This is a genomic window from Clostridium vincentii (assembly GCF_002995745.1).
GTDB lineage: Bacteria > Bacillota > Clostridia > Clostridiales > Clostridiaceae > Clostridium > Clostridium vincentii.
This window is the reverse complement of record NZ_PVXQ01000029.1, coordinates 1-44,986: the sequence shown is the minus strand read 5'-3', so window position 1 is coordinate 44,986 and position 44,986 is coordinate 1. Positions and strand designations below refer to the sequence as shown.

At 30.6% G+C, this 44,986-nt stretch carries 39 protein-coding genes, 1 rRNA gene and 1 riboswitch; of the genes, 6 read left to right on the top strand and 34 right to left on the bottom strand.

Annotated elements, in window-relative coordinates; genetic code table 11:
* Nucleotides 1–270: 270 nt before the first annotated feature.
* Nucleotides 271–1,947: a 2-oxoacid:acceptor oxidoreductase subunit alpha gene (locus CLVI_RS12350; protein ID WP_106060435.1), complete on the top strand. Its 1,677-nt coding sequence runs from the start codon at nt 271–273 to the stop codon at nt 1,945–1,947.
* On the top strand, nt 1,948–2,799 hold the full coding sequence (locus CLVI_RS12345) for a thiamine pyrophosphate-dependent enzyme (protein ID WP_106060434.1): 852 nt from the start codon (nt 1,948–1,950) through the stop codon (nt 2,797–2,799).
* A 65-nt stretch (nt 2,800–2,864) separates the two neighbouring features.
* On the opposite strand, the gene CLVI_RS12340 is transcribed toward CLVI_RS12345, so the two are convergent.
* Together CLVI_RS12340 and CLVI_RS12335 are read right to left on the bottom strand one after the other, a co-directional pair.
* On the bottom strand, nt 2,865–4,421 hold the full coding sequence (locus tag CLVI_RS12340) for an ABC-F family ATP-binding cassette domain-containing protein (protein WP_106060433.1): 1,557 nt from the start codon (nt 4,419–4,421) through the stop codon (nt 2,865–2,867).
* A 52-nt stretch (nt 4,422–4,473) separates the two neighbouring features.
* Nucleotides 4,474–5,031, bottom strand: a complete 558-nt coding sequence (locus CLVI_RS12335) for a DUF3867 domain-containing protein (RefSeq protein WP_106060432.1) — start codon at nt 5,029–5,031, stop codon at nt 4,474–4,476.
* 332 nt (nt 5,032–5,363) lie between these two features.
* On the opposite strand from CLVI_RS12335, the gene CLVI_RS12330 reads away from it, so the two are divergent.
* Nucleotides 5,364–6,005 (top strand): undecaprenyl diphosphate synthase family protein, encoded by a 642-nt coding sequence (locus tag CLVI_RS12330; RefSeq protein ID WP_106060431.1) that lies wholly within the window; start codon nt 5,364–5,366, stop codon nt 6,003–6,005.
* 277 nt (nt 6,006–6,282) lie between these two features.
* On the opposite strand, the gene CLVI_RS12325 is transcribed toward CLVI_RS12330, so the two are convergent.
* The 4 genes from CLVI_RS12325 to metA form a co-directional block, all read right to left on the bottom strand.
* Entirely contained in the window at nt 6,283–7,704 is a 1,422-nt protein-coding gene (locus CLVI_RS12325) for a HAMP domain-containing sensor histidine kinase (RefSeq protein ID WP_106060430.1), read from the bottom strand.
* Nucleotide 7,705: 1 nt separating this feature from the next.
* Nucleotides 7,706–8,407 carry a response regulator transcription factor gene (locus CLVI_RS12320; protein ID WP_106060429.1) on the bottom strand — a complete coding sequence of 234 codons (702 nt, stop codon included), beginning with the start codon at nt 8,405–8,407 and terminating at the stop codon, nt 7,706–7,708.
* Between the two features lie 118 nt (nt 8,408–8,525).
* On the bottom strand, nt 8,526–9,878 hold the full coding sequence (locus CLVI_RS12315) for a sodium-dependent transporter (protein WP_106060428.1): 1,353 nt from the start codon (nt 9,876–9,878) through the stop codon (nt 8,526–8,528).
* 96 nt (nt 9,879–9,974) lie between these two features.
* A complete protein-coding gene (gene metA / locus CLVI_RS12310; protein WP_106060427.1) occupies nt 9,975–10,895 on the bottom strand; it encodes a homoserine O-acetyltransferase MetA in 921 nt (306 codons plus the stop codon).
* 204 nt (nt 10,896–11,099) lie between these two features.
* Here metA and ade point away from each other — a divergent pair, with 204 nt between their 5' ends.
* On the top strand, nt 11,100–12,839 hold the full coding sequence (gene ade, locus CLVI_RS12305; protein WP_106060426.1) for an adenine deaminase: 1,740 nt from the start codon (nt 11,100–11,102) through the stop codon (nt 12,837–12,839).
* Between the two features lie 29 nt (nt 12,840–12,868).
* Here the strand turns inward: ade and yidA are convergent, their stop codons facing one another.
* The gene (yidA, locus tag CLVI_RS12300; RefSeq protein WP_106060425.1) at nt 12,869–13,675 is read right to left on the bottom strand and encodes a sugar-phosphatase; all 807 of its coding nucleotides are present in this window, start codon (nt 13,673–13,675) and stop codon (nt 12,869–12,871) included.
* A gap of 170 nt (nt 13,676–13,845) precedes the next feature.
* Here yidA and ytaF point away from each other — a divergent pair, with 170 nt between their 5' ends.
* Nucleotides 13,846–14,469, top strand: a complete 624-nt coding sequence (gene ytaF, locus CLVI_RS12295) for a sporulation membrane protein YtaF (RefSeq protein ID WP_106060424.1) — start codon at nt 13,846–13,848, stop codon at nt 14,467–14,469.
* A 50-nt stretch (nt 14,470–14,519) separates the two neighbouring features.
* Here the strand turns inward: ytaF and CLVI_RS18000 are convergent, their stop codons facing one another.
* From CLVI_RS18000 to CLVI_RS17505, 18 genes are all read right to left on the bottom strand, one after another.
* On the bottom strand, nt 14,520–14,651 hold the full coding sequence (locus CLVI_RS18000) for a clostri-philic family protein (protein ID WP_278320528.1): 132 nt from the start codon (nt 14,649–14,651) through the stop codon (nt 14,520–14,522).
* A 58-nt stretch (nt 14,652–14,709) separates the two neighbouring features.
* On the bottom strand, nt 14,710–15,375 hold the full coding sequence (locus tag CLVI_RS12290) for a peptidylprolyl isomerase (protein ID WP_106060423.1): 666 nt from the start codon (nt 15,373–15,375) through the stop codon (nt 14,710–14,712).
* Between the two features lie 28 nt (nt 15,376–15,403).
* A complete protein-coding gene (locus tag CLVI_RS12285) occupies nt 15,404–15,811 on the bottom strand; it encodes a DUF3785 family protein (RefSeq protein WP_106060422.1) in 408 nt (135 codons plus the stop codon).
* A gap of 48 nt (nt 15,812–15,859) precedes the next feature.
* Entirely contained in the window at nt 15,860–16,630 is a 771-nt protein-coding gene (locus CLVI_RS12280; RefSeq protein WP_106060421.1) for an ABC transporter ATP-binding protein, read from the bottom strand.
* Nucleotides 16,631–17,293, bottom strand: a complete 663-nt coding sequence (locus CLVI_RS12275; protein WP_106060420.1) for a hypothetical protein — start codon at nt 17,291–17,293, stop codon at nt 16,631–16,633. It lies immediately after the preceding gene.
* Nucleotides 17,294–17,341: 48 nt separating this feature from the next.
* Nucleotides 17,342–17,914 carry an FtsX-like permease family protein gene (locus tag CLVI_RS12270; protein WP_106060419.1) on the bottom strand — a complete coding sequence of 191 codons (573 nt, stop codon included), beginning with the start codon at nt 17,912–17,914 and terminating at the stop codon, nt 17,342–17,344.
* 121 nt (nt 17,915–18,035) lie between these two features.
* Nucleotides 18,036–21,440 (bottom strand): VWA domain-containing protein, encoded by a 3,405-nt coding sequence (locus CLVI_RS12265; protein WP_170065662.1) that lies wholly within the window; start codon nt 21,438–21,440, stop codon nt 18,036–18,038.
* Between the two features lie 76 nt (nt 21,441–21,516).
* The gene (locus tag CLVI_RS12260) at nt 21,517–22,086 is read right to left on the bottom strand and encodes a PilW family protein (protein ID WP_106060417.1); all 570 of its coding nucleotides are present in this window, start codon (nt 22,084–22,086) and stop codon (nt 21,517–21,519) included.
* Nucleotides 22,087–22,098: 12 nt separating this feature from the next.
* Complete coding sequence (locus CLVI_RS12255) at nt 22,099–24,222, bottom strand: hypothetical protein (protein WP_106060416.1); 2,124 nt, start codon at nt 24,220–24,222, stop codon at nt 22,099–22,101.
* A gap of 30 nt (nt 24,223–24,252) precedes the next feature.
* Nucleotides 24,253–25,188, bottom strand: coding sequence for a type IV pilus modification PilV family protein (locus CLVI_RS12250; RefSeq protein ID WP_170065661.1), 936 nt, complete (start codon nt 25,186–25,188; stop codon nt 24,253–24,255).
* 9 nt (nt 25,189–25,197) lie between these two features.
* The gene (locus tag CLVI_RS12245) at nt 25,198–26,415 is read right to left on the bottom strand and encodes a hypothetical protein (RefSeq protein WP_106060414.1); all 1,218 of its coding nucleotides are present in this window, start codon (nt 26,413–26,415) and stop codon (nt 25,198–25,200) included.
* A gap of 1 nt (nt 26,416) precedes the next feature.
* Nucleotides 26,417–26,965, bottom strand: coding sequence for a PilN domain-containing protein (locus CLVI_RS12240; protein ID WP_106060413.1), 549 nt, complete (start codon nt 26,963–26,965; stop codon nt 26,417–26,419).
* Nucleotides 26,966–26,975: 10 nt separating this feature from the next.
* Entirely contained in the window at nt 26,976–28,175 is a 1,200-nt protein-coding gene (gene pilM, locus CLVI_RS12235; protein WP_242980688.1) for a type IV pilus assembly protein PilM, read from the bottom strand.
* 58 nt (nt 28,176–28,233) lie between these two features.
* On the bottom strand, nt 28,234–28,686 hold the full coding sequence (locus CLVI_RS12230; protein WP_106060412.1) for a prepilin-type N-terminal cleavage/methylation domain-containing protein: 453 nt from the start codon (nt 28,684–28,686) through the stop codon (nt 28,234–28,236).
* Between the two features lie 57 nt (nt 28,687–28,743).
* Nucleotides 28,744–29,946, bottom strand: coding sequence for a type II secretion system F family protein (locus CLVI_RS12225; protein WP_106060411.1), 1,203 nt, complete (start codon nt 29,944–29,946; stop codon nt 28,744–28,746).
* Nucleotides 29,947–29,964: 18 nt separating this feature from the next.
* Nucleotides 29,965–31,659 (bottom strand): GspE/PulE family protein, encoded by a 1,695-nt coding sequence (locus CLVI_RS12220; RefSeq protein WP_106060410.1) that lies wholly within the window; start codon nt 31,657–31,659, stop codon nt 29,965–29,967.
* Between the two features lie 70 nt (nt 31,660–31,729).
* Entirely contained in the window at nt 31,730–32,488 is a 759-nt protein-coding gene (locus CLVI_RS12215) for a prepilin peptidase (protein ID WP_423237134.1), read from the bottom strand.
* A gap of 94 nt (nt 32,489–32,582) precedes the next feature.
* Nucleotides 32,583–32,665: riboswitch (cyclic di-GMP riboswitch) on the bottom strand.
* Between the two features lie 114 nt (nt 32,666–32,779).
* Nucleotides 32,780–32,929 (bottom strand): hypothetical protein, encoded by a 150-nt coding sequence (locus CLVI_RS17505; RefSeq protein WP_170065660.1) that lies wholly within the window; start codon nt 32,927–32,929, stop codon nt 32,780–32,782.
* Between the two features lie 175 nt (nt 32,930–33,104).
* Between CLVI_RS17505 and CLVI_RS12210 the strand changes: the two genes are divergently transcribed.
* Nucleotides 33,105–33,560, top strand: coding sequence for a hypothetical protein (locus CLVI_RS12210; RefSeq protein WP_106060409.1), 456 nt, complete (start codon nt 33,105–33,107; stop codon nt 33,558–33,560).
* Nucleotides 33,561–33,617: 57 nt separating this feature from the next.
* On the opposite strand, the gene CLVI_RS12205 is transcribed toward CLVI_RS12210, so the two are convergent.
* From CLVI_RS12205 to rrf, 9 genes are all read right to left on the bottom strand, one after another.
* A complete protein-coding gene (locus CLVI_RS12205) occupies nt 33,618–35,336 on the bottom strand; it encodes a S8 family peptidase (RefSeq protein WP_106060408.1) in 1,719 nt (572 codons plus the stop codon).
* A 30-nt stretch (nt 35,337–35,366) separates the two neighbouring features.
* Nucleotides 35,367–37,079: a S8 family peptidase gene (locus CLVI_RS12200; RefSeq protein ID WP_106060407.1), complete on the bottom strand. Its 1,713-nt coding sequence runs from the start codon at nt 37,077–37,079 to the stop codon at nt 35,367–35,369.
* Nucleotides 37,076–38,935 carry a S8 family peptidase gene (locus CLVI_RS12195; RefSeq protein WP_106060406.1) on the bottom strand — a complete coding sequence of 620 codons (1,860 nt, stop codon included), beginning with the start codon at nt 38,933–38,935 and terminating at the stop codon, nt 37,076–37,078. Before CLVI_RS12195 ends, CLVI_RS12200 begins: the two co-directional genes overlap by 4 nt.
* A gap of 230 nt (nt 38,936–39,165) precedes the next feature.
* The gene (locus CLVI_RS12190; RefSeq protein WP_106060405.1) at nt 39,166–40,338 is read right to left on the bottom strand and encodes a pyridoxal phosphate-dependent aminotransferase; all 1,173 of its coding nucleotides are present in this window, start codon (nt 40,336–40,338) and stop codon (nt 39,166–39,168) included.
* Nucleotides 40,335–40,817, bottom strand: coding sequence for an Lrp/AsnC family transcriptional regulator (locus tag CLVI_RS12185; protein WP_106060404.1), 483 nt, complete (start codon nt 40,815–40,817; stop codon nt 40,335–40,337). The genes CLVI_RS12190 and CLVI_RS12185 overlap by 4 nt, the downstream gene beginning before the upstream one ends.
* A gap of 192 nt (nt 40,818–41,009) precedes the next feature.
* Nucleotides 41,010–42,200 carry a pyridoxal phosphate-dependent aminotransferase gene (locus CLVI_RS12180; protein WP_106060403.1) on the bottom strand — a complete coding sequence of 397 codons (1,191 nt, stop codon included), beginning with the start codon at nt 42,198–42,200 and terminating at the stop codon, nt 41,010–41,012.
* Between the two features lie 158 nt (nt 42,201–42,358).
* Nucleotides 42,359–43,261: an ROK family protein gene (locus CLVI_RS12175; protein WP_106060402.1), complete on the bottom strand. Its 903-nt coding sequence runs from the start codon at nt 43,259–43,261 to the stop codon at nt 42,359–42,361.
* Nucleotides 43,262–43,276: 15 nt separating this feature from the next.
* Nucleotides 43,277–44,674 (bottom strand): glycoside hydrolase family 1 protein, encoded by a 1,398-nt coding sequence (locus tag CLVI_RS12170; RefSeq protein WP_106060401.1) that lies wholly within the window; start codon nt 44,672–44,674, stop codon nt 43,277–43,279.
* Nucleotides 44,675–44,895: 221 nt separating this feature from the next.
* Nucleotides 44,896–44,986, bottom strand: a 5S ribosomal RNA gene (rrf, locus tag CLVI_RS12165); the annotation flags it as partial.

Below are 44,986 nucleotides of genomic sequence, written 5' to 3'. Positions count from 1 at the left end.
GATCCAGATTTATTTAAATCACTATTTCCATGGAGTAATCTTCCTGCTGAATGCTATTTAAATAAAAAGGATTGAAAATAAGCGGTTAATGACTGTCAACGTGACGAGTTATTAACCGCTTACATATTATATATACCTCCCAAATAAGAATTTAATCCTAGTATCACACTACTATTTTCTTCAATATATAAATTATAATACTATGATTTAAGAAAAAATAATAATATTATGAATATTTGCAAATCTAAAATATGAAAGGAAGTTAAAATTATGATTTATAATCTTCTTATTGGCGGTACAGCTGGACAAGGTATGGAAACACTTGCCTCTATATTAGAAAAGCTATTAAAGCGAAAAGGTTTCGAGACTTTTACAATACAGGATTATATGTCCAGAGTTCGCGGTGGCCACAATTTTTTCCAGATTCGTTTTGGAAACGAAGAAATAAATTCTCACTGTAATGCAATTGATGGCATTATAGCTTTAAATACCGAAACAATTCAATTGCATATAGAAGCTTTAAAAGATACAGGCTTTATCATTTCAGATGATGAAATAGATTATAAAGATGCTAGAGTGTATAAACTTCCCTTGAAATCTTTAGCAAAAAGTATTGGCAACCCTAAAGTTTTTGGAAGTATCGCACTAGGGGCTCTTTTAAAATTGTTTAATCAAGATTTAAGCTTTGTTTACGATCTTTTAGCAGAAACTTTTAAAGAAAAAATTTCTAGTCAAAATTTAACTGCTTTTGAAACTGGTCTTAAAGAGGTTTCTGTAAAATATGATATACAGTCAATGGGAAAAAATAGTAATATTTTAATAAATGGTAATGATGCCATAGCCCTTGGAGCACTTGCCTCAGGTTGTAAATTTTACTCAGCTTACCCTATGACACCTTCCACAAGTATTATGAATTACCTTTCTTCAAAAATTGAAGAAGCTGAAATTGTTGTGGAACAAGCTGAAGATGAAATAGCTGCAATTAATATGGCTATTGGTGCATCTTATACTGGAGTCAGATCCATGACTGGCACCTCTGGTGGTGGTTTTGCCCTTATGGTTGAAGCTGTAGGCCTATCAAGCATGTTGGAAGTGCCTCTTGTAATAGCAGAGATACAAAGACCAGGTCCTGTTACCGGCTTGCCAACCCGAACAGAACAAGCAGATCTTAAATTTGTTATTGCTGCCACACCAGGGGAAGTGCCTAAAATGGTTATTTCACTAAGGGACCCAGAGGATGCCTTTTATCAAACAATGAGAGCCTTTAATCTTGCTGATAAATATCAAATTCCAGTAATTTTACTTGGAGATCAATTCCTTGCAGATAGTATTAGAACTGTAAAACCCTTTGATTTTGCAAAGGTTAAAATCGAGAGACATTTAAACGATGAAGACTTTGCAGGGGATAAGGAATATAAAAGATATTCCTTAACTAAGACAGGTATATCTCCAAGAATAATTCCTGGCAGAACACCTGGCAAAACTGTTTTAGTCGATAGTGATGAACATGATGAATCAGGACATATTACCGAATCTTCTGCTGTAAGAATTGCAATGAACGATAAAAGACTTAGGAAAATAAATTATCTAAAAGAGGAATTACTTGAACCTGAGTATTTAGGTGAAGCGACCTTTGATACATTATTAATTGGTTGGGGTTCATTATATAGTCCAATTAAAGAAGCTGTTAATATTCTAAACTCGTCAGGCAAAACTAAGTATGGTGCTTTGGTTTTTGGAGATGTTTGGCCATTTCCAGATAAACTTTTAATAGATAAGGCTTCAAAAGCTACAAAGATTATAAATATTGAACAAAATGCCACAGGTCAACTTGCTCAACTAATAAGAGAGAATACAGGGATAGAGATTAAGAATAATATCTTAAGATATGATGGAAGACCTCTATGTGCTGAGGATATCATAAATAAACTAAGGGAGGTTAAGTAAATGAGTGATTGTAAAATTTGCACCTCAGAGACAGCATGGTGTCCAGGTTGCGGAGATATTAATATACTTGATACATTAAAAGAAAGTCTTATAGAACTAAATAAGCTTCCACACCAAGTACTTATCGTGGGTGGAATTGGTCAAGCTGCTAAAACTGCTCAGTATATAAATACTAACGGATTTTGTGGTCTTCATGGAAGATCGTTACCACCAGCAGTTGCTGCAAAAATTGCTAATAAAGACTTAACTGTAGTTGTTGATACAGGAGATGGGGATTCTTATGGCGAGGGAGGAAACCATTTTATACACAACATTAGACGAAATGTAGATATAACACATTTTGTACATGATAATCAGATTTATGGACTAACAAAAGGCCAAGCGTCACCAACTTCAGATTTTGGCCATGTTACAGAAGTTCAACCCTTTGGTTCTAATAACATTCCAATGAATCCAGTACTTCTTGCAATCACACTTGGGGCTGGCTTTGTTGCAAGAGCTTTCAGTAGTGATAAAGAAGGCCTCAAAGAAATAATGAAACAAGCAATAAATCATAAAGGTTATGCTTTAGTAGATATACTCCAACCTTGTATTAGCTTTAATAAGATAAATACTTATATGTGGTATAAAAAAAGAGTTTATAATTTAGAAGATGGTTATGATCCAACAAATAAATTAAAAGCTATGGAGAAAGCTATGGAATGGGGAGACAAAATTCCCTTGGGGATTTTATATCAAGAAGAAAAAGAAGATTTTCATGATAAAATTGATTTTTTAAAGAATGGTCCTGCACTAGTAAATAGTGAATTTGATTTAGAGAAGATTAAGAGTTTTATGAAAGATTTCCAATAAGAAAAGCAAACTATGAATACTACTGTTCATAGTTTGCTTTTTGAATTTATAGTAAATTTTTATTATTACACAATCTTTAATGTCCATTCCTCACAATTCCAAATATCAGTAACCACATCCCTATAAAATTCAGGTTCATGGGATACTAAGAGTATAGATCCTTTATATTCATTAAGAGCTTTTTTTAGTTCATCCTTAGCATCTTTGTCTAAATGATTAGTAGGCTCATCTAAGATTAATATATTAGTTTCATTATTAAGAATTTTACATAGTCTAACCTTTGCAGCTTCTCCTCCTGAAAGAACTCTTATCTTAGATTCTAACTGCTTATTAGTTAATCCGCATTTAGCTAAAGCTGCTCTAATTTGATATTGTGAGTATCCAGGAAATTCTGCCCAAGCCTCTTCAATACAAGTATTATTATTACCACTTCTATCCTCTTGTTCAAAATATCCTACATGTTGGTAATCTCCCCTTATAGCCTCACCACTTAAGGGTTTAGTTAATCCTAGAAGGCTCTTTAAAAGAGTAGTTTTTCCCAATCCATTTGCTCCAACTAATGCAATTTTTTGTCCTCGCTCCATATAGAGGTCTAATGGCTTAGTTAAAGCAGTTTCATATCCTAATACTAGATCCTTGGTTTCAAAAAGAACTTTTCCTGCAGCCCTTGCAGTTTTGAAAGTAAACTCGGGCTTTGGCTTATCCTTTGAAAGCTCAATTACTTCCATCTTATCTAATTTCTTTTGCCTAGATTTAGCCATATTAGAAGTTGCAGCATTAGCTTTATTTCTAGCAACAAAATCCTCAAGACGATTTATTTCCTTTTGCTGTTTATCATAGGCCATTTCTAATCTTTTTTTATTCTCTTCATAAATTCTTATAAATTCATTATAATCTCCCACATATCTTGTAAGCTTTCTTTCCTCTACATGATATATTAAATTAACTACATCATTTAAAAATGGAATATCATGAGAAATTAATATAAAAGCATTCTCATAACTTTTCAGATACCTTTTAAGCCATTCTATATGCTCTTCATCAAGAAAATTGGTAGGCTCATCTAAAAGTAATATATCTGGATTCTCAAGTAGTAATTTACCTAGAAGAATTTTAGTTCTTTGTCCCCCTGATAAATCATCTACATCCTTATCTAGTCCTAATCCTACTAAACCTAGGCCTTTAGCTACTTCCTCTACTTTTGCATCAATTATGTAAAATCCATTATTATCTAATAAATCTTGAATTACAGATGTTCTCTCAAGCATTTTCTCGAGTTCTCTTTCTGTACAATCTCCCATTTTTTCATATAGGGTATTCATTTCTTTTTCCATATCAAACAGGAATTTAAAAGCTTCCCTTAAAGAATCTCTTATGCTTGTGCCCTTGATAAGTTCTACGTGCTGATCCATATATCCAGCTCTAACATTATTAGACCAGGTTGCACTCCCTTCATCTGGCATTAATTTACCTGTTACTATATTCATAAAAGTGGATTTACCTTCACCATTTGCTCCAATAAGTCCTACATGTTCACCTTTTAATAATCTAAATGAAACATCCTCAAATATAGCTCTGTCTCCAAAACCGTGGCTCATATCCTTAACAACTAATACGCTCATATTTCCCCCCTATAAAAGGCAGAAGAGATAATTATCTCTTCTGCCCTCTTATTTAATAATCATATTTTTCAGTATCTGCGCAAACTCTTATAGCCAAAGGTTTATCTTCTCTAACCTTTTTATAAGAGCATAAGAATTCATTTAATTCGTTATCAGCTAAGTCCACCTTACCCTGACTTTGAATTATTACATTGTCATCCTGCAAAATTATCTCAATATCATTTTTTTCATTTTTTATAGTATAAATTGAAATATTTTTTGTAGAAATTCTATCCTTATATTTCTCTTGGAATCCCATATTCTTTTTTATGCTTTCATAGCTAATTTCATTACCACCAAGATTTACTCCTACAGTCTTTAGCTGCTCATCAATAATTGAAGAATCAAACCCATATCTCTCCATAAGTTTTTTTTGTATATTTAAAAACTTATCCTGTGAAATGTTATTGTCCTCCATATATTTATATATGTTTTTAGTAAAGTCTGCCATAGTGATTTTACCTTCAGCCATTTCATAGTATAAAGAATACATATATTCTTCTATCCTATCTACATCTTTATCCTTAGCCTTATTTCTAAGATCATTAAAATCAATAATTTTATCGTCCATATAATCATCCCTTTTCTATATATTACTCAAACATAATTAGCACTTCTATTCTTTTAAACACAATCTTAGTTCTATATTAGTTCTTTCTTTTACAAGTATATAATTAATTATTGTATATATCAATAATTAGTTATATTAACAAAAAACTAATATTCAAGTTTTTAGGTGAATTATCCATTATTTAATATAGTTTTACTTAGGGAGGATAAAAAAGATTAATATGGTAAAACTATACCTATACTATTTAAGACACAATTAAAGAAATAACAAACCAGTATGCTTGTCTATTTTGTCTGTTATTTTATTTCATGTGCCTAAAAGGAGCGATAATTATGAGGATACCTGATCATATTGGAATTATTCCAGATGGCAATAGAAGATGGGCGCAAGGACAAGGAATGACTAAAGATAAAGGCTATGCCCTTGGTATAAATCCTGGACTTTTACTATTTAAACAGTGTGAAAAATATGGAATAAGAGAACTTACTTATTACGGCTTTACCGTAGATAATATGAAAAGACCCTTAGCTCAAAAGCAAGCTTTTGTAAATGCTTGCATTGAATCAGTCGATATTTTATCTAAAGAGAATGTTGAAATATTGGTAATGGGAAACACAAATTCTCCTTCTTTCCCAAAAGATCTTTTACCATATACTAAAAGAAGAATTTTCGGCAAAGGTGGTACTAAGGTTAACTTCTTAATGAACTATGGTTGGGAATGGGATTTGAATTTACTTAAGACTTCTGACAAAACAAAGAAGGATATTGTTCATAACATTAGATCAAATGATATTTCAAGAATTGATCTAATAATAAGATGGGGTGGCAGAAGAAGATTAAGTGGTTTTCTCCCGGTTCAATCTGTATATTCAGACTTTTATGTCTTAAACGATTATTGGCCAGATTACAAACCGGAACATCTTGATACTGCTCTAGACTGGTATAATACTCAAGATGTTACACTAGGAGGCTGAGAAAGTGGCATGCTCCCTTCGGGAGAGTTGATAATTGACACACTTGGGCGCCCCTGTTGGGAGTTGATAATTGAGAGTGGACACCAATAGGTGCCCCTTACGGGGAGTTGAAAGTTATGGATAAAAAATTTATTATATTCTTCTATTCAATAATTTTGCAGAAAAAGTGAAAGTCCGAATCTCTGATTTGGCTACTTGATCTTTCTCCTGAGAACTTTTACCCTAACTCTCAACTATCAACTTTCAACTCTCAACTCAAGCAAAGCGTCCTCCCTGTTTAAATATCCTTATACATCCTTATGGCAAAAATAGTTTTATCTTCGTCTTTACTAGGATCTAAAGAAATCTCTCCTCCATGATTACTAATAATCTTGTTTGCAATAGCTAGTCCCAGGCCAGAACCACCATCACTACCTCTACTTGTATCTCCTCTAATAAATGCTTCAAAGACCTTACTTCTTATACTTAATGGTATACCTATACCATTATCTGCAACATAAATCATAATATACCTCTTATAATTCTTAAGTTCTATTCTTAAGGTAGTCTTTTCAGGATTATATTTCAAGGAATTTTCAATTAAATTAGTTACAGCCCTTCTAAATAATCTACCATCAATTTTAAGATTTACTACTTCCTCTGGTATTATAACTATTAACTCAAACTTTTTCTCCTCTATTTCATCAAAGTAAGCTACAACTATCTGCCTTAAAAACTCACAGATATCCACCGTTTCAATTTTCAAAATATACTGAGTACTGTCCATTTTAACAAATTCAAATAAGTCATCAACTAACTCTCCAACTCGTTCTGACTTATTATAAATAGTTTTATAGTACTTTTGTTTTTTATCCTCATCATCAACTAATCCCTCATAAAGTGCAGCTGAAAAACCTCTAATAGTTGTAATTGGAGTTTTTATATCATGGGATAAATCTATAAGCATTCTAGTTTTACTCTGTTCAAGCCTACTATTTTCTTCCCTGCTATTTTTAAGCTTATCAATAAGGAAATTAATTGTATTACTAATCCTAACAAATTCCCTCTCTCCCTCTATAACAAGCTTTTCTTCATAGTCTCCTTCAAGAACTTTTCCTAAAGCTTCATCTATCATTTTTAAAGGTTTATTTATCTTTCTAGCAGTCAAAATACTATATCCTAAAATACTTACTAAAGATATAATTAACGCAATAGATACCACTTTTAAATATAAAAAGAGTATAGGTTTCCCTACCTGGAGAGGAATTTTTTGAATATTTAAAGAAACATTAACTTTCTCATTAGGTATTCTTACAAGAACTATATAATCCTTCCCGTTCTCAGCATTTATGCTATTACACCCTACATAGTATTTAGCATTTTCTCCACTTCTACTAATAATATCTATAAATTCTGTTTCCGTATAATTATCCTTAAGTATATCTGGAAGTTCTCCCTTTCTATAGACTACTTTTTTATCTAAATCTAATACCTCAATATATCCACCAATTTTTTTTAAATCTGATGGATCTATATCCTTATAATCATTATATTCTCCTCGAATCAAATCATAAATTGGAGCCTTATTATTATGTACCTGTTTTGCAAGGCTTACGCTCACTACAATATATGCAATTACAAATATACCTGATAGAACTACTAAAAAAGTTATGTAATATTTAAATAATGCAACAGATAGCTGCCCATTCTTCTTCGACATCTTACTTTACCTTCTTTTCAAATTTATACCCTAATCCCCTAACAGTCTTTAAGTACACTGGATTCCTAGAATCTTCCTCAATTTTTTCTCTCAATCTACTAATATGTACCATTATAGTATTATCACCGCTTAAAAATTGTTCATTCCAAACAGCTTCAAATATTTGATTTTTAGTTAATATTCTTCCTGAGTTTTGCATTAAATACTTTAATATTCCATACTCTATTGATGTAAGTTCTATTTCTTCATCTCTAACAACTACCTGTACATTGTAAGAATCTAATTTTATATCTCCTATAGATATAACTTGTTCTTTCTCTTCATCAGAAATCAAACTATTACTCCTTCTAATTTGAGCATTAACCCTTGCTACAACTTCTAAAGGATTAAAAGGTTTTGAAATATAATCATCTGCTCCTAAATCAAGACCTAATATTTTATCTGCATCCTGATTTTTTGCGGATAACATTATTATAGGCATTGTATATAATTTTCTAATTTCTTTCACAACTTTATATCCATCTGCTCTAGGCATCATAATATCTAGTATTGCTAAATCAATATCCGTATTTTCCTTTATCTTTTCAATTCCATCTAGACCATCTTTAGCCTTGATTATTTCATAACCTTCCTTCTCTAGATATAATTCTAAAATTTCTAGAATTTCCTTTTCATCATCACAAACTAAAATTTTTCCCTTCATAACTATTCCCCCCATGGTAATAGACTTAATTTATACAAAACATTAAAAATTATTCCATATATTAAAAAAAGTCCATATAATTGGACTTTTCTTAATTATACAATATTTAGCTTTATTTTTAAATGAAAGTCTTAAGGAATATTACAATAATTAAGATTGGCGTAATATATCTCATAATAAATAATAGAATACTGACTATTCCTTCATTATTTAATGTTCCTCCATTAGTTAACTCATCTCTTACAAATCCCTTTTTAATAGAAAAACCACATAATAAAATTATTAGTAATCCATTCAATGGTAATAGTATATTGCTAATTAATGCATCAAAGGCATCAAAAATGCTGAAATTAAAGATTTTAATCTCTGCAAGTAGTCCCTCTGGATTAGCTGATAATGCCGCTAATGATCCAAAAGCAAGAATAATTGCAACATTTATCACTAATGCCTTTTTTCTGCTAAACTTAAATTCCTCAGTAAAAGTTGCAATTAGCACCTCTAGCAAAGAAATTGAAGCTGTTGTAGCTGCCATTGCTGCAAGAAAAAAGAATATAACTACTAAAAAACTTCCACCAGGCATCTTGGAAAATATAAGTGGTACTGTATTAAATAATAAGCCAGGTCCACTACTTGGTTCTAATCCAAATGAAAATACCGCAGGAAAAATAGCAAGGCCTGCAATTAAAGATACTGCTGTATCTGCAATAGAAACCTTAACTCCTGTAGCAATAAGATTATTATCATCAGTAAAATAACTACTATATGTAATCATACTTCCAGTTCCAACGGATAACTTAAAGAAAGCTAGCCCTAGTGCCGCTAAAAATGTTCCTATACTAATTTTAGAAAAATCAGGTTTCAATAAAAAACTGACCCCTTCCATAGCTCCATCTAACGTTAAACTTCTTATTGCTAACAAGAGTAACAATCCCATTAGAATAGGCATTGTTATTCTTGTTAGCTTCTCTATGCCACCTTTAACTCCCATTGCTATGATTGTTCCTGCAACTATTAAAACTAACAGTTGTCCTATAATCGGTGATACAGGTCCTATACTTGTGTCATTAAAAATTTTGGTCGCCCCTGCAGCATCAATACCCTTAAAGGTTCCAACTATTGCTTTAAATACATAGGAATAAACCCATCCTGCAACTACTGTATAAAAAAATAGCAAAACATATGTTGCTAATATACCAATGGTTGATATACTTCTAAAGACTTTTTTATTTGTAACTTCTTTAATTGCACCATAAACATTTTTCCTAGTACCTCGTCCAATAACAAATTCACTTATTAAAGTTGGTAATCCAACTACTAATACACAACCTAAATAGATAATAATAAATGCTGCTCCTCCATTTACTCCTACCACATAAGGAAACATCCATATGTTTCCCAGTCCTACTGCTGAACTTAAGGTTGCAAAGAACACTGAAAAGCTAGATGAAAATTTTTCTCTTTTTTGTTCCACGAAATTCACTCCAATATCGTAATATTTTTATCTTTAGTATTATTCATAACTAATATATCTATACTAAATTAAATGTTAATGTCTTTAATTTAGTATTTATTTTTTTATATCTTCAATATTAAAAGGAGTATTTTGATAAACACAATAATTTAACCAATTTGCAAAAACTATATGTGCACTTCCCCTCCATCTCATATCTGGTTTTAATTCCGGATTATCATCTGTGAAATAATTTCTAGGAATATTAATCGCTAACCCCTTTTCCTTATCTCTATCATATTCATCCTTTAATGTATCTCTATCATATTCTAAATGACCAGTAATAAAGATTTTTCTATTATCCTTAGTACCTATCATAAATACACCAGCCTCATCAGATTCTGAAAGTATTTCAAGTTCTTTAACTTTCATAACATCCTCTTTTAGAACTGTAGTATGCCTTGAATGTGGAGCATAGAAGCTATCACTTAATCCACGAGTAAGCTCTGCTCTCTCATTATTAATTTTATGCAAAAATACTCCAAATCTCTTTTCTTCTAATTGATACTTAGGAATACCATAATGGTAATATAATCCTGCTTGTGCACCCCAACAAATATGTAAGGTAGAAAAAACATTACTCCTACTCCACTCCATTATTTCTTTTAATTCATTCCAATAGGTAACCTCTTCAAACTCCATTTGTTCCACAGGAGCTCCTGTAATAATAAGTCCATCAAATTTTTTATTACATACTTCATCAAAATAATTGTAAAACTTATTTAAATGTTCTGCAGAAGTATTTTGTGAAGTATAACTTTTAGTTTGTATTAAGGTAATTTCCACCTGAAGGGGAGTATTAGACAAATATCTAAGTATTTGATTCTCCGCCTGTATCTTTTTAGGCATTAGATTTAATACTGCTATTTTCAAAGGCCTTATATCTTGAGTGTTTGCTCTTTCATTATTCATAACGAATATATTTTCATCTCTTAACACTTTATATGCAGGCAATTCTGAAGGTATTGTTATTGGCATATTAGCGCCTCCTTATATTAATCCATCAAGAATAAAATAATTCAAGTAATTATTTCATTTCCAATTTTACTATAATTTTAGTCTTAGATATATTATACAAAAAAAATCACTTAAATATAGCATTATTGAATTAAACGTATCTTTTTATTTATATTCATATACTATATACTAGAATGAAATACTATTTTAAGGAGTGAATAAAATTTGTATAACGTCTTTATAGAACAAATTAGAGGAGCCTCAAAAAGCATTCCTTCTGATTTAGTAATTAAAAATATAACTATCATTGATGTCTTTGGTCAGGATTCTTTTCTTGGAGATGTTGCTATAAAAAATGGTTATATAGTTGGTATTGGAACTTATGAAGGAACAACCGTTGTTGATGGGCGAGGTAAATATATCTGTCCTGGATTAATAGATGCACACGTTCATATAGAATCTTCTTTAACAACCCCTAAGGAATATTCTAAGGCTGCAATACTCCACGGAGTAACCACAGTAATTGCAGATCCTCATGAAATTGCAAATGTTATGGGGATAGACGGTATCAATTTAATGTTAGAACTAAGCCGGGATCTCTCTATAGATTTCTATTTCATGCTTCCATCCTGCGTACCTTCAACTTCATTTGAAAACTCAGGAGCAATTCTAAAAAGTGAGGATTTAAAACCTTTATATAATGAGGAAAGAATTTTAGGTTTAGGTGAAGTAATGGACTTTCCAGCAGTTTTGAATTGTGAAGAAGATATGATAGCTAAAATTAGCACTTGCCTAGATAATGATAAAAGAATCGATGGTCACGGGGCTGGGCTTACTTTAAATCAGTTAAATGCCTATTGCACTGCTAATATAAGAACTGACCATGAATGTCACCTGTCTTCAGAAGTAATTGATAGAATTAGACGCGGTATGTATGTATTAATTAGAGAAGGTACTGTAGCCAAAAACTTAAGTGAGCTAATTAAAGTTGTAAATGTGAAAAACAGCAGAAGGTTTTGTTTCTGTACTGACGATAAGCATATAGATGATCTAATTAAAACTGGAACCATTGATCACTCCATAAGATTTGCCATAAGTTCAGGATTACCTGCTCCTACTGCAATTCAAATGGGAACCCTAAACTCTGCTGAATGTTATAATTTGAAAAATACAGGTGCTATAGCCCCAGGATACAAAGCAGATTTTATAATCCTTGATGATTTAGATACATTTGAAATAAATTCTGTTTATAAAAATGGAAACCTTGTAGTTTCTCAAGGTGTAATCCTTACTGAAACTCTAAATAACTCTAATGATATAGAACATAGAAACAGCATAAACATTTCAACTATTGAAAAAAATGATTTAAAAATAACTACTAAGAATAAAAATTTGTTAAATATAATTGAAATTAACCCAAATAAATTAGAAAGTAATCACCTTAAGGTTAAGATAGATTCTTCCATTAAAGAATTTACCTCTTCTACCGAAAGCGATTATCTTAAAGTTGCTGTTATAGAAAGACATAAGTCTACTGGAAATATCGGCCTTGGAATTATTAAAGGTCTTAAAATACAAGAGGGTACAATTGCCACAACCATTGCCCATGACTCCCATAATTTAATTGTCTGTGGGACATGTGATGAAGATATGATCCTAGCATCAGAATCTCTTAAAGATCTTGGTGGTGGAATTATAATAGTTCATAAAGGTAATGTTTTAGCTTCTATTCAACTTGAAATTGGAGGACTTATGACAGCTCGCCCAACTAAAGATATACTAGAAGATTTAGAGAAATTACACTCAGCAATTAAAATAATAGCTCCAGATATAGATTTCAACCCATTTTTAACGTTGTCCTTTTTATCTTTACCAGTAATTCCAGATATAAAAATTACTGATAGAGGATTATTTAATGTTGTAGATTTCGAATTTATTTCTGTAGCTGAAAAAATAGAAGGATAAAACTCCCTTGAGTTTTATCCTTCTTAAAATTATACTAATATAAACTTTTCTATTACCTTAGCTACTCCATCCTCATTATGATCAGCAGTAATATAATCTGCTATTTTCTTAACATCGTCACTAGCATTTGCCATAGCAACCCCAAGTCCTGCATATTCTATCATATCTAAATCATTTCCAGCATCACCTACAGCAATAACCTCTTCTTGTTTTACATTTAAATGATCAGCTAACGCCTTTAAACCAACACCTTTTCCTGCATCTTTACTAATTATTTCTAAAAAGTAAGGAGTACTCTTAACTATATTATATTTATCATATAATTCCTTAGGAATAGCGTCTTCAGCCTTTTGTAATATTTCAGGCTCATCTATAAGCATTATCTTTATTATATCTTCATCCTCTTTAATTGAAGCAAAGTCACATATATTTATATCAATTTTATTAATGGTTGCTTCAACCTCAGTATACCTACTAGTCTTAGGAGTAATAAGCCCTCTTTTAGGTGAAAAGGCATGTATATTAACTCCTAAATTACAGCTTATATCATAAAAATAATGAAGATCCTTACCCTTTAAACCAAATTCACAAATTATTTTTTCAGTCTTTGTTTCTTGAACTAGACATCCATTATAGCTTAAAACATATTCATCCTCTTTCATTAAATCAAGTTCTTCTAAATATCTCTTTAATCCCTCAATAGGTCGTCCTGATGCTAAGACTATCTTAACGCCCTTTTCTCCTGCTTTTTTAAGGGCAGCTTTTGTCTTGTCCGTAACTACTTTTTCCGTGTTTAATAATGTACCATCCATATCTATCGCAATAATCTTATACATAATAATTCCCAGCCTCCATTTTTTCCTATTTAAATTCTTTCTTTATTATATCATAGAATGCCTTTTGTTTTTATATAGAACTATTAACAATTTGGATGTATATTTTGTAACTAAAGCTTTCACTAACTCATAATATAAGATAAACAAGAACTTTCTGGAGGTTGCATTATATGATACAGTCCCTCTTACTTGTCTCCTCAGTTTGTATAGATGCCTTTGTAGCAAGTATCGCCTATGGAACAAATAGAATTAAAATTCCAGTACTATCAGCTATTATAATTAGTTTTGTTGGATCTTTAATCCTTGGTATTTCATTGTTTTTCGGAGGATTTATCAAAGATTTTTTACCTGGTAATCTTCCTATCATCTTAAGTTTTTCCATACTAATGCTACTTGGAATATATAGATTATTTGAAGGCTTATTTAAAAATTACATTCAGAAAAAGCACAAAATAGACAAGCCTCTAACCTTTAAGCTATTTGATATACAGTTTGTACTACAGGTGTATGCAGATGAAACAAAGGCTGACTTTGATAAATCAAAAACCTTAACATCTAAGGAATCTTTTTATTTAGCTTCTGCTCTTTCCTTTGATAGTCTAGCTGTTGGTTTTGGTAGTAGTTTGGTTGGAGGAGGATATATACAAACTGTTTTTCTTTGCTTGATACTAGGAATTATAGCAGTACTAGTTGGGGTTTTCATTGGGAAAAAGCTAGTAGCAAAAACTAATATTAATCTATCTTGGCTATCCGGAGTTATACTTATGATTCTTGCATTAAATAAATTGTTATAAAAAAAAGCTGATATTATTTACATTATAAATAACATCAGCTAATTCTTATTTTAATGACTTTCATCCATACTTCCATAGGTTTTAGGATTCTTTTCATTTCCTACATTATTTTGACCTTCATGTAGTCTTTGTCTTCTCTGACCCTTTTGCATTCCTTCATTTGGCTTATTAGGTTTACTCATAATATCACTCCTCTACAACGATATTATGTCCCAAATATTCGAAGTTTATGAAAGTTAACTAGACTTTTTCTGGAGCATCATATTCTACTCCCTTAAGATCTACTTCAATAGATTCAATTATAACTTCTACATCGGGCTTATCCTTACCATTCTTGCCAGTCTCTGTTTCTGAAATTTTATGAACTATATCCATTCCTTCAATCACCTTACCAAAAGTTGCATATTCACCATTTAGTTGAGCTGCATTAGATTCATTAGTAACTATAAAAAACTGACTACCAGCAGTATCTGGTTCACTAGTTCTTGCCATGGATAAGACTCCTTCTTCATGTTCTAATGTGTTATACATATATCCATTGCTGCTAAATTCCCCTTTAATATTATATCCAGGTCCACCTTGACCAGTTCCTTCTGGATCTCCACCTTGAATCATAAAATCCTCAATAATTCTATGGAAACTTGTTCCATTATAAAAGCCACTATTTGCAAGGCTTATAAAGTTATTCACAGTGTTAGTTGCATATTGTGGATATAACTCTGCTTTAACTGTTCCAAAATCTTTAATTTTTATAGTAGCTACAGGTACTTCCTTTGGAGCTGCCACTTCTTCTCCCCATTCCTCTATCTTTTCTGTCTTTATATCATCACTATTTCCGCATCCCACTAAAAATAATACACTTACAAGGGTAGTAATTAAAGTCACTTTAAATAATTTATTTTTCATAGATTACCCCTCTCTAAATTAAGCCTTTCTAAATTTCGAATTCATCAATTTCTATCTCAAAGTCTCCACAATCACAACATACCATAATAGTTACTATGTAGCTATTATCAACCTCTTTTTGATTTAGAAGTCTTTTAAAACTAGTCTCCTCATCTTTAATGTCTAAACTATTTGTTACAACTTCGCAATCTTTTGTATAAAGATATAAATGATATTCAAAAAATTTATATATCTTTTTTTCTCCTGATTTTTCGCTATTGCAATTTTCACAAGGAATACTATAGTATGCCTTTTCAAAATCCAACTCTCTATTTTCTAGAATTTTTAATATGTCTTCTTCATCGATGTTTTGAACTGGCTTTTCTTCATCATTACGGAAAGCACCAAACTTATCTTCATCTAATACATATTCTTCTTTGTTAACAGTAAATTTCATATTTCTAATCTTCCTTTCTTACTTACTTAATATTTTTAATACATTATACTATTTTGCCATAACATTAAGCAAGTTTTGAGTTTCTCTTGATGTAACTTCCACTATGTCATAAAAAAATTGTTGTTGATCCTTTTCCCCTTTTTCTAAAATCTCTTCTATTTTACCATCCCTTAAAAACACAAGCTTTTTAGTGTAACTTGCAATCATAGAATCATGGGTAACCATAAGTATTGTTACTCCTTCCTTTTCATTTAATTCCCGTAAAAATTGTAGGAGCTCATGTGAATTTTTAGTATCTAAATTTCCAGTAGGTTCATCAGCTACTATAATTTTCGGATCTGCAACTAATGCTCTTGCAGAAGCTGCCCTTTGCTTTTGACCTCCTGAACACTCACTTGGGAACTTATACAAGTATTCAGTTATATTCAACTTTAGAGCAATTTTTTCTACTCTTTCTTTTATTTCCATTTTGCTCTTTCCAGCTAATGCCAAAGGAATACCTATATTTTCTCTTACAGTAAGAGAATCTATAAGATTAAATTCTTGGAATATAAAACCTACATTCTCATATCTAAACTTTGCAATTTCAGATTCTCCCATTACAGATACATCTTTCTCACCAATCATAACACTACCTTTAGTAACTTTATCAACTGTACCTATCATATTTAACAAAGTAGATTTACCTGAACCTGAGGGCCCCATTATACCAATGAAATCACCTTGACATATTGATATGCTAACATCATCTAAAGCCTTTACCTGATTACTCTCTCCATACTGTTTGATAAGATGTTTTGCAACTATTATCTCTTTCATCTATATTCCCTCCTTTATACTATTAAAAACTATCTTTCTATAGCCAATTAAAGAAATTGCTAAACTAATTAGAAATGCTACTAAATATATAGAAACTATTGCTATGGCACTAGTTAAATTCATTCCCCCTGATACTGTATTTCCTATAATCATAATTGATATTGGTAAAAGTGGTATAAATATAATTACTCCATATAATAATATTGTTTCTAAATCAATAATTTTATTAATTTCTTTATTTACATACCCAACTAGCTTAAGTTGATTAAACATCTTTTTTCTATTTACCCCTTCTATTAATATCTTGTACACAATAGTTATTGCCATAATACATATAACAACTACATAGGATATCATAGCTACGACTTTAACTTGTTGAGTCATTCCCTTGCTTGAAAACATTGATATTAAATATGTCACAGTTACTATTAAGGTTACTATTAGAAAATTACTTTTCCTTAATGAATAATGTAAATTACCAAATGCTATTAATTTAATCTTGTCATCATAAAAATATTTTTCTTTAAGTTTTAAAATTAATTTAGGTAATGCAATATTAACTACTCCTATCATTCCAGGTATTGCAATAAACTGAGATATTATTAATACCTGAGCTTTATCCTCTATGTTTATAGGTGATAAAACTACAATTATTGGAGCCAAATATAAAATCCAATACACTATTGCTGGAATCTTAATACTTCTATTATCTCATGTATACATGTTTTTTTGCTCTTTTAATAAGTCAATAATTTCTCTCCTATAGGTATATCCCATATCAATTATAATCATATCAATAAGTTGTACTACTATTATAGATAAGGTTACAGTTAATCCCTCAGGCGATAATCCGCCTTGGCTTGCATCTCCACCTAAAAATCCATAGGCAAAATTATTTACAATAGGCATCATTATAAAACCTATAGCTAGTCCAATTATTATACCTACTATTCCTAGCAGTAGATTCTGTATTGCTAATATAAGCCCAACTGAATAAACTGACCTTCCGCTGATAACTGCTATAGCAAGTTCCTTTGTTTTTCCATAAATAAAGTATAAGTTCGCAAAGGCTATAAATAATAATGACACTAATAATACAGTAAGCGCTATCCCTGAAAATGTATAATAAGCAACTTTATCGCTTTTATCTACGAAATCTTCGTTAAATAAAAGATTAAAATCATTAAAAACTATAGCAATTGAAAATATCATAGATACTAAATAAAAAATACTTTGCTTTATATCTTTTACTAACATTTTAATTGCAAATCGCACTACTCCCATAGATTCATCTCCTTATGATAAGCTTTACTTAATTATATCATAATTTGTCATTTTGTATAGAAATGTAAAAGCGTAGTAGAATTTTATTTCTACTACGCTTTTCTTTAAGTTACTATTACCTTTAAAATAAATCTGGCAATATTAATGGTATTGCTGCCTTATCAGGCTTTATTGTATATAACTTAGTACTTACAGCTCCTTTTCTATCTTGAGCTTGTATTCGTATTATCATATCTGTGTCCTCCGTTAATGTATCTTTTTTTATTGTTATATTAGTTAGAAAACCTGAATTATGATAAATATTATCAGGTACATATCCTAGTAGGTTAACTCCATTAACGGTTATGTTAGTAATTTTAACATTATCACCATCAATATCTTTAACTATAGTATCAAAGTTAAAATCTTGAGTAATCGGTACTTTAGTTGTACTACCATAATTTTTATCTAGATCAGGCGTAATTATAGTTGGTGCATGATTTGCACCCCTCTCTGCCTTAATAATAGTGTTCATGAATAATTTCATTTCTGAGTCAGGATATTCACTAGCATCTCTACTATTTTCACCAGTTCCTGAGAATGTAATATTTCCTCTAGAATAAGTATAATAATTATTTCTAACATCATATTGATTTATATTACTGCTCGTATTTGTACTCCCATTATTATTAGTTAAATTAAACCAAGGCACTACATTCTCATCTTCCAAATTCAATTGTAAATACTGACCATGAGTTCTTCTAACCTCTATAGTATCCCCTAAATCATAGGGGTAATTTGTAATTAGTGCTTTATTTGTATTATATACTATTTTACTCTCACTGGTATTTACATTACCTATACTCCAAGTAGTCGCTCCTTCCTTGTACTTATCAGTAATCGTTGGTTTATCATTATCGTGAGTAATCACATTCTCTTGTAAATCTTTGTTTTTATTCTGAGCATTGTTATATCTAGATTGACCAATATAGTCTTGAAACATTCGTATTATGCTATATTTAGAACTTGTAGATGTATTTATTATTCCTCCTGTATACCAAATAGTATCATGAGTAAACATTATCCCTTGTCCTGTTTTCCCAAATTTCTCTATTTCTTTTAAGGAGTTCTCCGTAAAGTTTTCTGCTGGAAAAGAATCCTTAAAACCAATAATAATCATAGTATACTGACCATTCAATATGGATGGACCATTATCTGGTGAATTTGCAGTTATTGCATTAATTTCTGTTATACTTTTCCTTGTAATAGTCATTTTATATCCTTTTTTATTAGTGTCTGTTACAAGGTTTTGAAATTTTGTATTGTTTTTTAAATCTAAATATGCATTCTTTCCATTAGATGAAAGCGCCGTTGTATTGCTTGTATCTATTTGCAATACATTAATCGGTATTGGATTTTCATCTAATAATTTCCTAAAGATAACTGAACCATTTGTATATGATCTAATATTATTATCTCTTACAACTTCTAACTTCCAATCTAGATATCCTAAAAATAGTGGATACTCTCCATACATATCATATTTTAGTGATATACTTCCATTGTCTAGATTTATATTTTCAACTGCTTTTACTATTTCTTCTTCTTTAAACAACCCATCTCCGTTTATATCCAAATATAAATTCACTGTAACTTCTTCATTTAATGCATCAGGAGAACTTACTTCAAAGATCATTTTTCTTTTTTCTCTAGAGCCCACATCATTCTGATTTTGTTCAGTATAAGGAGTGTCCCCTTCTGGATTTATTGAATTTATAGTTAATCCTTTATATTTATCTTCTCTATTCATATATGCAGTAACTATATTATCCACGCTTAATGCTGTAACTGGATTTTCATTTATTAAATTAGAAGTGTTCTGATTCGATGTTCCATTCGTAGCGTTGTAATGTTTATATAACTTTGTATCTACATTACAATTTATAATACCACTATCTGTATACACTACTTGTCCAGATTTTATAAAATCTTCAATTTCAATAGCCTTACGATCAGTTATATCATTATCCTTCTTATTATAATCATTAAAATTGTAGTTACCATCATTTAAACTTGTATTATCAACAAATCTACCAATTACTATAACATCATATTTACCATTCAACTTATCAGTTTTACCAATAAATTCAGCCATTGTTATATGTTCTATTGTAACTTTTGCATTGCTAAGCTCTACTGTTGACTCAATACCTGTTGTTATTTTTGTATTTGCATTTACAACATTATTGGTGATTTTAAAGCTATTTGCTGGTTCTATTTCTAAAATATTTATATTAGGTTTAAGAACATTTATAGTAGGTGTCTCTATAGGATTATTGAGTACCGGATTATCTAAGTTAATATAATACGATATATAATTTTTAAGACTATCACCATTAGTTGCAAACTTTAATTCTCCTGCTTTTCCTTGCTTAGGTTTTATTTTGAACGAAACCTCAAAATCTTCACCTTCATATTCATACTTACTCTTTCCTCCTGTGCTACTAGTAGGCATATAACGAATACTAGGCAAATCTATGGCACATATATCCTTATTATCTGTACTATATGTTAACCCATTTGCAGGTTCAAAATTTCCACCCAAATCAAAGTTTAGTTTAACACCCTTCAGACTATATGATTTATAATTAATGTCATCTAATCTTGTAGCTATCTTTTTACAAATCTCCCCGTTATCACTCCCACTTGTACTAGTATTGCTATTAATATCATTATGAGATTCAGCTGCTGAACTTACAAAGTAATTTTCTTCACTTCCACCTAAAGCTTTATGCCATTCTTTTAATTTTGAATAATCATTAACATAACTACTTGTTTTATTTAGTGCTAAAGTGATTACATTATATTGATTTGTATCAATAATAGGAATTTGGTCACTTGGCTCTCCTTCAGAAATTATAATAATATTTTTTATTGAATCCTTTTCATCATTTTTATTAAAAAACTTAACAGCTTCATTAATTGCATCCCCTAAATTTCTAGTATCTTTTGTTGAATTGGCTTCACCTAAAATATTTTTCACACTGTTCCCAACTGCTTCTTTATAATTTATTGCTGCTCCATTATTATCTTTTGCATTAGGATCTACTTCATTTACTTTCACATTTTCATTATAACTTATTGTTGTAAAATTGACTTTAGATATATTATTATCCTTTATTAAAGCGTTAACCATCTCATTAACTAGACCATTTTTTATTTTATCGGATTGTGTCATAGATCTAGACTTATCTAGAAGGAATACTACTTCCTTGTCATCTGTGTTATCAGTTTTAGTATCACGTGTAAACTCTTTGGTTGGGGTAATTTTGTAATTTACCGTGATTTCATCGCTTGCCTTAGCTGGATTTGGAGTGGCTGTATTTAATGTTACGGCTATTTCAGGCTCTCCATCAACTACGGCAAATACTTTTGGAATCCCAATTACTATCTGTAATAATATAAGAAAGCAAAAAACAAATATAATTGTATTTCTTTTTTTATGTTTATTATATTTTTCATTAAACCATTTCCAATTAAATTTCACCCTTCTCATCTCCTTTCTTTCCTATGACAAGAACATTGCCTAATAATATTAATTTCACTTTTGATACCTCTTACTCTTATGTTATACCTTTATTTCTAAACTTCAAAATAGTGCTTATTGGATAAGTTATTTCACTAAGTCCCTCTTTTTTATACAATGTTATTGATACTTCTATTCCTGGAGCATTGGCAACATAAGAAGTATGTTTATCAACATTATTGTAATCTAAAGGCTTAATTTGTATTTGTTTTATATTTTTTGATAGAATCTTTGCGCTACCAGTCCCTTTAACTAAAGTAAGTTCAGTTCCAATTAGTTCAAAAGTATAGATAGAATCATCATGATATATCATACTTATTTTACTTATTGACAATCTATTTGAAGTTGAAATTAAAGTTGAATATTTATTTGTAGTTAACGGATCTTGATTATTAATTTTCTCTATCCCCTTAGCTTGCATTCCAATATCTACTAGGCTATTTTCTATATCCCGCCCCTCATCCTGCAACACTGCATTTATCTCAGTACTTGATAATATTTTCTGACTAGTAAAAGAGAAGGTATATATTACCCCTAATACAATAACTGTTATTGCTAGGGTTATCATTAATTCTATTAAAGTAAATCCTTTAGTCTTATCTTTCATAATACACCCTCTTTACTTTAAAATCCTCCAAGTCCCTTTAGTTATACAATCCTCTACGTTATACATGTTTGTTCCCATATTTACAGATTCATTTTTTGGAGAACCAACAAATACATTTGAAAATATTTTATAATTAGATGCTATAACTTCCCTTGTAAAATCAGCATCATAAGTTAAGTTTTTCACATCACTGCCTGTTATTTTAATATCTCCAGCAGTGATTATATTTCCAGTGAACTCTAAATTCCCACTTATATCTATGCCATTCTCCGCAATTATTAGGGATTTCATATTTGTGTTACCTTTTATAATTACTTTACCTGTTGTAAATATTAAAAGATTTGTATCACTATTGAAATTTTCGTTTTTACTATTGTAACTTATAGTATTCCCGTCTACTGTCACATCGTCAGCACTTTTTATTATTTTTGCTGATGTACTGGATATATCAATGCTAGGTATTGCATCAAAATTTATTTGACTGCCTACAGTCTTTTGCTGTACACCTCTAGTATATATATCCGATCTATTTAGCAAATCATCATTTATAACACCATTAATATCACCCATGCACAGTACATTAGTTGCAAAATCTTCACGCTTTGAATCCATAGCAGCATTTACTTCCATAACTGAAGGTACTATTGCTGTAGTATTGGTAGTGGTATTAACGTAAGTACCTGTTGCAATTACCTGGCCAATTTCAATTTCACTTGTATTTACATCATTGCCGGCAGTTGCATAGTATTCATCAAAATAATCAGCTTTTTGTTCAAGGGTTGCATCAGTACCATCTATTTTAGATATTAGTTGCAATGGATTATAATACTTAAGCTCAACTTCATTGGGATAATTTGGCAACAAATAAGTGTAAGCCAAATAATTCCCCTTAACAGCTATAGATTCACCAGTTTGATACTTTTCTTGTGTATCTAAATAGGCAACTCCCATTATATATGCTTTATCATCAATCTTTAATGAATTCCCATTTTCCTTATTTATTATAATACTACTTGAGTTCCTTGCAGCTATTTTTATATCATTATCTGTATCTATATCTGCATCTGTGATATTTGAAATATTTTTGTCATTTATACCATAAAAATTAGTCATTAGAGCTCGTCCATTTGTGGCATTCAATGTTAAATCATTATCAGTAATTAAATCTCCAACTATCTCTAATTTATTAGTACCAGTCCCACTTTCATGTCCTAAATAAGCATTTACACCATATACATTACCAGTTATTTTTGCTTGTGCATTATTATCTATACTTAAAGACCTATCTGTATACATATTTCCTGTTAGATTCATTACTGAATTTGTTAAGGTAATACCACCTGTGTATTTATTAAAGGCATCTTCAGAATTATTAGTTGTTACTCCCTTTCCTTGAACCCAAACATCTCCTTCAATCTTAGTTAAATTATTTATTGGCTCACCAGTTGTTGAATCTACAACTGCTGGTAAGTTCGCATCTATTGATAAATCTCCATCAGCTGTAATAATTTTTTTGTCGTATACTGGATATATATTGATATTGGAATCTGTATAATCTGGAGCTTTTACAGTAAAAGTAGTCTGAACAGTTTTTTTATTAGTATCTCCAGCACTTGCAAATGTTGATCTAACTCCTATTGTAATTGATTTATTATCTACAGTATTATCATACACATAGGATGTTAGTTCAACAGTTGCTTCAGGTGGGGTAATACTAGCCCAGAGCCAATTACCTCCAGTACCTTTTTGTTTGTACTTAAATCCAGCTATACTTTGAGCTAGTGGGGCATCTGATTCAGTAATATTTAGTATATTTTCCTCAGGAATACTTATAATTCCTAAGAACTTCATAAATTCATCCTTAAATTTTTCACTTTTACCTTCATCTGTAGTATCCAGTTTCTCTACAACGGTATTTGCTTCTATAATTGCAGCCTCTGAATTTTTCATAATTAGGTTATATACTATATCTAAGCCTGAATCAGCCTCATATAAATTTTGTACTTTTTTGCTCTCATTAATTCTATTCTTATAATCAGAAGCCACCATGGCAAGTACACTTGCCCCAACTACAAAAATCATTGATGTTATAGCTAAAACAATTACAAAACTTGACCCCTTTTTTCTTTTTCTCATATCTCTCACCTCTTATCCTAGATACTTATACTATTTAAATTTAATATTCTTTTTAGTACTTCCTTCGAATAAAACTTCAGTAACAATTTCTTTTCCTTTATATAACGTACCCTCAACCTTCACATTAATATTATATAAGTCCGCTATACTTTCTCCCTCATTTATATTCATATATCTATTTACTTTGATATTTCCTGCCGTAGAAGTCACATTAACATTTCCAGTGCAATCCTTATCCTTAATTATATAAATAAATGTAGTACCAGTAATTGCTGCATCTACTTCTACATTTAAATTACTAGAAAAAGTTTTATCAAGTTGTATGGATATTCCTTTGTCTAAATCACCGGTTGCTGTATGCTCAAAAAGCACATCAGTACTTTTACCTTTTTCAAATATATTGACCTTGCTTGTTCCAACAGTGCTTGTTCCATCAATTTTAAGAGTTAAATTATTTAAATCAAATGATTTTGGATCTTCTGCTCCTTGGCTTATCATCTTTTGTATTCTAACACCACTACCGGTCTCTGATAACTTATATGAAAGATCATAAACATTATCGGTATTTTGTGAACTGCTATCATAATTGAAATTAGTGTCTCTTTCCATAATTACATCTACAGTAAACTTTTTTCCTAAATAATTTCTACTAATGGACCCATTATATTTATTAGCTACCGCTGTATCTTTAGTTATGTTATCTTCAGCTTTAGTTATATCTCCATCTAATAACTCAAAATATTTATTAGTTCCGTCATCTTCTAATTTTAATTCATCATAAGCTTCCATCTCTTCTAATACCTTCTGCCCTACAAAACTAGCCTTTTGCTTAATCTCGCCATTTTTATTGGTTTGAAATGCTGCTAATACAACATTAGACAATGGAACTATTAATATGGCTATAAGTGCAACGCTCATGATTACCTCAATTAAAGTTACGCCCTTTGCCTTCTTTTTTTGTTTCACATTTAACACCTACTTATTAGTAACATTAACTGTACCGCCCTCACTGGAAACTGAAACCCGTGGATTTGCGGTATCATCATCATTTACAGTAATGTTAACCTCCTTAGTTGTATTATTAATAATCTTTAACTTAACGCTTGAATTATCATCATCGCCTAATCTTGCTTCACTTGTTATTTCAAATCCTATATTAGTAGAATTAAGAGTGAATTTTTTCCCTGTGCTTGAATTATCACTAGGATAAAAACTAGAAGAAGTATTATATTTATAATACAGCTCTCCATTTTCTTCTTGGAACTCTACTGTAACTTCTTCAACCTTAGAATTGTCCTCATATACATAAGTCTCTCTTGATGTATCATTGGCTTTTCCAAGAGTTAAAGTAGGTAGTTCTGAAGTTGGTGATCTAAGCATCATAGAAAAATCATTCACATTAGATTCTGTATTTTGCTCCTCAATAGTTGAGTTAAATGCTCCATTTGCACTACCTTTACTAAATAAGACTTCTTTACCATAAACATTATCTAAAGTCCAAGTTAAATATTCACTATCTTGATCAGTTATCTTTGGAATTCCAAAGATTTCAAGATTTAATGTCCCTGTAATTTCACTCTCAGATTTAGCTGAGGTTGTCATTGCTGTAATAACAATCTTTTTATTATATTCCTCTAAGGAAAGTATAAATTTCTTTAATTTATCATAACTACCTGTAAAATTAATGGCTATCTTAAAATTTTCACAAGTTGGTCCAGTAGTTACTGCCGATGTACTAGTTGCTTCTACGCTACTAGTTTCAGTAGTTGCACTAGTGGCACCTTGGTCTGTATACTGCTTAAGAGAGCTTTCTGGTTGTATCTCATTATCAGCAGTTAATTCTTCTAATGCGATTACTTCTATCGGATTAAATGCTAAATTTGCCTTTAACTCACTATCATTTATAAATTTATCTATTTCTAAAATAGTATTTTCTTGCATAATTGTTGGATAGAACATTAAGGTTTTCTCCGCTATAGTTGAAGTCAATGTTTCTACTTTTTCTTTCTTTTTCTCTAAAGTACTTATATCTTGTATAGCTTGATCGTATTCAGCTACTATTGCATCTCTTGCTGCTCTTTTTTCTGTAAGCTTATCAACTTGCTTGCTAAAAATAAAATTATAATACCCAAAACAGATTAAAACTGTAGCTAATATTCCCAATAAATATTTTTCTCTTTTACTTATCTTCATATTAATCCACATCCTTTAAAGTACATTTTAAGTCAAAGGTATACTCTGTATCCCCTGCAATACCTCCAATATACACATCTTGAATAAAAGCTAATTCTTTTAAATTATGCTCAATTTCCCCAATAGATGTTCTATTGCTAGCCTTAGCTTGCATTGTAATTACTGAATTCGTGATACTTATGGTATCAAATGAAACTTCTGTAGGTAATGTTGAACTTATTTCATTAAGCAATTTTGTATTAACAACATCCTTACTATCCACAGCTTCAGCAATGATTTTAAGGTCTGATTCATATTTATTTAAAGCATTAGTTTTAATAGTTGCCTCTTTAAATTCAGTTAATTTTTGTTGAATATCCGTAGCTTCAAGTTTGGCAGTGTAGTCATCTATTTCTTTTCCTGTTAAATGTAAATTAATAGAATTCCACGCTAAGGTTCCAATTATGACTATAGCTAAAAAAACAACTAAGGAGTAAATGTATATTTTTTTATCCTTGGCTTCTTTTTTTATCCCTTGAGAAGTACTAAAAAAGTTCATATCTCTTTTCATATCAGACCCCCTATAGCCTTATGATAGATCCTATTGCGTTTAAATACTCGCAAATAGGTTCATCATCTGTATTCTTTGTAGATATATCAACATTATCTAATTTACTTACACTTATTACATTTTTATTTAACTTTTCTGCCATATATAGATCTAATCCTTTAATATTTGAAGTTCCGCCATATATAAATACTTTTTCTATAATACTTCCTGCAGATTTATTACTATAGAATTGTAAAAGCCTCTCTATCTCTTCTATAAGTTCATCCACAGCATCTCTTATAGTTAAATTCAAAGTATCATTTTCTTCTATATTTTCTAAATTCCCTTTGTTTATTTTTTGTGATTCTGTTGCTTTTACTGACATATCTAAGCTTTGGCTTAAGGCATAATCTATATTAAAACCACCAGCTTTTATTATTCTAGTAAAGTCTAACTTACCATTTTTAAATATAGTAACATTAATTGAAGTCGCTCCCATATCAATAAAAGCAACAGTACCGCCTATAAATTGCCCTTCATTTTCAGCCGTTTTCCCATAGTTGGATAACTTATTTATTGAATTATAATTAACATCTAAAGCATAAGGCTTTAAATCTAATTCTAATAAAAGCTCATAATAATTATTAGCTATCTTTTTTGGATAGGAAATAACATTAAGCTTTAATTTAGCTCCTGTATCACTTAATATTTCATCTAAAATCGTATATTGAATAATGTAATCATCTAAATTTATAGGTAGATATTGTTGTATTTCGTATCTTATTACTGTCTCCATTTCCTCTTCTTCTACTTGAGGAATTATTACTTCTCTATTTATTATTAGAGATGAATTTGTTGTACATATTGCATCCTTTGTCCTGATACCATTTCCCTTTAAAGCAAAGGCTATCTCATCCTTTAGAGTAAGAGCATTTAATATTTGGCCATCTGCTATTGCTCCTTCTGGTGTTGGTACTTCTATTAATTTATTTATAGAAAGCTTGTCCTTGTAGAACTTACCATCAACCATTTTTATTGAGTTGGTTCCTATATCAAAGGCAATTATATTTCTTGATTTTTCAGCTTTTGCCTTTATCTTTTTAATTGATGTTTTGTCCTTGACTACATACTCCTTACTAAAGAGACTTTTTATATCTTTTATATCCATACTTCCTATATTTTTTAATTTTGAAAAACTCGATTTCTTTTTATTTTCTGACAATTCCTTCACCTCTTTTGTGGATTTTTTTGGTGGAAAGTTTTTAAAGCTTTCCACCATAAGATAATATTTAATCTATTAGGGCCCCAGCTGGAGTTGGATATGCTTCAATTCCACCATCATTTATTAGTATTCTTATACTATTATCAGCACTAACCTCAATCCAAAATTCTCCATCTTCAACACTCTTTGAAGTAGGAATACTTTGCAATCCTACCGCTATATCATTACCATTTGTATAAACATTTGTATCAGGATCCTCTGCGTTTGGATTTTCTACTACTCGACTTGAAGCAACTCCTGTAGCAGGTACATCTAATTCATCATTTGCTAACAAACTAGATGCTGTATTAGCTATTGTCTTAGCATTTGCAATATCTGACTTTCTATTAGCTTGATCCCTAGAATTAAGTAATTTTGGTATAGCTATAGTAGCTATAATAGCGATAATAGCGATTACGATGATTAACTCAATAAGGGTAAACCCCTTACCTTTTCTTTTCTTTTTTAAATTGTTTAACATAAAAATTCCTCCTAGATATTATAAAATATTTATTTAAATTATTAATTTAAACCGTAATTAAATTTGTCCATACATATTAAACATAGGTGTCATTATGGACATAATTATGAAACCTACAACAACACCCATTACTATTATTAATGCTGGTTCTATAAGTGCAGTAGTTGTTTGAATAGCTTGTTCAACTTCTTCATCATAAAAATCTGCAGTCTTATTTAAAATATCATCTAATGCTCCAGATTCTTCACCTATTTTTATCATAGAAGAAAGCATTGGTGGGAATATTGGATTTTCACCAATAGGACCGCTAAGTCCATCTCCCCTCATAACCCGCTCTCTTATTTTATCCATTGCTTCCTCTGCTATGGTATTTCCCAGGACTCCTGATACTATTGGTAAACTTTGCACTAATGGCACCCCTGAGGATAATAAAGTTGATAGAGTTCTAGTAAACCTAGAAACTATTATCTTTTTATTTAATTCCCTAATAATAGGGATTTTAAGCTTTAAAATACTTATATTTCTAATTCCACCTTCAGTCTGTTTGTAAAAGTTAAATCCTACAATTGAAGCTACCATAATTACTATAACTAATACAATATTTTTACTTAAAAAGCCACTTAAGCCCATTAATATCTTTGTAGAAGGTGGCAGTTCAACTCCTGAGCTTGCAAACATCTCTATAAATGTAGGCATTACAACAACCATAATAACCATTACTGCTATTACTGCTACTACACTTAATACAGCAGGATATATCATGGCACCTTTAACCTTATTAGCTATTTTTGATTCCTTCTCAAAGTGAGTAGACATTCTAAGCATCATTTCATCTAAATTACCACTGACTTCCCCGGATTCAATCATGCTGATTAATAGCTGGGGAAATACTTTTGGATGTTTTTTCATTGAGGAAGAAAACATCTCTCCCTTTTTAACATCCTCATCCATTTCTTCTATAATCTTTTTAAATTTTTTATTAGACATTTGCTCTGAAAGTAATGCTAAAGAATTTGTTATGGGAACCCCTGCATCTAGCATGGTATACATCTGTCTACAAAATATGGATAAATCTCGAACTTTTATCCGCTCCATAAAGGTAAACTCTATATTCTTACTTTCAATAATCTCTTCAATCTTTAAGGGATAATATCCATTAGATGTTATCATTGAAAGAACTTCATCCTTTGATTTACCCTCGCATTCTGCATTTACTTTAGTTCCATCATTTTTCATTGCCCTATATTTATATTTTCCCATATTTATTTCACCGCCTTTTTATACATCTACTAATAATGTAATAGTCGCCAATTCAGTTACTGTTGTAGTTCCTTGTAATACTAATTTCTTACCCTCATCTGCAAGGGTTACCATTCCATTCTCTATTGCTATGTCTCTAATTTTGTCTGTATCTCTACTGTTATTTATTGCATCCCTATGAGCTCTTTTAATTTCCATAATCTCATAAACGCCAAGACGTCCAAGATATCCACTATTATTACAATGACCGCATCCCTTGCCTTTATAAAGAATTAATGGAAGCTTTTCATCATGTTCTAGTACTCTTTTTTCATAGTCAGATGCTTCATAAGCTTCCTTACAATGAGGACAAATCTTTCTTACAAGTCTTTGAGCTATAACTCCTGCAATTGAAGTTGATACTAAGTATGATTCAATTCCCATATCAATAAGTCTAGTTACTGATGATGGAGCATCATTTGTATGCAATGTACTTAATACTAAATGCCCTGTTATAGCTGCTTTTATAGCAATCTGGGCAGTTTCATCATCTCTAATTTCTCCAATCATGACTACATCAGGATCCTGCCTTAATATACTCCTTAGACCACTTGCAAATGTCATTCCTGCCTTAACGTTTACGTTTACTTGATTGATTCCATTAAGAGTGTATTCTACTGGATCTTCAATTGTAATAATATTTACATTTTCTCTATTTAATTCACTTAATAGTGTATATAAAGTAGTGGACTTACCACTTCCTGTAGGTCCAGTTACTAGTACTATCCCATTAGGATTTTTTATTATATTTTCAATTTTTTTTAAGTTCTCACTACTTAGACCTAACTTTTCCTTACCTACTTTATAACTTTTCCTATCTAGAATTCTTATAACTATTTTTTCTCCATTAACTACAGGTAATATTGATATTCTAAGATCAACCTCGTCTTGTCCTACAGAAGTAACTATTTTACCATCTTGAGGAATTCTTCTTTCAGCAATATTAAGCCCTGCTAGAATTTTGATTCTAGCTACTAACGGTCCTAAACTTTCTTTCCCTAAAACATTTATTATTTGTAATTCTCCATCAATTCTATATCTAATTCTTACTTCTGTTTCAAAAGGCTCTATATGTATATCTGAAGCCCTCATCTCTATAGCATTCTTGAAAAGTTGATCTATCATTTTTACAACAGGAGCATTTTTTATACTGTCCATTTCCTCCAGTTCTTGTACTTCTGCATTTTTGTTAATCTGAGATTCTCTCTTCATTTCCTCTGCTGCTAGGCTTACCGACTCGCTACTATAATGAACCTCTATAAACCTTTGTATTTCTTGTTTTGTAGCTATATATGGTATTACCTCCAGACCCGTCGATATAGAAACATCATCTATTGCATACATATTTAACGGATCTGCTAAGGCAACCTTTATCTTATTATCCTCAAAACCAAAAGGAGCTAATATATATTTTTTACAAAGATTTTGAGGTATTATCTTTATTGCTTTGTTATCGTACTTTATATTACTTAAATCAACCTTGCTTATATCGGTTTGCTCTTGAATTGCATCAATAATATCCATTTCAGATACTACGCCGCTTTCAATTAACACCTCTCCAAGCTTTTTTCCCATTATTTTTTGGGTACTTAAGGCACTATTTACTTGTAATATAGTTATCTTTCCTGAATCTACCAGAATATCTCCTAGTCTTTTTCTTATGAGTTTAGCCATTACTATACCACCTTATATTACTGAAATCATTTGGTATAAATATTTTGAAATATTCATATTATTAAATTTATTAACTTAAGAAATTGGTATACCATTTAATAATAATGTCACCTATAAAAATAGTAACCATGGCTCCTAATACTATATAGGGGCCAAAAGCAATTTCGTCTTTTCTTCCCTTAAGTTTAAGTATCAATATTAAGGTTGCTATGATTCCTCCAAATATGAAGGATAAAAACAGTACAAGCAATATGCTCTTAATTCCTAAGAAAAGTCCACATATAGCCGCTATTTCTATATCTCCTTCTCCCATTCCACCTGTTACTTTTACTATAATATATATTATGGCAAATCCTATAATAGCTCCAAAAAAATAATAAATTGGAAATTCCTTTATAGTTATCCAGTCGAAAATTAAAAATCCAGTTCCTATTACAGCTCCTGTTATGGTAGTTCCCCTATATACATATTTAGTTTTGAAATCAATAATTCCAATAACTAATAATAAGGAAGTTAATAAAGCAAATTTAAAAAAGTCTACTGTGTATCCGAATCTAAGATATAATCCTGAATAAATAATTCCATTTACTAATTCTACTAAAGGATATTGTATTGAAATTTTTTCACTACATTTTCTGCACTTGCCTCTTAATAATATGTAACTAAAAACTGGCACTAGATCAAAAAAATTCAGTTCATAACCACAGCTTGTACAATGTGACGGTGGAAAAGAAATAGATTCTTCTCTAGGAATTCTGTAAATACATACATTTAAAAAACTTCCAATACACAAACCTATAATTAATGCAAAAATTATTATTGCTACCACTTCCTTCTAGATTCTATACTTCCATATTAGTACATTTATTTATCAAAAGCAACACTTTACTAAAATGCGAATAATTGTAAAAAACCGGCCAAAATAGAATTTTGGCCGGTTGCACTAGTCACTCACTATATACAAAGTGCCCAATGTAGTATATAGTTCATCGTTATCCTTTTTATTTGATTATCAATCTATTTATACTATACAAATTTTTCTATATTATGTCAATCTTTTTTTTATTTTTCTACAAAAAAAATAAAAGCAGAGATATTTATAAATATCTCTACCATCATTTTAAAGAGGATTTGCTTTTTTATTTCCTGCTTTTGCTTTGCCTTGAATCTCTGGAACTGTTGGTTCTGCTTTATCAAACCTAGGTTTATGATTACTCTCAGTTCCATGAGGTTCATTTACATCAGGTCTTCTCATTCCTGCTTTTGCCATACTATCACTCCTTATCTCTTACATAGATTATTATCCTATAAAATCTAATATTTTATACCCTAGGGCTATTATTAAATTTCTGAAAATTATTTTATGTATACGCATTTCAAATGAATCTAACATATATTATCTAGAAATGAATTATATAATAATATTTTTTAATAGGTGATTATAAATGAAAGATTACATAGATGAAAATGAAATACAAAATTCTAAATTATTGAAAAAACTTGAAGGCATAAATCTTTCCACTAATATAACTTATATCGTTGGATTATCTGTTTTTTTAACTTTTCTATTTTTAAAAAGTGAAAAAACTAGAGTAATTGATCAACTTAATGATGTCCCCTTTGCAGAAAATCGTGAAAAGCTAGACCACGTACCTATAATGTCTAATAAGTTATTAATTTTAGCATTAGCTATTGCAATAAAAGCCAACTTAGAATCCCTAAGCACTCTATTATCTTTAAATAATAGCGAACAAAATACACTAGATATTAAAGCCTCTAGGAATTCATTAATAGCTAGCATACTGGGTTTTGTATCAGCAATAATTGTATTCATAAACCTATCAAATGCCTCACAAATTAATCTTGATACTATTCTTATTAACCCTATCGCATTTTTATAAAAGTTACTAATACAAAATTTTGTGTTAGTAACTTTTTTCTTTAGGTTGGTGGAGTTTCTATATCATGTTCTGAAACATAACTAATATATTTAAAATACCATACCCCCATTGAGGATTTGGGTATGTATCACCACTTCTTTTAATAGTTCCTCTCGCAAGGTATGTTTTTAATGTTTGAGAATACATATAAGGATTATTTCCATTAACTATCCCCCATTCAAATAGCATAGCACAAGCCCCAGCGCCTATTGCTGCTGATACACTGGTCCCATTAACTATTGATTCCCTATTACCCGGCGCTACTGTTAATGCATTTACTCCTCCTGCTGCAACATCTATCCCATTAATATAAAAATTTAAAAATGCCATTCCTGAGTAGTTTAAAATATTATTATTGTTTTGATTATAGGCTGCAATAGTAATTATATAATCTGAATTACTTGGATTAGTTGTTGTTCCATAAGGATCTGCCGGAATAAATCTAGTTCCTCCAACTGTTATTCCACTTTGAGGTATCCAAGCATTATATCCCCCCTCTGAAACAGAATTTGCAGTCAATCTAAGTTGCCATATACCTTCTTGTATATTATAGAATCTAATTCTAATAAATTCATCTCCACTAATTTCTTCTGGCAAAAAATAATTCACCCTTATATTAGTTTTTTCAAAAAGAAACGTAAAAGTTTCAACAGTATTTACTAACGGACGCACCAAGCCACTATCTTCACCTGATGGAGATATAATATTTAACGACATTATATTAGGTACATCAACCCAAATCTCAACCCATAAGTCATTTTGTTCTGGGGATACATCTAACTCCATTACTCTTATTTGTCCTACTTCAGTCATACTACCAGAACTATGTTCTCCTAAGGCTCTTTCATTTCCTGCTCCAGTAACAAAAGCTATACCACTATTTCTACATATAGACTCTATATATTGCTCTAAAATACCATTTCCTTTGTGGCTACCTAAAGTACTACCAAGAGGGAAATATATCACCATTGGTTTTAAGTTTGATCTAGAATATCTATATAAAAATTCTAATGCTGTAAAAATAGTTGTTATATTAAATACAGGAATTTTTATGTTAAATTGATTTTCAAAAGAGAAATCTCGTATTAACTTTACAACAATGAAATCACAGTCTGAAACAATTCCTTTTAACCTAGGGTTCTTCCCAGTTCCGCCAATTATTCCAGCCATATTTGTTCCATGCCCAATTTCATCTTGACTTGGAACTATTTCGTATGGAGAACGTCCTTCTCTGTAGGCCTGTATTGCACTTTGTATTTGGCTTTTTGAATATAAAGTTCCATAGGGTACAGGTTTATCTGCTCCCACATAATTAGAGATTATCGTTTGATCCCAGATAGCTTCAATTCTTGTTTCTCCATTTACTTTCATAAATTCTTCACTTAAATAGTCAATTCCGCTATCAATAATTGCAACATTAACACCTCTACCAGTTAAATTTAAAGGTAAGTTCAATTGAAGAAAAACTGCTTGAGAAGCTTCAATAGGTGAAATTTCTTCAAGGGTGAACATTACCGCTGGTTTAACATATACAACAGTTGAAAAATATGGTTCTCCCACATTAATTTCAACATTTTTTGGTAGAGATATTATTGCGTAAAGGTCATTTATTATTGTTACATAATAGCCCGGATATCTTGAGATTTCTTCCTGTATATCTCCTTGATATTGAACAACATAATTATCTATATTTATATCTGTAAAAATGCTTTCTGGAACTGTAAAACTGTTTTCCATAATAAAAATCCCCCAAATAATACATAAAGACTATATCATATTTTGGAACATACTAAGCACGTCTAGTGCACCATATCCCCATTGAGGATTTGGATATATATCCCCAGTTCTTTTAGTAGTTCCTCGTGCTAGATAGGATTTAATAGTTTGAGAATACATATAAGGATTATTCTCTTGCACAATTCCCCACTGGAAAAGCATAGCACAAGCCCCGGCAACTACAGCCGCTGATACACTAGTTCCATTAACAATAGCCACCTTATTATTTAGGGCTACAGTTAATGCATTCACTCCTCCTGCTGCAATATCTATATTGTTTAAATACTCATCTAAAAATGCCATACCAGAATAATTTACAATATTATTGTTATTTTGATTATAAGCAGCTACAGTAATTACGTACTCTGAATTACTCGGATTAGTCGCTGTTCCATAAGGATCAGCTAAACTAAAACTTGTACCACCTATAGTTATTCCTTCTTGTGGAATCCAAGCATTATATTTCCCGTTTAAAATATAATTTCCAGTTAATGCAAGTTTCCATATACCGGGCTGCAGATTATAGAATCTAACACGTATTAACTCATCTCCAGTATTTGCTTCTGGTATAAAATAGTTAACTTTCATTGAAGTAGCTTCAAATATAAATGTATATGTTGCAGCTTGATTGATTAAAGCACTCATTGCGCCACTATTTTCTCCTGAAGGAGATATGATATCTAAAGACATAATATTTGGTGAATCAACCCAAATTTCAAGCCATAAATCCTTCTGTTCCGGAGATACATCTAATTCTATTATACCTACTTGCCCTTTTTTAGATATAACCCCTGAAGTATGTTCTCCCATTACCCTTTGGTTTCCTGTTCCATTAACTAATGCTATACCACTTCTCCTACATATTGATTCTATATATTGCTCTAAAATTCCATTTCCTTTATGACTACCTAAATTACTTCCAAGCGGAAAATATATAATCATTGGTTTATCATTTTTTAAAGAATATTTATTTAAAAATTCTAAAGCTGCAAAAATTGTTGTTATATTAAATACAGGAATTTTTACGTTAAATCTATCTTTATATGCGAAATCCTCTATTAATTTTATAACTACAAAATCACATTCCGATGCAATTCCCTTTATTTCAGGATTCTTTCCCGTAGCTCCAATTATTCCAGCCATATTTGTTCCATGACCTATTTCATCTTTACTGGGGACTATCTCATAAGGTGATCTTCCTTCTCTATTCGCTTCTATTGCACTTTGTATTTGATCTTTTGAATAAATAGTCCCATAAAGTACAGATTTGTCTATATTATTAGAATTTATTGTTTGATCCCAAATAGCTTCAATTCTTGTTTCTCCATTTGAGTTTATAAACTCTTCACTTAAATAATCGATTCCTGTATCAACAATTGCAACATTAACACCTTGACCAGTTAAGTTTAACGGTAATTCTAATTGCAAGAACCCAGCTTGAGAAGCTCCAATTGGTGAAATTTCTTGAAGAGAATACATTTCTGCTGGCTTAACATATACAATAGTTGAAAAATACGGCTCCTGAGCATTAATTTCAAATTCCTTTCTTACTGTTACTATGGCATATTTATCATTTATTATTGTTACGTAAAAATCCGGTTGTTTTAATACTTCTTCCACTATATCCCCTTGATATTGAACAAGATAATTATAATAATTTATATTTGTAAAAATCTCTTCAGGAACTAAGGGTTGTCTTTTCATCGAAACTCCTCCATATTTCTCCTTGGAATTCTTATAAATAAGTTATTACTATAATATTCAATGAATTGATCATTGTCACAACTTTGGAAATTGTTTTTGCCAATAGTATAATCTATTTTTTCTATTCTATTTTCATTTCTATATGCTCTACTGATAACATTAAAGGTACCTAATAAGTCAAAATTCCCATAACCAATTTCTCTACTTGGGTACTTAAATAGCTCACTTCTAAAAGCACCATACATTAAATAACTTATAATTTTTTTAGAATACATAGTTGGATCATTTCTATTGATAATTCCCCATTGCAATAAAAGTGCACAAGCTCCTGCAACCACTGCTGTTGCAGCAGAACTACCTGATAAAGTAGTAATTCCTCCTAAAGGCTGTGTTGTTAAAATATTTATTCCTAAAGTTGCAATATCAGGGTTAACTAATCCATTAGTATTAAATCCCTTACCTGATGCTGCTAATATAGCATTATCACTACCGAAATAGCCGATTGTAGCTACATTTAAAGCTGTAGATGGTATTGTTAAGGTATTTAGAGGATCTGGTTCAATAAATTCAGTACCCTCTGGCAGTGTTCCTTTAGGTGTAAGCCATATATCATATCTACCATTAGTTATATACTCTCCAACTAATTGAATAATCCATATTCCTGGTTTTATACTTATAAAGACAATATCGATAACTTCATGGCCGGTAAAGTTTTCAGGAGTATAATATGTTACTGTCATATCAGTATTCAAAAAAACATATTTAACCTGCTGAGTTTTATTTGTCTTTGACTCAATCAACTTAGAGTCTTCACCAGTAGGCGAAATTATGTTTATAGAAGCTCTATTTGGCTTCTGAACCCATACTTTAAACCCAAATGACGTTATTTCTTTAGGTATTCTTATTTCAATTGATTCTCTATCCCCAAGATTTCGAATATTCCCTGATGCATGCCCTTGTGATGCCCCTTCATTTCCAACGCCAATAACTAAACATATGCCTCTAATACTTCCTAAAGATGATACATATCTAGAAATTAAATTTGTTCCATCATGAGCTCCTTCACTACTACCAACACCTAAATATATAACCATAGGTTTTCTACTCTCAATAGAGACTCTTTTTAAATACTCTAATCCTGCCACAATCTCAGATTGATTATAAACAGGGACATTATCAATTCCATTAGCTTCAAGTGTTTTTTTGAAATTAGAAGAAGGAAAAAGTTTAACAACTACAAAGTCACTATCATTTGCGATTCCTTGAAATTCTATACTATAACCTCTTGCCCCCATAATTCCAGCTGCTTTAGTACCATGACCTATATTATCTTTTGAAGGGACTATACTATATGGATCCCCTTGATTTTTATAGAGATTAATTGCATTATTTATTTGCTGATTTGAATAAGTATCTCCAATATATAGAGAATCATTAGTATTATTTTCAATTGTTTGATCCCATATAGAAAATATTCTTGAAGTACCATCTTCTCTCATAAATTCTTGATTTAAATAGTCTATTCCAGTATCAACAATTCCTATTAATACTCCCCTTCCTGTTAATTGTAAATAAGGATTAATTTTGATACTGGCTATATTATCTGTAGATGATGGCGATATATCCTGCAGTACAAACATATCTCTAAAATCAACGAAAACTATTTCTGGTACATCCCGTCTAAGTTGCTGCAAGTTTTTATCAGATACTGCTATAACTCCAAGACTATTAGTGATTACATCTCCACAGGCATAGGATACCTTGTCTATTTGATCTTTAAAATTTCCTCTATATTCAATTAAATAATTTCCTACATTGGAATCATAGTATAATTTACAATCACGTGTATTAATCATCAGTATCTCCTAATATTAATAATACTAATAACATTTATATTTCTACTTTGTTCATTTAATGATTGTTTAATATTTATACTTATAATATAAAAGTGAATCTTCTTAATAACTTATTATTTAACAAAAAAATAACTATCTTAAAATGGAATTTATTTTCCATTTTAAGATAGTCTTAAATAGTTATGTTCTATATTACCTCATACAAATATTTATTTCTATATTTTCTTAAATTATAGCGACTTTTTGCTCTCCAAAAAGTTCTCTATTCTCGCTAGGGCTTCAATTATATCTTCCATAGAAGCTGCATAACAAGCTCTAATAAAACCTTCTCCACATTCTCCAAATGAATTACCTGGAATGGTTAGAACCCTTTCTGATTTTAAAAGTTCTTCACAAAACTCCTCAGATGTAAGTCCAGTAGATTCTATGCATGGGAATACATAAAAAGCTCCAAGAGGTTCAAAGCAATGTAATCCCAATTTTCTAAAGCCATCTACGAGTACTCTTCTTCGTCTATTATATTCAGCAACCATTAATGAAAGACTATCATCCCCATTTTTCAGTGCTTCTAGTGCTGCATGTTGTGCTGTTGTTGGAGATGACATTATAGAATATTGATGTATCTTTTTCATTTGACTTATTAAAGTAGAATGTCCACATGCATATCCAAGTCTCCAACCTGTCATTGCATAAGATTTTGAAAAACCATTTATAACTATAGTTTGATCCCTTACCTCTGGAAATGAAGCTATTGAAACATGATTTTCATCATAAGTTAATTCAGCATATATTTCATCTGAAATAATAATTATATTCTTATCCTTTATTAGCTTGACAATAGGCTCATACTCTTCCCTTGTCATAATAGCTCCTGTAGGATTATTAGGAAATGGCATTATAAGTACTTTAGTCTTATCTGTTATAGCATCTTCTAGTTGCTGTACAGTAAGTTTAAAATCGTTTTCTGCCTTAAGTTTTATAATCTTAGGTGTAGCTCCTGTAAAGGTCGTGCATCCCTTATATGCAACAAAACTTGGTTCTGGAATTATGACTTCATCTCCAGGTCCAACTAAAGATCTTAAGGCTATATCTATTCCTTCACTTCCTCCTACAGTAACAATGATTTCTTCAATAGGATCGTAGTTTAGCTGAAATCTTCTAGCTAAATATTTAGATATTTCTTTCCTTAATGCCAAATAACCCGCATTTGACGAGTAGTGAGTTTCTCCTTGCTCTAAAGAATAAATACCTGCCTCACAAATATTCCAGGGTGTAACAAAATCAGGTTCCCCTATACCTAATGATATAGCATCTTCCATTTCATTTATTAAACTAAAATATTTTCTTATACCTGATGGAGGCATATTTTTAACATCCTTTTTTATCATATCCTCTAGTATCATACAAATATATCCTCTCTTTCTTTTGGTTTTTCTTCTTTATATACAATTCCACGTTCTTTATATTTCTTTAATACAAAGTGAGTAGCTGTAGCATTTATATATTCTTGACATGCAAGCTTTTCTGTTACGAAAGATGAAATTTCAGTAATACTCTTTCCCTCTATAAATACCGTTAAGTCAAATCCACTTGAAGCCATTAAATAACAACATTTAACTTGATCAAATTTATATATTCTTTCAGCTACTTTATCAAATCCTACTCCTCTTTGAGGAGTAATTTTAACTTCTATCAAGGCTGTAATTATATCCTTACCTGTAACTTCCCAATTAATTAAAGTTTTATATCCTGCTATAACTCCAATTTTTTCACATTCTGCAATAACTGATCTAACTTCCTCTACAGTTTTTCCTGACATTACAGCTATTTGTTCCTCAGAATATCTGCTATTTTTCTCTAATATTTCTAATATTTCTTCCATTTTGTCCCTCCTAAATATAAAACTAAATAAAAAGAACTCCACCCCAGCGCGGGATGAAGTTAAAATTTCGCGACTACACCCTAATAAATCAATTTAAATATTCTTTTTTGTCACTATCTTTTCATATTCTATATACCTATAATTATCTACCATAATCTATTTTAAGTCAATAATATTTGTCATTTCCTATTCTTAAATACTTCTACATTCTTCAGCTAACTTTGTAAAAGCTTCAAGAGATTTTTCTATTTTATCGTAGCCTATGCAGTATGCTATTCTACAATAACCAGGCCATCCAAAGGCAGTTCCTGGAACTAATAGTATATTATATTTTTTAGCTATTTGAGCAAATTTTTTATCATCCTCAATTAGAGTTTTAGGAAAAAGATAAAAAGCTCCCTCAGGTTTTATACACTGAAACCCTAGGTTAATTAAATGATTATATAATAAATCTCGATTTTTCTTATATATGTTTACATCAACTTCCTCTCCTAAGGTTCTTCCTACAACTCTCTGGAAAAGTGAAGGGGCATTAACAAAGCCAAGAATTCTATTTGCTACATTTAATGAAGCAATTATATCCTCAAAGTTATCCATTTCGCTATTCACTGCGATATATCCTATTCTTTCCCCTGGCAAAGATAAAGATTTACTATATGAATAACCTATGAAAGAATTTTTATACATTTTAAGTATAAAAGGAACTTCAATATCATCATATACTATTTCCCTATAAGGCTCATCTGAGATTAAAAATATGCTAGTTCCGTATTCTCTTTCCTTTTTCTCTAAGACCTTTGCTATATCTTTAATAGATTTTTCCGAATAGACAACTCCTGTAGGGTTGTTAGGTGAATTAATAATTATTGCCTTTGTCTTTTCATTAATCCCCTCTTCTAGAGCCTGAATATCTGGTTGAAATGTCTCAGCTTGTGATTTAACTATAACAAGCTTACCATAAAAATTATCAACATAATTTGCATATTCGCCAAAGAAAGGTGCAAATGTTATTACCTCATCATCCGGATTTAATAAACTTTTCAAAATAATATTTAATCCACCAGCGGCTCCACAGGTCATTATTATATTATTCGCAGTAAGCTTTAGTTCATTATTTTTATTGATGTACTTTGCAATGTTGTTTCTTACATCCTCATAACCAGAATTATTCATGTAGCCATGTACTAAATTAGGAGATTCTTCAGATAAAATATCTATTATTGTCTTTTTTATATTCTCTGGTGGTTGAACATTAGGATTACCTAGACTAAAATCAAAAACATTTTCTTCCCCATATATATATGATAATCTCTTTCCTTCTTCGAACATAGCTCGTATTATAGAACTATTCTCAACTAATTTATTCATTTTTTTTGAAATCATTTTTATGCCCCCTAAAAATCTTTATACTCAAAGATTCTAATTAATAATACTATTATACCACCTTTGAATAATCAAAATACAACAACTATAAATCCAATTAGACAAAAAGATAGAATAGACACAGGGTAACCATGTGTATTCTATCTTTTCTAGGGACTTTAATTATTTCTAATGATGAAATTATATAATGCTCCTATTTTATTAGCATCATATCCAAACTTAGACTTTCTTATTATTGGTTTTATTTTCCCTTCAGTACCACTATTCATTATTTCATCTAGTTTCTTATTGATGTTAGTGATATAATTTTCTCTTACACAAATTCTCCCACCTAATATTATTACCTCTGGATCATAAGTGTATTGAATATTAAAAATACCTATAGCCATGTAAGTAAAATATCTATCAACTTCTTGAATTGCTATGGGATCATTTTTTTCATAAAGATCAAAGGACTTAAATCCATCAATTTCATCTAATGATACACCCTTTTTAATTGCAATATTTCTTGCTAGAGCAGTAGTAGATGCCGCTCTGCTCCAGCTTACAAATTTCTCATCCTTGTCATCATTATAATCTACTATACAATAACCAAATTCTCCACTATTCTTATGAATTCCTTTATGAATTTTATTGTTTTTTACAATGGATCCACCTATTGAACTACCACATAGTATAAAGGCTGAATCCCTCTCTTCAATTGCAGCACCTAGCCAAGATTCTCCCAGCCCTGCACAATTTACATTATTTTCTATCTCTATGTTCAAACCAGTTCTTTCAAAAAGAACTTTCTTGAAGTTAGGTCCATGTATATATGGTAATAGACTACTGCCTCCAATTATTCCCGTATCACTATCAACAGCACCTGGGGCACTTATCGCAATTCCTGATAAGCTATAGAGTTTTTTATTATCACTACTTACCTTAACTAATCCATTGAAAAATCCTTCAAGATTTTTAGCTATATTTATTCTATGGTTAGTTAAAATCTCCCCTGATTCTGTAATAACGGAACATTTTACTGAAGTTTTTCCTATGTCAAATACCATATAATTTCTCATTACTTCGCCCCCTATTTAAAATCCGTTGTTCTCAGATACCTCTTTAATCCATCTTCCGGATTTTTTGATTGTCTTCTTTTGGTTTTCTAAATTTACCGCAACAAATCCATATCTATTTTTATATGCATTCATCCATGACCAGCAATCTATAGGTGTCCAACTATGATATCCAAAGCAATTTGATCCTTCTTGAATTCCCTTATGTAGAAATTCTAAATGCTCCTTAAAGAAGTCAATTCTATAATCATCTTCTATAACTCCATCTTTATTTATATACCTTTCTTCTCCTTCGACTCCCATACCATTTTCAGAAATGTACCATTGTATATTTCCATAATTATTTTTAATATTCATTGCAATATCATACATGCATTCAGGATAAATTTCCCATCCTCTATATGGATTCATTCTTTTTCCTGGCATATCATAATTATCAAAGTATTTATCTGGCATCCAACCATTCGATCCATCAAAAGCAATTTCCTTTGCTTTCACTCTTCTTGGTTGATAATAGTTTACTCCTAAAAAATCTATAGTATTTTTCTTTATTATTTGTAATTCTTCATCAGTAGATTCCCATATTACATTATCTTTTTCAAATGTAGAAACTAAATTCTTTGTAAATTCACCTTTTACTGCTGTATCTAAAAATGAATTATTAAAGAAATCATCTGCAAATTCTGATGCTTTTACATCATCTGCATCCTGTGACCTTGGATATGAAGGTGTTAAGTTTAGTATTATACCAATTTGTCCTCCGTCTTTGTTATATCCGCCATCTTTATATGCTTTAATAACCTTTGCTGATGCTAAATTAACATTATATAAAACTTGAACCGCTTTCTTACCATCTTGAAGTAAAGGATAGTGGAACTTGTATAAGTATTCTCCTTCAACAATTACCATAGGTTCATTAAATGTTGCCCAGTACTTTACTCTATCTCCAAATAATTTAAATGCAGTTTCTGCAAATTTAACAAATAAATCAACTACATGTTTTGATTCCCATCCACCATATTTATCAAATAATTCAACCGGTAAATCAAAGTGATGCAAATTCATTACTGGAATCATTTTATTCTTAATACATTCATCAATAACACCATTATAAAATCTTATTGCATCTTCATCAGGTTCTCCCGTCTCTAAATCCTTAATTAATCTTGTCCATTGAATTGATGTTCTAAAACTATTTAACCCAATTTCTTGTAATATTTCTAAATCTTCCTTATAGCTATTATAAAAATTTGAGGCCACATCTGGCCCTACTTTATTAAAAAACACATCTGGATCTATATCGTACCAATGGTCAAACACGCTATTATGGGTCTTATTAAATCTTCCTTCTGATTGTGGTCCTGAAGTTGCTGATCCCCACCAGAAATTTTTAGGAAATTCTATTTTATTAGTCATATTATATCCTCCAATTCAAATGAAATATTAATATTTTACAAAGCGAATATCATTTTCTATCTTATCGCAAATAAGATATGTCTTATTATACCCTTGCATAAGAAGTGAGTCAATTAAATGTTATAACTTTTATACCGCTCTAATCATTTCATATTGTAAGCAAAATAATATGAATTTAATCACAAAAAAAAAGGATAGTATAAACTATCCTTTTTTATCTTACCTGGCAACGTCCTACTCTCCCACACAGTTGCCCATGCAGTACCATTGGCGCAATAGAGCTTAACTTTCCTGTTCGGAATGGAAAGGAGT

Excerpts from the sequence above, each read along its gene's own strand:
- CLVI_RS12210 (WP_106060409.1), top strand. The coding sequence starts at position 33,105 with ATGAAAGATTACATAGATGAAAATGAAATACAAAATTCTAAATTATTG.
- CLVI_RS12280 (WP_106060421.1), bottom strand. The coding sequence starts at position 16,630 with ATGAAAGAGATAATAGTTGCAAAACATCTTATCAAACAGTATGGAGAG.
- CLVI_RS12340 (WP_106060433.1), bottom strand. The coding sequence starts at position 4,421 with ATGAGCGTATTAGTTGTTAAGGATATGAGCCACGGTTTTGGAGACAGA.
- CLVI_RS12240 (WP_106060413.1), bottom strand. The coding sequence starts at position 26,965 with ATGAAAAGAGATATGAACTTTTTTAGTACTTCTCAAGGGATAAAAAAA.
- CLVI_RS12330 (WP_106060431.1), top strand. The coding sequence starts at position 5,364 with ATGAGGATACCTGATCATATTGGAATTATTCCAGATGGCAATAGAAGA.
- CLVI_RS12205 (WP_106060408.1), bottom strand. The coding sequence starts at position 35,336 with ATGGAAAACAGTTTTACAGTTCCAGAAAGCATTTTTACAGATATAAAT.
- CLVI_RS18000 (WP_278320528.1), bottom strand. The coding sequence starts at position 14,651 with ATGAGTAAACCTAATAAGCCAAATGAAGGAATGCAAAAGGGTCAGAGA.
- CLVI_RS12345 (WP_106060434.1), top strand. The coding sequence starts at position 1,948 with ATGAGTGATTGTAAAATTTGCACCTCAGAGACAGCATGGTGTCCAGGT.
- ytaF (WP_106060424.1), top strand. The coding sequence starts at position 13,846 with ATGATACAGTCCCTCTTACTTGTCTCCTCAGTTTGTATAGATGCCTTT.
- CLVI_RS12290 (WP_106060423.1), bottom strand. The coding sequence starts at position 15,375 with ATGAAAAATAAATTATTTAAAGTGACTTTAATTACTACCCTTGTAAGT.
- CLVI_RS12260 (WP_106060417.1), bottom strand. The coding sequence starts at position 22,086 with ATGAAAGATAAGACTAAAGGATTTACTTTAATAGAATTAATGATAACC.
- CLVI_RS12220 (WP_106060410.1), bottom strand. The coding sequence starts at position 31,659 with ATGGCTAAACTCATAAGAAAAAGACTAGGAGATATTCTGGTAGATTCA.
- CLVI_RS12190 (WP_106060405.1), bottom strand. The coding sequence starts at position 40,338 with ATGATACTAGAGGATATGATAAAAAAGGATGTTAAAAATATGCCTCCA.
- CLVI_RS12195 (WP_106060406.1), bottom strand. The coding sequence starts at position 38,935 with ATGATTAATACACGTGATTGTAAATTATACTATGATTCCAATGTAGGA.
- CLVI_RS12350 (WP_106060435.1), top strand. The coding sequence starts at position 271 with ATGATTTATAATCTTCTTATTGGCGGTACAGCTGGACAAGGTATGGAA.
- CLVI_RS12230 (WP_106060412.1), bottom strand. The coding sequence starts at position 28,686 with ATGTTAAACAATTTAAAAAAGAAAAGAAAAGGTAAGGGGTTTACCCTT.
- metA (WP_106060427.1), bottom strand. The coding sequence starts at position 10,895 with ATGCCAATAACAATACCTTCAGAATTGCCTGCATATAAAGTGTTAAGA.
- CLVI_RS12200 (WP_106060407.1), bottom strand. The coding sequence starts at position 37,079 with ATGAAAAGACAACCCTTAGTTCCTGAAGAGATTTTTACAAATATAAAT.
- CLVI_RS12185 (WP_106060404.1), bottom strand. The coding sequence starts at position 40,817 with ATGGAAGAAATATTAGAAATATTAGAGAAAAATAGCAGATATTCTGAG.
- CLVI_RS17505 (WP_170065660.1), bottom strand. The coding sequence starts at position 32,929 with ATGGCAAAAGCAGGAATGAGAAGACCTGATGTAAATGAACCTCATGGA.
- CLVI_RS12270 (WP_106060419.1), bottom strand. The coding sequence starts at position 17,914 with ATGGGAGTAGTGCGATTTGCAATTAAAATGTTAGTAAAAGATATAAAG.
- CLVI_RS12285 (WP_106060422.1), bottom strand. The coding sequence starts at position 15,811 with ATGAAATTTACTGTTAACAAAGAAGAATATGTATTAGATGAAGATAAG.
- CLVI_RS12255 (WP_106060416.1), bottom strand. The coding sequence starts at position 24,222 with ATGAGAAAAAGAAAAAAGGGGTCAAGTTTTGTAATTGTTTTAGCTATA.
- CLVI_RS12325 (WP_106060430.1), bottom strand. The coding sequence starts at position 7,704 with ATGTCGAAGAAGAATGGGCAGCTATCTGTTGCATTATTTAAATATTAC.
- CLVI_RS12245 (WP_106060414.1), bottom strand. The coding sequence starts at position 26,415 with ATGAAGATAAGTAAAAGAGAAAAATATTTATTGGGAATATTAGCTACA.
- CLVI_RS12335 (WP_106060432.1), bottom strand. The coding sequence starts at position 5,031 with ATGGACGATAAAATTATTGATTTTAATGATCTTAGAAATAAGGCTAAG.
- CLVI_RS12225 (WP_106060411.1), bottom strand. The coding sequence starts at position 29,946 with ATGGGAAAATATAAATATAGGGCAATGAAAAATGATGGAACTAAAGTA.
- CLVI_RS12180 (WP_106060403.1), bottom strand. The coding sequence starts at position 42,200 with ATGATTTCAAAAAAAATGAATAAATTAGTTGAGAATAGTTCTATAATA.
- CLVI_RS12170 (WP_106060401.1), bottom strand. The coding sequence starts at position 44,674 with ATGACTAATAAAATAGAATTTCCTAAAAATTTCTGGTGGGGATCAGCA.
- CLVI_RS12320 (WP_106060429.1), bottom strand. The coding sequence starts at position 8,407 with ATGAAGGGAAAAATTTTAGTTTGTGATGATGAAAAGGAAATTCTAGAA.
- yidA (WP_106060425.1), bottom strand. The coding sequence starts at position 13,675 with ATGTATAAGATTATTGCGATAGATATGGATGGTACATTATTAAACACG.
- CLVI_RS12175 (WP_106060402.1), bottom strand. The coding sequence starts at position 43,261 with ATGAGAAATTATATGGTATTTGACATAGGAAAAACTTCAGTAAAATGT.